At 65.3% G+C, this 56,059-nt stretch carries 56 protein-coding genes and 4 tRNA genes (1 of these 60 cut by a window edge); 25 read left to right on the top strand and 35 right to left on the bottom strand.

All coding sequences use genetic code 11. The annotated features are described in order from the left end of the window. The 6 genes from OUZ49_RS19470 to OUZ49_RS19495 all read right to left on the bottom strand — a co-directional run. A partial coding sequence (locus OUZ49_RS19470; RefSeq protein WP_266152277.1) for a GTP-binding protein occupies positions 1–571 on the bottom strand: 571 nt, incomplete at its 3' end. Between the two features lie 65 nt (positions 572–636). Then, positions 637–712 (bottom strand) — tRNA-Thr (locus OUZ49_RS19475). A gap of 29 nt (positions 713–741) precedes the next feature. Next, a tRNA-Gly gene (locus OUZ49_RS19480) sits at positions 742–815 on the bottom strand. Between the two features lie 30 nt (positions 816–845). Next, positions 846–931 (bottom strand) — tRNA-Tyr (locus tag OUZ49_RS19485). A gap of 242 nt (positions 932–1,173) precedes the next feature. Further along, a complete protein-coding gene (locus OUZ49_RS19490; protein ID WP_266152278.1) occupies positions 1,174–1,662 on the bottom strand; it encodes an acyl-CoA thioesterase in 489 nt (162 codons plus the stop codon). 83 nt (positions 1,663–1,745) lie between these two features. Beyond that, entirely contained in the window at positions 1,746–2,243 is a 498-nt protein-coding gene (locus OUZ49_RS19495) for a GNAT family N-acetyltransferase (RefSeq protein ID WP_266152279.1), read from the bottom strand. A 232-nt stretch (positions 2,244–2,475) separates the two neighbouring features. Here OUZ49_RS19495 and OUZ49_RS19500 point away from each other — a divergent pair, with 232 nt between their 5' ends. Next, the gene (locus OUZ49_RS19500) at positions 2,476–5,433 is read left to right on the top strand and encodes a TonB-dependent receptor plug domain-containing protein (protein ID WP_266152280.1); all 2,958 of its coding nucleotides are present in this window, start codon (positions 2,476–2,478) and stop codon (positions 5,431–5,433) included. Between the two features lie 85 nt (positions 5,434–5,518). Here the strand turns inward: OUZ49_RS19500 and ychF are convergent, their stop codons facing one another. The 8 genes from ychF to OUZ49_RS19540 form a co-directional block, all read right to left on the bottom strand. Next, positions 5,519–6,610 carry a redox-regulated ATPase YchF gene (gene ychF / locus OUZ49_RS19505; protein WP_266152281.1) on the bottom strand — a complete coding sequence of 364 codons (1,092 nt, stop codon included), beginning with the start codon at positions 6,608–6,610 and terminating at the stop codon, positions 5,519–5,521. Between the two features lie 71 nt (positions 6,611–6,681). Next, a complete protein-coding gene (gene pth / locus OUZ49_RS19510) occupies positions 6,682–7,302 on the bottom strand; it encodes an aminoacyl-tRNA hydrolase (RefSeq protein WP_266152282.1) in 621 nt (206 codons plus the stop codon). 57 nt (positions 7,303–7,359) lie between these two features. After that, positions 7,360–8,013, bottom strand: a complete 654-nt coding sequence (locus OUZ49_RS19515) for a 50S ribosomal protein L25/general stress protein Ctc (protein ID WP_266152283.1) — start codon at positions 8,011–8,013, stop codon at positions 7,360–7,362. Between the two features lie 111 nt (positions 8,014–8,124). Next, positions 8,125–9,063 (bottom strand): ribose-phosphate diphosphokinase, encoded by a 939-nt coding sequence (locus OUZ49_RS19520; protein WP_266152349.1) that lies wholly within the window; start codon positions 9,061–9,063, stop codon positions 8,125–8,127. 52 nt (positions 9,064–9,115) lie between these two features. Beyond that, positions 9,116–9,192 (bottom strand) — tRNA-Gln (locus tag OUZ49_RS19525). Positions 9,193–9,211: 19 nt separating this feature from the next. Next, positions 9,212–10,606, bottom strand: coding sequence for a 4-(cytidine 5'-diphospho)-2-C-methyl-D-erythritol kinase (gene ispE, locus OUZ49_RS19530; protein WP_266152284.1), 1,395 nt, complete (start codon positions 10,604–10,606; stop codon positions 9,212–9,214). Positions 10,607–10,643: 37 nt separating this feature from the next. Then, entirely contained in the window at positions 10,644–11,276 is a 633-nt protein-coding gene (gene lolB / locus OUZ49_RS19535; protein WP_266152285.1) for a lipoprotein insertase outer membrane protein LolB, read from the bottom strand. Further along, positions 11,273–12,958 carry a tetratricopeptide repeat protein gene (locus OUZ49_RS19540; RefSeq protein ID WP_266152350.1) on the bottom strand — a complete coding sequence of 562 codons (1,686 nt, stop codon included), beginning with the start codon at positions 12,956–12,958 and terminating at the stop codon, positions 11,273–11,275. Before OUZ49_RS19540 ends, lolB begins: the two co-directional genes overlap by 4 nt. Positions 12,959–13,120: 162 nt before the next feature. Between OUZ49_RS19540 and hemA the strand changes: the two genes are divergently transcribed. From hemA to ppk2, 4 genes are all read left to right on the top strand, one after another. Continuing rightward, positions 13,121–14,392 (top strand): glutamyl-tRNA reductase, encoded by a 1,272-nt coding sequence (gene hemA, locus OUZ49_RS19545; RefSeq protein WP_266152286.1) that lies wholly within the window; start codon positions 13,121–13,123, stop codon positions 14,390–14,392. Positions 14,393–14,525: 133 nt separating this feature from the next. Beyond that, positions 14,526–15,605 (top strand): peptide chain release factor 1, encoded by a 1,080-nt coding sequence (gene prfA / locus OUZ49_RS19550; protein WP_266152287.1) that lies wholly within the window; start codon positions 14,526–14,528, stop codon positions 15,603–15,605. A 114-nt stretch (positions 15,606–15,719) separates the two neighbouring features. After that, on the top strand, positions 15,720–17,822 hold the full coding sequence (locus OUZ49_RS19555) for an O-linked N-acetylglucosamine transferase, SPINDLY family protein (protein WP_266152288.1): 2,103 nt from the start codon (positions 15,720–15,722) through the stop codon (positions 17,820–17,822). Positions 17,823–17,839: 17 nt separating this feature from the next. Beyond that, positions 17,840–18,619 (top strand): polyphosphate kinase 2, encoded by a 780-nt coding sequence (gene ppk2 / locus OUZ49_RS19560; protein ID WP_266152289.1) that lies wholly within the window; start codon positions 17,840–17,842, stop codon positions 18,617–18,619. A gap of 45 nt (positions 18,620–18,664) precedes the next feature. Here ppk2 and OUZ49_RS19565 read toward each other — a convergent pair whose 3' ends face one another. The 4 genes from OUZ49_RS19565 to OUZ49_RS19580 form a co-directional block, all read right to left on the bottom strand. Next, positions 18,665–19,162 carry a VOC family protein gene (locus OUZ49_RS19565; protein ID WP_266152290.1) on the bottom strand — a complete coding sequence of 166 codons (498 nt, stop codon included), beginning with the start codon at positions 19,160–19,162 and terminating at the stop codon, positions 18,665–18,667. Positions 19,163–19,360: 198 nt separating this feature from the next. Next, complete coding sequence (locus OUZ49_RS19570; RefSeq protein WP_266152291.1) at positions 19,361–19,627, bottom strand: acylphosphatase; 267 nt, start codon at positions 19,625–19,627, stop codon at positions 19,361–19,363. Positions 19,628–19,630: 3 nt separating this feature from the next. Then, positions 19,631–20,110, bottom strand: coding sequence for a TlpA family protein disulfide reductase (locus OUZ49_RS19575; RefSeq protein WP_266152292.1), 480 nt, complete (start codon positions 20,108–20,110; stop codon positions 19,631–19,633). Further along, positions 20,107–21,384, bottom strand: a complete 1,278-nt coding sequence (locus OUZ49_RS19580; protein WP_266152293.1) for a YihY family inner membrane protein — start codon at positions 21,382–21,384, stop codon at positions 20,107–20,109. Before OUZ49_RS19580 ends, OUZ49_RS19575 begins: the two co-directional genes overlap by 4 nt. Before the next feature lie 135 nt (positions 21,385–21,519). Here OUZ49_RS19580 and wrbA point away from each other — a divergent pair, with 135 nt between their 5' ends. The 4 genes from wrbA (at position 21,520) to OUZ49_RS19600 (ending at position 25,431) form a co-directional block, all read left to right on the top strand. Then, positions 21,520–22,122: an NAD(P)H:quinone oxidoreductase gene (gene wrbA / locus OUZ49_RS19585; protein WP_266152294.1), complete on the top strand. Its 603-nt coding sequence runs from the start codon at positions 21,520–21,522 to the stop codon at positions 22,120–22,122. Then, positions 22,119–22,466, top strand: coding sequence for a DUF2069 domain-containing protein (locus OUZ49_RS19590; RefSeq protein WP_266152295.1), 348 nt, complete (start codon positions 22,119–22,121; stop codon positions 22,464–22,466). The genes wrbA and OUZ49_RS19590 overlap by 4 nt, the downstream gene beginning before the upstream one ends. A gap of 724 nt (positions 22,467–23,190) precedes the next feature. Next, a complete protein-coding gene (locus OUZ49_RS19595; protein ID WP_266152296.1) occupies positions 23,191–24,840 on the top strand; it encodes an acyl-CoA dehydrogenase family protein in 1,650 nt (549 codons plus the stop codon). Positions 24,841–24,939: 99 nt separating this feature from the next. After that, a complete protein-coding gene (locus OUZ49_RS19600) occupies positions 24,940–25,431 on the top strand; it encodes an asparaginase domain-containing protein (RefSeq protein ID WP_266152297.1) in 492 nt (163 codons plus the stop codon). Positions 25,432–25,670: 239 nt separating this feature from the next. Here OUZ49_RS19600 and sufT read toward each other — a convergent pair whose 3' ends face one another. Next, positions 25,671–26,228, bottom strand: coding sequence for a putative Fe-S cluster assembly protein SufT (sufT, locus tag OUZ49_RS19605; protein ID WP_266152298.1), 558 nt, complete (start codon positions 26,226–26,228; stop codon positions 25,671–25,673). A 273-nt stretch (positions 26,229–26,501) separates the two neighbouring features. Here sufT and OUZ49_RS19610 point away from each other — a divergent pair, with 273 nt between their 5' ends. Then, positions 26,502–26,906 carry a hypothetical protein gene (locus tag OUZ49_RS19610; RefSeq protein ID WP_266152300.1) on the top strand — a complete coding sequence of 135 codons (405 nt, stop codon included), beginning with the start codon at positions 26,502–26,504 and terminating at the stop codon, positions 26,904–26,906. A gap of 5 nt (positions 26,907–26,911) precedes the next feature. Here the strand turns inward: OUZ49_RS19610 and OUZ49_RS19615 are convergent, their stop codons facing one another. After that, positions 26,912–28,342, bottom strand: coding sequence for an NAD(P)(+) transhydrogenase (Re/Si-specific) subunit beta (locus OUZ49_RS19615; RefSeq protein WP_266152301.1), 1,431 nt, complete (start codon positions 28,340–28,342; stop codon positions 26,912–26,914). Continuing rightward, positions 28,342–28,647 carry an NAD(P) transhydrogenase subunit alpha part 2 gene (locus tag OUZ49_RS19620; protein ID WP_266152302.1) on the bottom strand — a complete coding sequence of 102 codons (306 nt, stop codon included), beginning with the start codon at positions 28,645–28,647 and terminating at the stop codon, positions 28,342–28,344. Before OUZ49_RS19620 ends, OUZ49_RS19615 begins: the two co-directional genes overlap by 1 nt. A gap of 138 nt (positions 28,648–28,785) precedes the next feature. On the opposite strand from OUZ49_RS19620, the gene OUZ49_RS19625 reads away from it, so the two are divergent. From OUZ49_RS19625 to OUZ49_RS19635, 3 genes are read left to right on the top strand one after another with little or no spacing between them, the layout of a single operon-like run. Next, positions 28,786–29,370 (top strand): RNA polymerase sigma factor, encoded by a 585-nt coding sequence (locus OUZ49_RS19625; protein ID WP_266152303.1) that lies wholly within the window; start codon positions 28,786–28,788, stop codon positions 29,368–29,370. Beyond that, positions 29,367–29,756, top strand: a complete 390-nt coding sequence (locus tag OUZ49_RS19630) for a hypothetical protein (protein WP_266152304.1) — start codon at positions 29,367–29,369, stop codon at positions 29,754–29,756. Before OUZ49_RS19625 ends, OUZ49_RS19630 begins: the two co-directional genes overlap by 4 nt. A 2-nt stretch (positions 29,757–29,758) precedes the next feature. After that, entirely contained in the window at positions 29,759–30,334 is a 576-nt protein-coding gene (locus tag OUZ49_RS19635) for a DUF3106 domain-containing protein (protein WP_266152305.1), read from the top strand. Between the two features lie 50 nt (positions 30,335–30,384). On the opposite strand, the gene OUZ49_RS19640 is transcribed toward OUZ49_RS19635, so the two are convergent. After that, complete coding sequence (locus tag OUZ49_RS19640; RefSeq protein ID WP_266152306.1) at positions 30,385–31,485, bottom strand: NAD(P) transhydrogenase subunit alpha; 1,101 nt, start codon at positions 31,483–31,485, stop codon at positions 30,385–30,387. Positions 31,486–31,642: 157 nt separating this feature from the next. On the opposite strand from OUZ49_RS19640, the gene cdd reads away from it, so the two are divergent. The 9 genes from cdd to OUZ49_RS19685 all read left to right on the top strand — a co-directional run bounded on the left by cdd (position 31,643) and on the right by OUZ49_RS19685 (position 39,317). After that, a complete protein-coding gene (cdd, locus tag OUZ49_RS19645) occupies positions 31,643–32,056 on the top strand; it encodes a cytidine deaminase (RefSeq protein WP_266152307.1) in 414 nt (137 codons plus the stop codon). A 93-nt stretch (positions 32,057–32,149) separates the two neighbouring features. Next, positions 32,150–32,719, top strand: coding sequence for a nitroreductase family protein (locus OUZ49_RS19650; RefSeq protein ID WP_266152308.1), 570 nt, complete (start codon positions 32,150–32,152; stop codon positions 32,717–32,719). After that, complete coding sequence (locus tag OUZ49_RS19655; protein ID WP_266152309.1) at positions 32,707–33,606, top strand: 5'-3' exonuclease; 900 nt, start codon at positions 32,707–32,709, stop codon at positions 33,604–33,606. Before OUZ49_RS19650 ends, OUZ49_RS19655 begins: the two co-directional genes overlap by 13 nt. A gap of 33 nt (positions 33,607–33,639) precedes the next feature. Then, entirely contained in the window at positions 33,640–34,473 is an 834-nt protein-coding gene (locus tag OUZ49_RS19660) for an AraC family transcriptional regulator (RefSeq protein WP_266152310.1), read from the top strand. A 360-nt stretch (positions 34,474–34,833) separates the two neighbouring features. Then, a complete protein-coding gene (locus tag OUZ49_RS19665; RefSeq protein WP_266152311.1) occupies positions 34,834–35,718 on the top strand; it encodes an EamA family transporter in 885 nt (294 codons plus the stop codon). 88 nt (positions 35,719–35,806) lie between these two features. Then, a complete protein-coding gene (locus OUZ49_RS19670; protein WP_266152312.1) occupies positions 35,807–36,775 on the top strand; it encodes a DMT family transporter in 969 nt (322 codons plus the stop codon). A 70-nt stretch (positions 36,776–36,845) separates the two neighbouring features. Beyond that, positions 36,846–37,421: an NUDIX hydrolase gene (locus OUZ49_RS19675; protein ID WP_266152313.1), complete on the top strand. Its 576-nt coding sequence runs from the start codon at positions 36,846–36,848 to the stop codon at positions 37,419–37,421. 97 nt (positions 37,422–37,518) lie between these two features. Beyond that, positions 37,519–37,869 carry a hypothetical protein gene (locus OUZ49_RS19680; RefSeq protein WP_266152314.1) on the top strand — a complete coding sequence of 117 codons (351 nt, stop codon included), beginning with the start codon at positions 37,519–37,521 and terminating at the stop codon, positions 37,867–37,869. Between the two features lie 251 nt (positions 37,870–38,120). Then, positions 38,121–39,317: a GGDEF domain-containing protein gene (locus OUZ49_RS19685; RefSeq protein WP_266152315.1), complete on the top strand. Its 1,197-nt coding sequence runs from the start codon at positions 38,121–38,123 to the stop codon at positions 39,315–39,317. Positions 39,318–39,571: 254 nt separating this feature from the next. Here the strand turns inward: OUZ49_RS19685 and OUZ49_RS19690 are convergent, their stop codons facing one another. From OUZ49_RS19690 to OUZ49_RS19740, 11 genes are all read right to left on the bottom strand, one after another. Then, a complete protein-coding gene (locus OUZ49_RS19690; RefSeq protein WP_266152316.1) occupies positions 39,572–39,874 on the bottom strand; it encodes an STAS domain-containing protein in 303 nt (100 codons plus the stop codon). Between the two features lie 11 nt (positions 39,875–39,885). After that, positions 39,886–41,070 carry a methyl-accepting chemotaxis protein gene (locus OUZ49_RS19695; protein WP_266152317.1) on the bottom strand — a complete coding sequence of 395 codons (1,185 nt, stop codon included), beginning with the start codon at positions 41,068–41,070 and terminating at the stop codon, positions 39,886–39,888. Positions 41,071–41,085: 15 nt separating this feature from the next. After that, positions 41,086–42,183, bottom strand: coding sequence for a protein-glutamate methylesterase/protein-glutamine glutaminase (locus tag OUZ49_RS19700; protein ID WP_266152318.1), 1,098 nt, complete (start codon positions 42,181–42,183; stop codon positions 41,086–41,088). Positions 42,184–42,298: 115 nt separating this feature from the next. Next, positions 42,299–42,955: a chemoreceptor glutamine deamidase CheD gene (gene cheD / locus OUZ49_RS19705; RefSeq protein ID WP_266152319.1), complete on the bottom strand. Its 657-nt coding sequence runs from the start codon at positions 42,953–42,955 to the stop codon at positions 42,299–42,301. Continuing rightward, a complete protein-coding gene (locus tag OUZ49_RS19710) occupies positions 42,952–43,830 on the bottom strand; it encodes a CheR family methyltransferase (RefSeq protein WP_266152320.1) in 879 nt (292 codons plus the stop codon). The genes cheD and OUZ49_RS19710 overlap by 4 nt, the downstream gene beginning before the upstream one ends. Positions 43,831–43,832: 2 nt before the next feature. Continuing rightward, positions 43,833–45,548: a methyl-accepting chemotaxis protein gene (locus OUZ49_RS19715; RefSeq protein ID WP_266152321.1), complete on the bottom strand. Its 1,716-nt coding sequence runs from the start codon at positions 45,546–45,548 to the stop codon at positions 43,833–43,835. A 25-nt stretch (positions 45,549–45,573) separates the two neighbouring features. Then, positions 45,574–46,080 (bottom strand): chemotaxis protein CheW, encoded by a 507-nt coding sequence (locus OUZ49_RS19720; protein ID WP_266152322.1) that lies wholly within the window; start codon positions 46,078–46,080, stop codon positions 45,574–45,576. Between the two features lie 1,020 nt (positions 46,081–47,100). Further along, a complete protein-coding gene (locus tag OUZ49_RS19725) occupies positions 47,101–48,765 on the bottom strand; it encodes a methyl-accepting chemotaxis protein (RefSeq protein WP_266152323.1) in 1,665 nt (554 codons plus the stop codon). 178 nt (positions 48,766–48,943) lie between these two features. After that, positions 48,944–50,929: a chemotaxis protein CheA gene (locus OUZ49_RS19730; RefSeq protein ID WP_266152324.1), complete on the bottom strand. Its 1,986-nt coding sequence runs from the start codon at positions 50,927–50,929 to the stop codon at positions 48,944–48,946. A gap of 17 nt (positions 50,930–50,946) precedes the next feature. Next, positions 50,947–51,309, bottom strand: a complete 363-nt coding sequence (locus OUZ49_RS19735) for a response regulator (RefSeq protein WP_266152325.1) — start codon at positions 51,307–51,309, stop codon at positions 50,947–50,949. 14 nt (positions 51,310–51,323) lie between these two features. Next, on the bottom strand, positions 51,324–51,644 hold the full coding sequence (locus OUZ49_RS19740; protein ID WP_266152326.1) for an STAS domain-containing protein: 321 nt from the start codon (positions 51,642–51,644) through the stop codon (positions 51,324–51,326). Between the two features lie 192 nt (positions 51,645–51,836). Between OUZ49_RS19740 and fliK the strand changes: the two genes are divergently transcribed. From fliK to OUZ49_RS19755, 3 genes are all read left to right on the top strand, one after another. Beyond that, positions 51,837–52,976 (top strand): flagellar hook-length control protein FliK, encoded by a 1,140-nt coding sequence (fliK, locus tag OUZ49_RS19745; protein ID WP_266152327.1) that lies wholly within the window; start codon positions 51,837–51,839, stop codon positions 52,974–52,976. Beyond that, positions 52,973–53,245: an EscU/YscU/HrcU family type III secretion system export apparatus switch protein gene (locus OUZ49_RS19750; RefSeq protein ID WP_266152329.1), complete on the top strand. Its 273-nt coding sequence runs from the start codon at positions 52,973–52,975 to the stop codon at positions 53,243–53,245. The genes fliK and OUZ49_RS19750 overlap by 4 nt, the downstream gene beginning before the upstream one ends. A gap of 842 nt (positions 53,246–54,087) precedes the next feature. Then, on the top strand, positions 54,088–54,711 hold the full coding sequence (locus OUZ49_RS19755) for a phosphatase PAP2 family protein (RefSeq protein WP_266152331.1): 624 nt from the start codon (positions 54,088–54,090) through the stop codon (positions 54,709–54,711). A 55-nt stretch (positions 54,712–54,766) separates the two neighbouring features. On the opposite strand, the gene OUZ49_RS19760 is transcribed toward OUZ49_RS19755, so the two are convergent. Continuing rightward, the gene (locus tag OUZ49_RS19760) at positions 54,767–55,243 is read right to left on the bottom strand and encodes a chemotaxis protein CheW (RefSeq protein ID WP_266152332.1); all 477 of its coding nucleotides are present in this window, start codon (positions 55,241–55,243) and stop codon (positions 54,767–54,769) included. A gap of 52 nt (positions 55,244–55,295) precedes the next feature. Beyond that, positions 55,296–56,059, bottom strand: partial view of a flagellar motor protein MotD gene (gene motD / locus OUZ49_RS19765; RefSeq protein ID WP_266152333.1) — the 3' portion only. Its footprint extends 346 nt past the window's final position; only the last 764 of its 1,110 coding nucleotides appear in the window; its start codon lies off the right edge, out of view — the gene reads right to left on this strand; its stop codon occupies positions 55,296–55,298.

Below are 56,059 nucleotides of genomic sequence, written 5' to 3' on the forward strand. Positions count from 1 at the left end.
TCGCCGGCACGCCGATTTCGCTCTGATCACCTTCCAGCGCCTTCAGCGCCGAACCGTGGATGATCGGGGTGTCGTCGCCCGGGAAGTCGTACTTCGACAGCAGCTCGCGCACTTCCATCTCGACCAGTTCGAGCAGCTCGGCGTCGTCCACCATGTCGGCCTTGTTCAGGAACACGACGATGTACGGCACGCCCACCTGGCGCGACAGCAGGATGTGTTCGCGGGTCTGCGGCATCGGGCCGTCAGCGGCCGAGCACACCAGGATCGCGCCGTCCATCTGCGCGGCACCCGTGATCATGTTCTTCACGTAGTCGGCATGGCCCGGGCAATCCACGTGCGCGTAGTGACGCGCCGGCGATTCGTATTCCACGTGCGCGGTCGAGATCGTGATACCACGAGCCTTCTCTTCCGGCGCCGCGTCGATCGCGTCGTATGCCTTGAACTCGCCACCGAAACGCTCGGCGCCAACCTTCGTCAGCGCGGCCGTCAGCGTCGTCTTGCCGTGGTCCACGTGACCAATCGTGCCGACGTTGACGTGCGGCTTGGTGCGTTCGAATTTACCCTTTGCCATACGCCTAAAACCCCGATGGAGTCAAATGATGAAAACCGGAATGATACCCGCGGACCGCGGTGAGATGGTGCTCATGACTGGAATCGAACCAGCGACCTCTTCCTTACCAAGGAAGTGCTCTACCGACTGAGCTACATGAGCACGAAACAAAACACCTAAGACGACTTCAATGGAGCGGGAGACGGGGATCGAACCCGCACCATCAGCTTGGAAGGCTGAGGTTCTACCATTGAACTACTCCCGCCTGGTGAAACAGCCTTACGCGGAAATCGTCTGGTGGAGGGAGGTGGATTCGAACCACCGAAGGCGTAAGCCAGCAGATTTACAGTCTGCCCCCGTTGGCCGCTTGGGTATCCCTCCAACAAAGAACGGCTATTGTGTGGATCGGCCCCTTACCTGTCAACACCTGCCGCGGGATTTTTAGCGTTTTTCCGCGATTATTTTGCGGGCATCGCAACCTTGCCCCGTGCGCGGCCCAACCAGACCGTCATTCCAGCGCAAGCCGCAATCCAGCGTCGTTCATGCCCTCCAAAGGCACCGGATCCCAGCTTGCCCAACCCTCCGGTTGTTGAGAGCCGCTGGGATGACGAGCAAGAACGCCCCTAGATGCTCTGGGCTGCATGGGTATCGACCAGCTGCTCCATCTCCTTGGACAGCTCCATCAGCTTCATCGCCTGCTGCTGCAGGCGCTGCTCGTTCTGGTCGCGCGGCAGCCAGCTGGGTACGGGCGTGGGCTTGCCTTCCGGGGCGTCCAGCGCCACGAACACCATCACGCAGCTGGTGGCGAGGTGGTGCTCATCCTTGCGCAGGTCGCGCGCCAGCACGTCCACCGCCAGGTGCATGCTCGAACGCCCGGTATGGATCAAGCGGGCCCGCACGGTGACCAGGTCGCCAATCAGGATCGGCGCCACGAACTGGATGCCACTGACCGAGGCCGTGACGCAATAAGCCCCACTCCAGGCCACCGCGCAAGCGTAGCCGGCCTGATCGATCCACTTCATCACCATGCCGCCATGCACCTTGCCACCGAAATTCACGTCGGTCGGCTGGGCCAGGAAACGGAAACTGACTTCGTGCTGCTTTCCAGGCATGGGTTGCTTACTCCAATGGACACTGATCGATCGCTCTCAATTATGCCCCCGTGACGGAATGACGCGATAGGGAACCCCGGCACCTAACCCCGATGCCGGGCATGCCGCACGCTACCGACCCGATAAATCATCGGCACACTGACGATCTTGCTGGCCGGTAACTTGGCCGCAGCATTCGGCTCGAAGCCCAGGCGCAGATAAACCGGCACGGCCGCGATGGCGGCATTCAAGGTGAAGAAGCGCGTACCCGCTCGCCGGATGCTGTCACGCATGAGGCGATGCCAAAGCTTTCTGGCGATGCCCCGCCCCTGATAGCGCGTGCCCACGAAAAGCTGAAAAACGTGGCTGTCATCGCGAATGGCCGCTACGCCGGCCAGCACGTCATCGACGAAGGCCAGATGAAAACGCTGGCCGGCATCGATCTTCTGCCGGATCGATTTGGCGCTCATGCCTGCAAGCAGCAGCGTGGCGACGTCGTCAGCCTGGCCAGGAAGAATCCAGCGCCGCGTGACGCGTCGAGCCAAGACACCGATGGCGCGAGCGTCATCCGCGCGAGCGAGACGAAGATGCAAGTTCGTCATGGCTGCGAATTCTCGGCAATCCCCATTGCTCACCCGCCGTCCGTCACTCAAGGCTCATTGAAGATACATACCCGAAAACAGGGCGTTTCCTGCGCAAGTGTGACTGCGCAACGGAGTGAAGTGAATTCGGCTGATGCGCCTTTCAGGCTTGCCTGACATCGCGGCGAAGAGTTCATGCGTACTGTCTAGCCCCTCTTAACCAGAACGTAACCAGAGAGAGAGAGAGGGGCCTATGAAATTCGGGGAAAACAAGTTGTGCGCGTCGGTGCGTCTGGCACTTTCGTTGGGCGTGCTCACAGCAAGCACCTGCGGCACCGCCGCTTTCGCCCAGGATGCGCAGACCGGTCAAGCCAAGAGCAAGACACTCGAGACCGTCACGGTCACGGGCTCGCTGATCCGCCGCGTCGATGTCGAGACGGCCAGCCCGGTCGTCACCATCGATCGCGCCCAGATCCAGGCCACCGGCAAGCAGACCCTGGGCGATCTGGTACAGCAGCTGCCGGCGATGACCGGCGGCAACGTCAACCCGCAGACCAACAACAGTGGCGGCAAGGGCGATTCGAGCATCAACCTGCGCGGCCTGGGCTCAAATCGCACCTTGATCCTGGTCAATGGCCAGCGCCTGCTGAGCAAGGATCCGAACGCCATTCCGGCGGACGCGATCGAGCGCATCGAAGTGCTGCCGACCGGCGCCTCGGCAACGTACGGTTCGGACGCGATCGGCGGCGTGGTCAACTTCATCCTGCGCAAGAACTACCAGGGCGCCACGTTCACCGCCAACGTCGGTCAGTCCGATCGCAATGATGGCGAGCAGAGCGGCTACACCTTCACTTTCGGACAGACGTCCGACAAGGGAAGCGTCATGGCCGGCCTGAACTACAACAAGCAGGACGGTGTTGAGTCGGCCAACCGCGCCTTCTCGAAGAACGCGCTGACGCTTACCGGCAGTCAGGTGATCATCGGCGGCTCGTCAAACACGCCCGTAGGTCGTATCCAGCTTCCCGGCACCGTCGCGGACCCATCCAAGGGCACCGCCGCCTCGGGTCTTGCTGGCCAGTTCGGTTGCCCGTACGTGTCGCTGAGCCCCGGTGGCAACAGCCAGGCGGTCAACCCGACGAACTACCACTGCTATACCTCTGCTGACAAATACAACTACGCCTCGGTCAACTTGATCATGACCCCGCAGGAGCGGACGGGCGGCTTCATCTTTGCCGACTATCGCCTGACCGACCACGTCACCGCTTACGTCGATGCGATCTACCAGAAGACCTCGTCCAACTTCCAGCTCGCGCCCGCCGTCTATGGCACGGGCACCGGGGCCGATATCAGTCAATACAACGCGTTTAACCCGTTCAACGTGGGTTTTGCCGTTCCCACCAAGGCCCATCCAGAGTACCGGACGCTGGGCTCGCGCCTGGTCTCCAATGGCAATCGCATGGCCATGAACGGTCGTACTGACGCCCAGATCAATACCGGCTTCAAGGGTGATTTCACCGTCTTCGACAAGAACTGGAACTGGGACGCCGGCTACAACTACGGCCACCAGAGCATCGTCACCACCACCGCTGGACTGGTTGACCAGACGCAGCTTTTCACCGGAGCCTCGACCATTGGTGCGGACGGCCTCGCCACCGCGTCACCCGGCCTCAGCTGCCCCAGCGTCGTCGCCTGCCAATTCAACCCCTTCGATGTCAATTCGACGAACTCTGTGGCGGCGATCCGTGCGGCCAGCGTCACCGCGCCCTCGAATGAGTACTCGATCGAAAAAACCTGGCATGCCGGCATCAGCGGCGAACTGTTCAACCTCCCGGCCGGTGTCGTGCAGTTGGCGCTCGGCACTGAATATCGCACGGAGTACAAGAGGTCGATCCCCGCGCCGCAACTCCTGCTCGATCCCGCCACGGGCAACTGCGTGCTGGGCAGCCAATGCCTCAGCGCCGTACAAGGTGGTTACAACACCAAGGAGGTCTATGCCGAGACGCTGATCCCGGTGCTCTCGGGCCTTCCGGGCGTGCAGTCGCTGAACCTGACGATCGGCAGCCGCTACTCACGCATCCAGAGCTTCGGCAGCACCAACAACTTCAAGTTCGCACTCGAATACAAGCCGTTCGAGGACCTGCTGCTGCGCGGTACGATGCAGGACGTGTTCCGCGCCCCGTCGCTGGGCGAGCTCTACGACTCCGGCTCCGACGCACCGATGATCCACACCGATCCGTGCACCGGTTTCACCGGCGCACCGGCAGGCTCACCGCTGGCGCTGGCTTGCCAGAACGTCCCCACCAATGGCTCGTTCGTGAACAGCTTCGTGAAATCGCAGACCCAGGCGGGCACGGTCACCCAGGGCTCCCGCGTGGCGGGCTTCCAGGTCAAGCCGGAGCATGGCAAGTCGTATGATTTCGGCATGGTCTACAGCCCGTCGTACGTGCCCGGCCTGTCGACCACCGTCGACTTCTGGCGTGTGACCCTGAACGACACCATCACCAGCGTTGGCCTGCAGAGCCTGCTCAACCTGTGCGCGGCCGGCTCCACCATCTACTGCCAGTACATTCATCGTGATGCCACAGGCCAGATTTCCCCGGCCACGGTCGAGCCCACTGGTAACCTGGGCAGCATCAGCACCAGCGGCATCGACTGGTCGGCGAACTACAAACTGCCGCAGTTCTCTTTCGGCCAGTTCAACGTGGGCGTCAATGCCACCTATCTGAGGTACTACACGCAACAGACGTCCCCAGGCGTGGCGGGAAACATCACCTACGAGAACGCCGGCCGCTTCCTGCCCTACGGCTCGGCACAATCGGCAGCATGCCCGGATAACGCCGGCATCTGCCTGTTCCCACGCTGGCGTGGACAGGGTTTCGTGAACTGGCAGGCGGGGGGCTGGAATGCCCAGTGGCGCATGCGTTACACGGGCCGCTTCTCCAACGGCGGCGCCGCGGGTTCGATCTACGACACCTATCCGGACGGCGAATCGGGCACGATCCTCAAGTACGGCTCGACGATCTACAACGATGTTTCGCTCGGCTACAACATCCAGCCGATCAACACGCGCCTGGACTTTGGCGTGAACAACCTGTTCGACAAGCAGCCGCCCATGCTCTACGCCAACAACACGCTCAACGCCAATAGCGACCCGAGCGACTTTGATTTCATGGGCCGCTACTTCTGGGCCCGCGTCACGGTCAAGTTCTAACCCATAGGCACTGACGTCAAACTAAAAGGGCCGCGTGATTGATTCACGCGGCCCTCTTTTTTTTCTGATGGCTGGCGATGCTGCGTCAGACGTTGAACAGGAAGTGCAACACGTCGCCGTCCTTGACGACGTAGTCCTTGCCTTCCTTGCGCAGGCGGCCGGCAGCAGCGGCGCCGGCTTCGCCCTTGTACTGGATGAAGTCGTCGTAGGAGACGGTTTCGGAGCGGATGAAGCCGCGCTCGAAGTCGGTATGGATCACGCCGGCAGCCTGCGGCGCGGTGAAGCCGCGCTTGATGGTCCAGGCGCGCACTTCCTTCACGCCGGCGGTGAAGTAGGTCTGCAGGTTGAGCAGCTTGTAGCCGGCGCGGATCACGCGATTGAGGCCCGGCTCGTCGAGGCCGAGGTCCTTGAGGAATTCGTCGCGGTCGGCGTCGTCGAGCTGGGCCATCTCTTCTTCGATGGCCGCACACACCGGTACCACTTCGGCGCCTTCGGTGATCGCGCGTTCGCGCACCGCATCGAGATGGTGGTTGTTCTCGAAGCCGTCTTCGCGCACGTTGGCGATATACATCAGCGGCTTGAGCGTGAGCAGGAACAGGTCGCGCACCAGCGCCTTTTCTTCCTCGTCCAGGCCCAGGCTGCGCGCCGACTTGCCTTCGTTGAGGCCGGCGGCGAGCTTCTGCAGCACCGGCTTCTTCGCCTGTGCTTCCTTGTCGTTGGCCTTGGCGGCGCGCTCGGCGCGGTTCAGGGCCTTCTCGACGGAGTCCAGGTCGGCCAGCGCCAGCTCGGTATCGATGGTTTCGATATCGGCGATCGGGTCGACCTTGCCGGCCACGTGCACGATGTCACCGTGTTCGAAGCAGCGCACGACGTGGGCGATTGCGTCCACTTCACGGATATGCGCGAGGAACTTGTTGCCGAGGCCCTCGCCCTTCGACGCACCCGCCACCAGGCCGGCGATGTCGACGAATTCGACCGCGGTCGGCACCACCTTCTGCGGATTGACGATGTCCGACAGCGCCTGCAGGCGCGGATCGGGCACGGGCACCACGCCCACGTTCGGCTCGATCGTGCAGAACGGGAAGTTGGCCGCAGCGATACCCGCCTTGGTCAGCGCGTTGAACAGGGTGGACTTGCCGACGTTAGGAAGGCCGACGATGCCGCATTTGATGCCCATGGGGACTCCGGGAAACTGAAAGCTGGGGAAAGGTGGTTAGTCGCGTGGCGGACGGATTCAGGCAGCGGTGTTCAGACCGGCGTCTTGTTGCCGTTGCCACGATCGCCATTCACCCCTCCCGGGGTATGTAGGTGTTGCATGGCCTTGTCGAACTGGCCGTCGACCGCAAGCGGCAGCACATCGAGCGCGCGCGCGATGCCATTGACGATGGCGTCCTCGTCCTTCACGGACGGGCGTCCAAGCACCCAAGGCGTTACCTTGTCTTTGTGGCCGGGATGGCCAATGCCAACCCGCAGGCGATGGAATTTCGCGTGACCGAGATGCGCCACGATGTCGCGCAGGCCGTTCTGGCCGCCATGGCCGCCATCGAACTTCAGGCGCACGGTGCCGGGATCGAGGTCGAGCTCGTCATGAGCGACCAGGCACTCTTCCGGCTCGATCTTGTAGTAGCGCAACGCCGAAACCACGGCGATGCCGCTCTTGTTCATGAACGTGGAGGGCTTGAGCAGCCATACCGGCGTGCCGCCGATGCGGACCTTGCAGGTCTCGCCATGCAGCTTGCCGTCGAAACCGAAGCGCTCGCCCTGCCCTGACGCCAGGGCGTCAACAAACCAGAACCCGGCGTTGTGCCGGGTTCGGAGATATTCGGCACCGGGGTTACCCAGTCCGACGATAAGGCGCAGTCCCGCCATGGAAGGCAGCAAGCTCGCGTGCGGTCCGCTCCCAGGACGGGTGCGGACCGCTGCGACTTACTTCTTCGGCGCCGGGGTGGCCGGGGCAGCCGGAGCGGCCTCGCCCTCGGCCGGAGCGGCCTCGACTTCTTCCTTCACCGTGTTGGCGGTGACGACGGCGATGTCGTGGTCGGCGCCCAGGTGCAGTGCAACGATCTCCACGCCCTTCGGCAGCTTGAGCTCCGACAGGTGGATGATGTCGCCCGGCTTGACGTCGGCCAGGTCGAGTTCGATGAACTCCGGCAGGTCCTTCGGCAGGCAGGAGATTTCCACTTCGGTCAGGTTGTGCGAGATCACCACGCCCGAGGTCTTGGCGGCGGCCGACTTTTCCTGGTTCAGGAAGTGCAGCGGCACGCTGATGCGGATGGCGGCGTTCTCGTCGACGCGCAGGAAGTCCATGTGCAGCATCTGCAGCTTGAACGGATGCTTCTGCCAGTCACGCACCAGCACCTTCTGCACCTTGCCGTCGACGTTCAGGTCGAGCACGGAGGAGAAGAACCACTCGTGCTTGGCGGCGAGCAGGATGGTGTTGTGCTCGATCTGGATGCTCTCCGGAGCCGAACCGGCACCGTAGACAACAGCAGGCACGAAGCCGGAGTGACGCAGGCGGCGGCTCGCACCTTTCCCCTCGTCCTTGCGGCTTACTGCCTTGATTTCATGAGTCGTGGCCATTTCAGTATTGCCTTCAGTTTGAAGAAGCCGCCTCGCGGCAGCCCAGGTGACTCCCCCGCGACCAGAGGAGTCATAAAACGGTGACGGGCGAGGACGCCCGCCACCAGAAACTCAATCGACGTACAGCGAACTCACCGACTCGCCAAAGGCGATGCGGCGGATCGTTTCCGCCAGCAGCTCGGCGACCGAGAGCTGGCGGATCTTGGCGCAGGCCTGCACTTCCGGGCGCAGCGGCAAGGTATTGGTGACCACCAGCTGGTCGAGCTGGGAGCCTTCGATATTGCTGATGGCCGCACCCGACAGCACCGGATGCACGCAGTACGCCACCACCTTGCGGGCGCCGCGCTCCTTCAGGGCTGCAGCTGCCGCACAGAGCGTACCGGCGGTGTCGACGATGTCGTCCACCAGCACGCAGGTCTTGCCGTCGACGTCGCCGATGATGTTCATCACCGTCGCCACGTTCGCCTTCGGGCGGCGCTTGTCGATGATGGCCAGGTCGGCATCATCGAGGCGCTTGGCCATCGCGCGGGCACGCACCACGCCACCCACGTCCGGACTGACCACGATCAGGTCGTCCATGCTGTGGTTGCGCCAGATGTCGGCCAGCAGCACCGGCGAGGCATACACGTTGTCCACCGGGATGTCGAAGAAGCCCTGGATCTGGTCGGCGTGCAGGTCCACCGTCAGCACGCGATCGACACCGGCGGTGCCGATCATGCGCGCCGCCAGCTTCGCCGTGATCGGCACGCGCGCCGAGCGCGGGCGACGATCCTGGCGGGCGTAGCCGAAGTACGGCATCACCGCGGTGACGCTGGCCGCCGAGGCGCGCTTGAGCGCGTCCACCAGCACCAGCAGCTCGAACAGGTTCTCGGCACTCGGCGCGCCCGTGGGCTGCAGCACGAACACTTCCTGGCGGCGGACGTTCTCTTCGATCTCCACCTGGGTCTCGCCGTCGCTGAAGCGACCGACCAGCGCCTTGCCCAGGGGCACGCCAAGACGCTGGGCGACATCCTCAGCGAGCGCACGGTGCGCATTGCCGGTGAAGAGCATCGGGCCGGACGTATCGACTGTCATTTATTTGAACCTGAGCCATTGTGTGGAATGGCTGGGGCGGCAGGATTCGAACCTGCGCATGCGGGAATCAAAATCCCGTGCCTTAACCAGCTTGGCGACGCCCCAGTATCACTGGATGTTTCTGTTACTTGCCTGCCCTGCCGACACCACGATGGCGCGCCAGGGTCACATGCAGCGTGGACGTATTCACCCCCATGGCCACATGGGCCGTAAAGCGGGGAGGACAACGTTGCGCTACGGCTTCGGCACGCTCCGGGGACTCCGTCTCCAGGAACACGCACGCACCGCTGCCGGAAAGCCTTGCCCGACCAAATCCACCGAGCCAGTCCAGCGCCGCCGCCACGCGCGGATGACGCGCGCGGACTACGGGGGTGAACGTGTTCTCGACAGTTTCGCCCGAAGCAAAGGATGAAATTGTCGCTGGCGGCGCATTTCGTGTCAATTCAGGCGCTTGAAAAAGTGCTGCGGTGGGCACGTGTTCATGCGGCTCAAGCACCACATACCAGGCCCTCGGCAGGGTCAGCGGCGTCAGTTTTTCGCCGACGCCCTCGGCCCAGGCTGAACGACCGCGCACGAAGACGGGCACGTCCGCACCCAGCTGGCGGCCAAGGTCGGCCAGTTCGTCCTCGCCCAGCCCGGCACCCCACAGCCAGTTCAAGGCCACCAGGACGGTTGCTGCATCGGAGCTGCCGCCGCCCAGGCCGCCGCCCATGGGGATGCGCTTGACCAGCTCGATGTCCGCGCCCGCGCCGGCAGGCGCATGCGGCTGCAGTAAGCGGGCGGCGCGCACCACCAGGTCGGTGTCGGCGGGGACCTCGGGCACATCGGTGAGCCGGTGAACCTCGCCGTCGTGGCGCACGCGCAGGGAGATTTCGTCGCCCCAGTCGAGTAGCTGAAAAACCGTCTGCAACTCGTGATAGCCGTCGGCTCGCCGGCCGGTGATACGCAGGAACAGGTTCAGCTTGGCCGGAGCCGGCCACACCGACCACTCACCCGGCGACAGCGGTGCCAAGGGCCGGCTCATGAACACGCGCAAGTCATCGGGAAAGCCGTTTTCGCGATCGCGTTCACGGGCAAAAGCGAAGCGCAGATCGTCCTTGTCGACCGCGGTGAAACCATGTTTGGCGTAGAACGGCGCATTCCACGCCACATCCACCAGAGTGCCGAGATCGACCCTGTGATAGCCAGCCGCTCGCGCCCAGCCGCAGGCGTGCTCCAACAAGGCGGCGCCAATGCCGCGCCGGCCGTGCGACGGCAACACATCCATCTCGGCAATGCCAATCGCATCGCCACCCTCTTCCGCATCCAGCCACACGAAGCCGACCGGCTCGCCTGAGCCGATCACCGCGACCCAGACCAGGCCGCGGGCAATTGCCTCGCGCAACACCTCGGGCGGCACCGATACGCGCCGGTACGACGGCCAGGCCCGATGGCCACGGAACAACTCCACCGCGGCGCGCTCGATGGCGCAAAGGGCATCAACCTGGTCGGGGCGGGCGCGCTCGATATGGAAGGTCATAGGCAGGGCTTTTGGGGTTTATCCCCTGGGGCGAGTGCTATTGAATGCTCCAGGATTCCACCGACAGCCTGACCTTGTACGGTGGGTTTTCGGCAAACACCTTGGTCGGCACGGCGGGTTTGCGCGTGATGTCCCAGCCGGGATAGCTGACGTTCCAGCCATCCTGGGTCAGCTGCGACAGCAAGCCGTCGTCGCCGAATTTCAGCTCGGCCGGACCACTGTCGGCGCGCAGGCCAAGCACCCAGGCACGCAGGTCACGCAGCGGCACATGCCAGCCCAACACGTTCTGCACCAGGGACTCGGCGTCCGGACTGCGCCGGGGGCCGCCTTCCACCCCTTCCAGCAGCGCACCATCGGGCGTCACGCTGAGGCGGAAGCTCTTGCTGCCCACCGGGCCGTGCACCTCGAACTGGTAGTCGTCACCGTTCTGGGTCCAGGTCAGGGTGCCGCTGCCCCCCTGGCTTTTGCCATCGACCACGCCGGACACGCCGAGCTTGCCCCGCAGGACCCAGTGATCGGTGTTGGCCAGCAGGTGCTCGCGGGCCCGCTGCTGATCGAGCAGGACCGAGTAGTCGACCTTGGGCTGCACGGGACGGACCTGCTCCCGATGGGCGCAGGCAGCGAGCAGCAGCGGCAACGCCACCGCAAGTAGACGGACAGGAAGCTTCATGGATTGAGGCGCTTGAGAGTGTTGTGGAGGTTGGCGCTTTGCGGGTCGATCTTACGCACTTCGTCGAACACGCGTCGCGCGTCCTCCTGGCGCCCCTGCTTCCATAGCACCTCGCCAAGGTGCACGCCGACATCGGCGTCCTTGTTGGCCATCCAGGCGCTGCGCAGGGTGGTTTCGGCCTGGTCCAGATGGCCCAGCCGGTATTGCAGCCAGCCCCAGGAGTCCTGGATGGCGGGATCGTTTGGCCGCGCCGCGCGAGCCGTTTCAATCAACCGTTGCGCCTCGGACAGGTCGCGATTGGCATCGGCCAGGGTGTAGCCGAGCGCGTTGATGGCGTCGGTATCGTCTGGCTTGATCTCCAGCAGGCGCCGGAAATCCGTGACCGCCTGGTCGACCTGACCCTCCTCGGCATAGGCCAGGCCCCGTCCGTACAGCAACGACGGATCATCCGGCATCACCTGCAGGGCCCGACTGAAGGCATGCTCGGCCTGCGCGTACTCCTGCTCGTCCATGTACAACTCGGCATCCGCCTCGTAGGCGCGGCGCAGCAGTGCCGGCTGATCGAGATAGTCGGTCTGCATCTGTGCCAGCTGCTCATGGGCCTCGGCGCTGCGACCGGTGGCCTGCAGCAGCACGGCGCTGCGCAGGTCCGCGTCGAAGGCGTGCTCGTCGTCGTCGGGCACCTGGCCGTACCACTTCAGCGCCTCCTCCTTGTGGTCCAGCATTTCGGCGAGCTGGCCCAGCAGATAGGCACTGCTTTGCTGCGTCTCTTTCGGCGATCGCTGCAACTGGCTGTACAGGCGGGTCAGCGTCTTGGTGTCGTTGCTGCGGGCGGCCAGTGCCGCGCGCAAGGCGTAGGTGTCTGCGTCCTGCGGGCCGCTGTCCAGCAGCCGGGCGGCGCCCGCGTCGTCGCCGCTCTGCCCCAGCAGGGTCGCGTAGGCCAGGCGCAGCCGGGTGCTCTTCGGATCCTTGGCCAGCGCCTTGTCGAACAGCACCTTGGCGCCCGCCTTGTCGCCGCTGCGGAACTTCATCTGGGCAGCCCAGGCGTAGGTTTCCGCGGTACCGAAGCGCTTCATGGCCGCATCGGCGATCTGCTGCGCATAGGCGTGGCGCTCCAGCTTGTCGCCGAGTTCGCTCATCGCCAGCCAGGCCTGTGGATCGGGCGGCAGTCGTTGCGGCGTGGCCACCGCCTCCAGCAATTGCGCGGCCTGGGCGGCATCGCGGCTGCCCAGCAGGACCCGGCCGAACTGGCGCCAGGCATCCGGGTCGCCCGTGTTGACCAGCAGCTCAAGCTGCCGCTGGGCCTCGTCCGTATTGCCTTGAGACAGCGCCAGCTCGGCCCGCGCCTGGGCCAGCGGCGCAGGCTTGGCACCCAGGGTCTTCCAGCGCGCGATGGCGGTTTCCGCGGCAGGCACGTCACGCACGGCGATGGCCAGGGCCGCCGCCTGCTCCGCCACGCGCGGATCGCTGGAAAGCATCATGGCCCGGCCGTAGGCGGCCGAAGCCCCCTTGAGATCGGTATGGGTCAGCGCCATCTCGCCAGCCATCAGCTGGGCCACGAGATCGTGGTCCGCGTCAGACGTCCCCACCACCAGGTGATTCAGCGGCTGGGCGGCGGACGCCGGGGCGCCGGCATGCTTGCCAGGCGCCACGGCGCAGGCAGCCAGCGTCAGCACCACCATCCCGCTCGCCGCAAAATGCCGCAGTTGCTTGAACTTGGACCACCTGCTCAGCACACTATTCTCCGCTCATCCGTCTGTTACGGCCGCTGTTACTCTAGAACGGCCGGTGCTAACCCCTAGTTTACGCCGCCGGATGCTTCCCGCCTCGAATCGCCCTCAACCATGACGCTGATCGCCCTCGGGCTCAATCACCTCACCGCGCCGGTCACCCTGCGCGAACAAGTGGCATTCGACGCGGAGGCCACGGCCGCCGCGCTGCAGGCGCTCGCCCGCGAACCCGGCGTGGAAGAGGCGATGATCCTCTCCACCTGCAACCGTACCGAACTCTACGTGAGCGTCACGGCAGGAGCTGAAGGCGTTCCCCAGGCATGGCTCAGCCGGCACCATCAGCTGACTGCGAACAAGTTGGATGAGTTCCTGTATCGACACGATGAAGATGCCGCGGTCCGCCACATGTTCCGGGTCGCCACCGGCCTGGACTCGATGGTGCTGGGCGAGCCGCAGATCCTGGGCCAGGTGAAGGACGCGTATCAGCAGGCGCGCGATGCCCAGGCCCTGCGCGCGCCGATGGAGCGCCTGCTGCAGCACACGTTCGCGGTCGCCAAGCGCGTACGCACGGACACGCGCATTGGCGCGCATACCGTCTCGGTCGCCTTCACCGCGGTGCGCCTGGCCGAACAGGTGTTCGCCGACCTGCGCAACGCCTGCGTGCTGCTGATTGGCGCGGGCGACACCATCGAGCTGGCCGCGCGCCATCTGGTGGACAAACGCGTGCGCAAACTGATCGTGGCCAACCGCACGCTGGAGAACGCCCAGGAACTGGCCAGCCGCCATGGCGGCTATGCCATCTCGCTGCAGGACCTCCCGCAACATCTTGCTGATGCCGACATCGTCATCAGCTCCACCGCCGCGCGCCAACCGGTGGTGACGCATGCGATGGTAGAGAAGGCGATCGCCACGCGCCGGCGCAAGCCGATGTTCATGGTGGACATCGCCGTGCCGCGCGACATCGAACCGTCGGTGGGGGAGCTGGGCGATGTCTTCCTGTACGGCATCGACGATCTGCGCCAGGTCATCGACGACAATATCCGCTCGCGCGAAGCCGCTGCCCGCGAGGCCGACGCCATCATCGACCTCCAGGTCGAGCGCTATATGGCCTGGCGCCGGGCACTTACGGTGCGTAACCCGGCGGTGGACATGCGCCAGCATGCCGAAATCTACCGCGACGAAGTGCTGGAAAAGGCGCGTGCCATGCTGGCGCGCGGCAAGTCTCCCGACGAGGCGCTCGCGTTCCTCGCCAACACACTGACCAACAAGCTGCTGCACCATCCCAGCGCCCGCCTGCGCGATGCCGCGTTGAGTGGCGACATGGAACTGCTGCACGCGGCGGGCCGCCTCTACGGCCTCACCGAACCCGGGGAGCGGGACGAGTAGCGAGGGCGCATCCCTCCCTTTCGCTCGTTTCGCCTCTCGCACCTGCGCTAATCTCTGCCGCTATCCCGCCCCACGGCATCAGCGTTCGTGCTGGCGCCTCGCTACTCGCCCCTCTCCCCTCGTCCCGTCGCCCATGACCCCTTCGATCCGCCGCAAGCTCGAATCCCTCGCCGAACGCCACGAGGAGATCGGCCTGTTGCTGGCGCAGCCCGATGTGCTCGCCGACAACAACCGCTTTCGCGAGCTGTCGCGCGAATACGCGCAATTGGAGCCGGTGGCGGCCTCGCTGCGCGAGCACGACCAGGCCGAGCGCGAACTCGGCGAAACGCGGGCCATGCTCGACGATCCCGAAATGCGCGATATGGCGCAGGACGATATCGGGCGCCTGGAAGCGCGCCTGCTCTCGCTGGATGACGAGCTGCAGATCCTGCTGCTGCCGAAGGATCCGCGCGACGAGGCGAACCTGTACCTCGAAGTACGCGCCGGCACCGGCGGCGACGAGGCCGCCATTTTCGCGGGCGACCTGTTCCGCATGTATACGCGTTACGCCGAGCGTCGCCGCTGGCATGTCGAGGTGCTCAGCGAAAACCACGGTGAACACGGCGGCTACAAGGAAGTGGTGGCGCGCATCGAGGGCAAGGGCGCGTATTCCCGCCTGAAGTTCGAATCGGGCACGCATCGCGTGCAGCGCGTGCCGGAAACCGAGTCGCAGGGACGCATCCACACCTCGGCCGCCACGGTGGCGATCCTGCCCGAGATGGATGAGATCGAGGACATCGACATCAATCCGGCCGACCTCAAGACCGACACCTTCCGCGCCTCCGGCGCCGGCGGCCAGCACGTCAACAAGACCGACTCCGCCATCCGCATCACCCACCTGCCCACCGGCATCGTGGTGGAGTGCCAGGACGAACGCAGCCAGCACAAGAACCGCGCCCGCGCGCTGAGCCTGCTCAAGGCGCGCCTGCTGGATGACGAACGCAGCCGGCAGGCCGCCGTGCAGGCCGAATCGCGACGCCTGCAGGTGGGCTCGGGCGACCGCAGCCAGCGCATCCGCACCTACAACTTCCCGCAGGGCCGCATTACCGATCACCGCATCAACCTCACGCTGTACCGGCTTCCCGAGGTGCTGCAGGGCGATCTGGACGAGCTGGTGGACACGCTCACGCGCGAGCACCAGGCCGACGAGTTGAAAGCACTCACGGCCGGCTGAAAGCGCGCTCCACGGCGCTGCATGGCCCGCGCCGGATCACGAAACAGGCTCCCATCTGCACGAATTGAGCGCTCCCGGATTGGCAGCCGCGGCTCGCTGCGTTAGCGTGGGCGGATGAATGATCTCTTTACCCCCTCTTCCCAGGCGCTGACACAGCAAATCGTCAACCAACTGGAGCTCGGCGCCTTCGCCGATGCCGAGCAAGCGGCCGCCCAGGCGCGCGAGCAGTACCCCGACGACGCCGAGCTGGCCCGCCTGCAAGGCATTGCCCTGCTGCAGCTGCAACGCCCCGCCGAGGCGCTCAGCGTGCTCGAACAAGCCGCGCGGATCGCGCCCCAGAGCATTGAAGTGCAATGCAACCTGGCCAACGTGCAACTGGCCAACGGCGATGCCGACGAGGCCATCGAGCGGCTGCGCGCCGCGTTGCGGCTATCCCCTGGCAACCCGGCCGTCCTGCTGGGCCTGGGCAACGCCCTGATGGCGGCGGCGCGTTTTCAACACGCTCGCGAATCCTATGCCATGGCGACCCATGGCGCCCCGTTCCACCCGGGCATCCGCCTCAATCTGGCCGGCGCCGAACTGGAGCTGGGCAATATCGAGCCCGCCTTGCGCCATATCGGCGAGGCCCTGGAAATCATCCCGCAATTCGACGCGGCATTCGCCTTGCGCGGACGCGTATTGCAAGTGCAAGGCAAGTCGGCGGAAGCCGCCGATGCCTGGCTGCAGGCCGAAACGCTTGCGCCGCAGAACGCGCAGTATCCGTTCGCAGCGGGCCAGGCGCTGGAAGACGCCGGCCAGCTCAGCTCGGCTGCCGACGCATTCGCAAGGTCGCTGCAGCTTGAGCCGAACAATGGCCCCGCACTGGGCCAGTTGCTGTTCGTGCGCCGCCGCCTGTGCGACTGGCGCGGCCTGGATGAACTGAGCGAACGCCTGCAACAAGTGATTTCGGAAGACAACGCGGTGGTCAGCCCGTTCGTCCTGCTGGCCGAGAACGTGGATGCCGCCACGCTGCAACGCGCCGCCGTCACCTATGCAGCGACCATCGCGAAGCAGGTGGCGCCGTTGCGCAAGCAGCTCGATTTCAAGTTCGCCAAGCCATCGCCTGAGCAACCAATACGCGTCGGTTTCGTCGCCGACGGCTTCAACGAACACGCCACCGGCCTGTTGATCGTCGCCGCGTTGGAAGCGCTGACCGGCGACGACCTGGAACTGCACCTGTTTGCCACCACGGCGGACGATGGCGGATCGATCCGCCGTCGCCTGGCCACCGCCACCACCCTGCACGACGTGTCAATGCTCAATCACGCGCAGGTGGCCCAGCGTATTCACGACGCCGGCATCGAGATCCTGTTCGACCTCAACGGCTATGCCGGCAAGAACAACGCCGAGGTGTTCGCGCTGCGCCCGGCGCCGGTGCAGGTGAACTGGCTGGCTTTCCCCGGCACCTCCGGCGCGCCCTGGATGGATTATCTGCTGGCCGATGCCGTCGTGCTGCCGGACGCATTGCGCGCCTACCTCAGCGAGAAACTGGTGCGGCTGCCGCGCTGCTACCAGCCCAACGACAACACGCGCGTCGTCGCCGCGCCGCCGTCGCGTACCGCTTGCGGACTGCCCGAGCAGGGCACGGTGTTCGCCTGCTTCAACAACAGCTACAAGCTCAATCAGGCGGCCTTCGCGCGCCTGATGGTGATCCTGCAGCAGGTGCCCGATAGCGTGCTGTGGCTGCTGAGCGGCCCGGAGGGCGCGGACGAGCGTTTGCGCAGCGCGGCCGTGGCGGCTGGCATCGCCCCCGAGCGACTGGTGTTCCTGGCGCGCCTGCCGCACGCCGATTACCTGGCGCGCTACGTCCACGCCGACCTGTTCCTCGACACGCTGCCGTATAACGCACATACCACCGCATCCGATGCGCTATGGGCCGGTTGTCCGGTGCTTACTTGCACAGGGCGCACGTTCGCTGGTCGCGTCGCCACCAGCCTGCTGCAGGATCTTGGCCTGCCGGAACTGGCCTGCGAGGACGAAGAATCGTTCATCGCGATGGCCACGCAGCTGGGCAATGATCGCGAAGCGCTCAGCACGCTGCGCCATCACCTGGCCCAGCAGCGCACGCAGAGCCCGTTGTTCGACATGCAGGGCTTTGCCGCCGATTTCCATCACGCGCTGCAGGCAATGAGTGCGCGTTACCGCATCGGCCGTCCGCCGGTCGATCTGGACCTCTAGCAACGAGGAGCAGGACCGTGCCCAAGAAGGACAAGTTCTACCGACACGCGCTGGAAGAACTTCAACTGGAACTGGCCGGTTTGAATCAGTGGCTGCGAAGCAGCAGCCGCCGACTGCTGGTGATCCTCGAAGGCCGCGACGCCGCCGGCAAGGGCGGCACCATCAAGGCCATCACCCAGTCAATGGATACCGGCGGCTATCGCATAGCCGCCCTGCACAAGCCCAACGAGATCGAATCCAGCCAATGGTATTTCCAGCGCTACGTGCAGCACCTGCCCAGCGCGGGCGAAGTCGTGCTGTTCGATCGCAGCTGGTACAACCGCGCCGTGGTCGAACCCGCCATGGGATTCTGCACCAAGCCCCAGTACAAGGCCTTCATGGCCGCGGTGCCGGCATTCGAGAAGCTGCTCACCGACGACGGCATCATCCTGCTGAAATATTGGCTGGCAGTGGACCAGGAGGAGCAGGAAGAGCGCTTCGCCGAGCGCGCCACCAATCCGCTCAAGCATTGGAAGCTCTCGCCGAACGATCTCGCCTCGCGCGAGAAATACGCCGAGATGGGCCGCCTGCGCGACGCCATGATCGAGCGCACGCACCGCCCCCACGCCCCCTGGTTCGTCGTCGACTTCAACGATCAGAAACGCGGACGGATCAATCTCATCCGGCATCTGCTGGAGCAGATCCCTCGCCACGACGAAGCGATCCCCATAGTCAAGCTGCCGAAACTCAAGGGCAAGCCAAAGACCGAGCACGTCACCCGCAAGGCCTTGTGGGTGCCGGACACCTGCGGTGACTGATCTGCGCGACGACGAGTGCGGGATTTCGAGGCTTGCGCTGCCGCTCTAGTTCATCGCCTTTCGCAACAGGCTCAAGTCGATCTTCTTCATCTTCATCATCGCGTCCGTCATCTTGCTGACCTTGGCAGGGTCGGAATGGCTGAACATCTCGATCATCTCCACCGGAATCACTTGCCAGGAAAGTCCATAGCGGTCCTTCAGCCAACCGCATTGCTGCGCCTTCTCGTCCCCGCCCTGGGCGAGCTTGCTCCAGTAGTAGTCGACCTCGTCCTGAGAATGGCAGTTGACCACCAGCGAGACCGCTTCGTTGAAACGGAAGATCGGGCCACCATCGAGCGCAACGAACTGCTGGTCATCCAGTTCAAACACCGCGGTCATCAGCGAACCCTCGGGACGCCCCGATGCCGCCGCGCTCTCGGCGTTGTATCGCGTGGTGGTGACGATGCGCGAGTGCTCGAACACCGACACGTAGAAGTTCGCGGCTTCCTCGGCCTGGTGGTCAAACCAGAGAAACGGCGTGATGCGCTGGAAACGGGCTGACATGGAGATCCCTCCTCGATGAGTGCCGCGGCAGATGCACTGCCGCAACGTCCACAACGGACGCTTCTTGCATACGACGCGAGGGCTCACTCGGAATCGACAAGCGCGCCGCCTCGGCCAGGCGGCAGTCTCCCCTCTGCCACGTGAAATCAGCCTCACGACGCGAGACGACTACGTCTCAGTGTTGCGCAAGCCAGCGAATCAGCCGGTATGGAAGCCCTGGATCTCGGGTGCGGCGGATGCTTCGCGTGCCACGGCTTCCACGCGTGCCGCCGCCGGCCCCTGCCAGAGCCAGCGTTCGAACGTTTCGATCGCCGTGGTCGAGCCGCAAGCGAGTACTTCCACGCGGCCGTCCGGCAAGTTTCTGGCATAACCGGAAAGACCCAGGGCCAGCGCCTGCTCGCGCGCACTGGCGCGATAGAACACCCCCTGCACGCGACCGCTCACCAGAAAGCGCACGGCAGCCATGGGCTATTTTCCGAGGCCGATGGCCTGGCCGAGCGACGTCTCGGTCACCGGCCCGAGAAAGCGCTTGGCCACTTTGCCGTCGGGACCGATCAGCCAGGTCGTGGGCAGTCCGCGCGGCTCGTCGAAGTCCTTGATGGGCTTGTCCAGCGTGACCTGGGCGATGGGATAGCTCACCGGATGCTTGGCCAGAAACGCCTGAATATCCGCCTTGTCGCTGTCTTCGTAGGCGAGCCCGATGGCGGCGACCTTGTCGTGATGCGCGCTGACGAAGCGGGAAATATCCGGCATTTCCTTGATGCAGGGCACGCACCAGGTCGCCCAGTAATTCACGATCACCCACTTGCCACGCTGTGCTCCCAGATCAAATGACTTGCCGTCGAGCGTGGTCACCTTGATCGAAGGCTGCTCGGGCATGGCTGCGTGCGCCGCGCCCGCCAATGCGAGCGCGGCGCCAAATGTGGCAACTGACTTCAACCATTTCATGCGCGAAAATCCTCGGAATCATTCGAGGCCGGCAAAGCCGGCGGATAGGCTTGATCGAGCCGCGTGCCCAGGGTGGCATTGAGTGAGCGCGCCGCCGTATCCAGCAACGCGATCAACTCCGACGGCAAGCGTATGCGCCGCTCCTGCGCCTCCTGGGCCGGCCGCAACGGCAGTCGGTACGGGCTGTGAGCATAGATGCGCAGCAAATCGGTGGTGTCCAGGCTCCGACTCAGCAGCCATCCGCCGCCTTCCTCGCGATGGATCACGTCAGCGCGGTGCAGGTCGTCGAAATAAGCCGCGATCATGCCACTGTTCAGATAGGGTTCGCTCAGGCGCAAGCTGCTTGGGTCAAGCCGCTGCCCTTGCCGATGCGCATCCACGAAGTGCCCCAGCACCACCAACAGGCCAAGGAAGGCGGCATCGTCGGACAGGCATGTCGTCGGCGGCTGGTAGTCGAACGCCGAAATCGAGGCGGCGATCGACGCGCAGAGAATCACGATCACCCACGACAGGTAGATCCACAACAGGAAGATCGGAATCGCGGCCATGGCCGCGCCGTAGATCTGCTGGTAGGTCTGCGCGTGATGGATGAATCGCGCGAAGCCCCAGCGTGCAAACTCGAACAGCACTGCGCCGAGAAAGGCACCGATGAGAGCATCCTGCCAGCGCACCCGGCGATTGGGCACCACGAAATACAGCAGCGCCAGCGTCACGAAGGTGACGATGAAGGGCAGCGTGGACAACAGGCGCTGGCGCAGCCCCAGTTCGTCCGCCGCACTATGCAATAGCGGCAGCGCGGTGACATACGAGGCCAGGATCAGGCCGCCCACGACCAGCACGGGGCCCAGGGTGAGCGCCGCCCAGTACAACAGCAGGCGGGAGCCCCATCCGCGTGCGCGCCGCACGCGCCAGATGCGATTGAGCCGGTCCTCGATGCTTACCATCATCGACAAGGCGCTGAAGAACATCACCAGGATGCTGATGCCGGTCAGCTTGCTGGCATTGTCGGCAAAGCTGTTGAGGTATTCCTGCACCCGCTCGCCCGCCGCCGGCACGAAGTTGCTGAACACGAACTCGATCAGCGTGCTGCGTTCTTCGGCAAACACCGGAAACGCAGCGAAGATCGCCAGCGAGGCGACGATCAGCGGCACCAGCGAGACCAGGGTCGTATAGGACAGCGCACCCGCCGTCTCGAAACACTTGTCGTCCACGAAGCGATGCCACACGAAATGGCTGAAGCTGCGCAGGCGGTCGCGTTCGAAGCGCAAGGCCATGTCTGTTCCTTCCTCGGCGTTCGGCATCGGAGGCAGCCCATGATGTCGCCGTCCCATGGGCACGGTGTGAACCGGCGGACAACAAGGGCCTGATCGGCCGGTACACTAACCGATCATGCCACCACCGCCCAAACCATGAACCTCGACATCCTGGTCCTCTACTACAGCCGCTCAGGCCACACTGCCCAGCTCGCGCGCCTGATTGCACGCGGCGTGGAGGAGGTGCCCGGCATGCGCGCCCGCCTGCGCCAGGTACCGCCGGTGGCACCGGTGACCGAACTGGCGCAGCCGCCGGAGCCGGACGAAGGCGCGCCCTACGTGACCCGTCAGGACCTGGTCGATTGCGTTGGCCTGGCCCTGGGCAGCCCCACGCGCTTCGGCAACATGGCGGCGCCGCTCAAGTATTTCCTCGATTCGACCGGCGCCGAATGGGCCAGCGGCGCGCTGGCCGGCAAACCGGCGGCGCTGTTCACCGCCACCAGCACCATGCACGGCGGCCAGGAAGCCACCTTGTTGACGATGGCGCTGCCCCTGCTCCATCACGGCATGCTGATCGTCGGCCTGCCTTACACCGAGCCCGCGCTCACCTCCACCCAGAGTGGCGGCACGCCGTATGGCGCCAGCCACGTCACCGGACCGAGGGGCGAGAACGCGATCTCCGACCACGAGCGTGAACTGGCCCGAGCCCTGGGACGCCGTCTTGCCGATGTGGCGCGTCGCCTGGGCGCCAACGCGTGAGTGCCGCCATCGCCACGACTCATCGCATCGGCCTCGTCAGCTGGGCCGCGCTGCTGCTGTTGCAACTGGTCTGGCACGGCTGGCTGTTCCCCGCGCAGACCATGCCGGTGCCCGTGGTGCTTGGCATCACCGTGATTCCGCTGCTGCTGCCGCTGTTCGCCATCCGCGACGTGCGTCGCGCACTGCTGTGGGTCGGCATCCTCAGCCTGTTCTATTTCAGCCACGGCATCGCCGAAGCCTGGAGCTCTCCCAACGAACGCTGGCTGGCGCTGACCGAAATCGTCCTGACGCTGGTGCTGATCGGCGCCTTGGGTGCAGGCGTGAAACGCAAGCCGAAGGCATAAGGGCGCGCCTACGGCGTCGGCATTGAGTCGTTTCACGTTCGGTGGCCGCGCTATACGGTTAGCGGTTACAGCACACTGCGCTAATAGCGGTGAGGACTTAAAGCAGGCCAAGCCGATGGCGAAACGCATGCGGTATCCAGAGGCGCAGATGGTCACCCCACCACCGATGCATTAAGCCCTCTCCGCCACGGCGCGTTGCGGTGTAGCCGCTGTGTAGCGGCCGTGGGCCGCAAGCTATCCGGCTGGCCACGCCCGTCAGGCTCGCATCCAAAGTAATGCTATGAGCTCTTCAGGCCATTTTCTTTGGGTTACTTTTCTTTTGGGCCAGCAAAAGAAAAGTGACTCGGCTGCCGGCAGGCAGTCGAAACGCCCGCTGCGTAAGCGGCAAGCTGGCGATATCGCTCAGTTGTCGCGCTACCGCGAGCACCCGCCCCTCATCCCAGCCTTCTCCCCGGAGGGGAGAAGGAGCGAGAAGCTCGGCGCTCGAACGGGCAATCGAAACTCCCACTGCGTCCCACCGGGACCTGCTCGGTCGCAAGCGGCAACCTGGCTACAACGGTCGGTTGAAGCGTGATCGCGAGCACCCGCCCCTCATCCCAACCTTCTCTCCCACAGGGACTACCTTCGGGTCGCCCGGAGGGGAGAAGGAGCACAGCGGCGCGCTGGCAGACGATGGAAACGCCCGCGCCTATACTCGATGACACCGATTCGTCGAGAGCCGACCATGGGATTCCTGCAAGATCCACCGCAACTTGCGCATCCGTATCGTGACGACCCTCGGCTGCGCAGCATGCTCGATCGCGCCCTGCCTTCGGCGCGCCGCGCCGCATTGAATGCGGACCTGCAGGCGCTTGGCGACTACGCGCAAATGGCCTGGCTGCGCAGCTGCCGCAGCACCCGGCGCAAACCCGTGCTCACCCAATGGGACGCGTGGGGCCACCGCGTCGATCGCATCGAGTTGACCGAGGCATGGCAGGAAGGGCCACGCATCACCACGACGCACGCCGTGCTCGCTGCGGGACATGAGGCCAGCGAGCACGCACGCCTGGAAGAATTTGCCCGGGTCTACCTGTATCACCTGGCCAGCGAGTTCTATACCTGCCCGCTGGCGATGACCGATGGCGCGGCGACGGCGTTGAAGGCGTCGGGCAACAAGGCCTTGATGGAACGCGCGCTGCCACACCTGCTCAGCCGCGACGCCGACAGTTTCTGGCTCAGTGGGCAGTGGATGACCGAGAACACCGGTGGCTCGGACGTGGGCCATACCGAGACCATCGCGCGCCAGGACCCCAGCGGCCAATGGCTACTCTACGGCCGCAAGTGGTTCAGCTCGGCCGTGGTGGGCGAAGCCGCGCTCGCATTGGCGCGTCCGGAAGGCGCCGGCACGGGCGCCGGCGCACTGGCGCTGTTCTATGTGGAGACCATGGACGGCGATCGTCGCAAGCCGCAGCTGATCATCGACCGGCTCAAGGACAAGCTTGGCACGCACGAACTGCCTACCGCGGAAATCCACCTGGACGGGTTGCCCGCCTGGCCGCTGGGCGAACTCGCCCATGGCGTGCGCCAGGTCGCGCCGATGCTCAACGTCACCCGCACCTGGAATGCCATCTGCGCGGTGGCGAGCATGGCGCGCGCCCTGAGCCTGGCGCGCGACTACGCCACGCGGCGCCAGGCATTTGGGCGGCCGTTGATCGAACAGCCGCTGCACGCGCAGACGCTGGCGGACATGCAGGCCGAGTTCGAAGGCGCGTTCGCGCTGGCCTTCGAAGTGGCGCATTTGCTCGGTCGTGTCGAGCATGGCGCGGCCCTCCCGCATGAAGCCGCCCTGCTCCGCCTGCTGACGCCATTGGCCAAGCTGTGGACCGGCAAGATGGCGGTCAAGCTGTGCTCCGAGGCGCTGGAGTGCTTCGGCGGCGCGGGTTATATCGAAGATACCGGCCTGCCCCAGCTGCTGCGCGACGCGCAGGTGTATGCGATCTGGGAGGGCACCACCAATGTGCTGTCGCTGGACAGCCTGCGTGCGCTGGCGAACGACGACAGCATCGAGGCATTGCGCATCGCCATTGAAGGCTGGCTGGCGGACAGCATCGACGCGCGAGCTCGCGGCGAGATCCACGCGGCCATGCACGCAGCCAGGAACATGCTTGAAGCACATGCCCGGGAGCGCCAAGCCCTGGAAGCCGGCGCTCGCGGCCTCGCTTTCACCCTGGCGCGATGCGCCGCAGCGGCCTTGCTGGCGCGCCACGACGCCTGGTCGGCGCCTCATGGCGGCGCGCGCGCTGGTGCCGCCTTGCGCCGTTTCGTCGGACACGGGCTGGTACGTCTCGGCGGCACCGACGTCACCGACACCGCCTTGCTGCTTGGGCCGCATTGACCCGTCACCGGCGAGTGCTGACGCGGTTCAGGCCGGCTCCGGCGAAAGCGGGCGCTACCAGCTAAAATGCGTCCCCATCCCCCCTCGCGACTTTCGACCATGCAGCATCTGACCATCGTCACCACCGGCGGCACCATCGACAAGATCTACTTCGACGACAAGTCGGACTACAAGATCGGTGCACCGCAGATCGGTGAAATCCTCGGCCAGCTAGGCGTAGCGTTCCAGTTCGACGTGATCCCGATCCTGCGCAAGGACAGCCTGCACATGGCGGCCGAAGATCGCGCCCTGGTGCGTTCCACCATCGAGGCGCAACCGCATCGCCACGTGCTGGTGACCCACGGCACCGACACCATGGTCGAAACCGCCCGCGAGCTGGCCCACATCAAGGGCAAGGTGATCGTGCTCACTGGCGCGCTCAATCCGGCGCGCTTCCAGGGTTCGGACGCGGTGTTCAACATCGGTTGCGCCGTCGCCGCCGTGCAGACCCTGCCCGATGGCGTCTACATCACCATGAACGGTCGCGTGTGGGACCCGGCGAAGGTGCGCAAGAACCGCGACGCCAATCGCTTCGAAGAATCGAACGGCTGACGCGATCCACCCGCACCAGCCATGACAGGCCCTGGTCTTGATGCCAGGGCCTGTTGCGTTTCAGGCGCCCGGCAAAACCGCGCCCGTCCCACGATCAGCGGTTCGGATACGGCAGCCGGCCAAGCACATGGCGTATCGCGTTGAGGCGCGACTTGTCGCCGCGAGGCGGTTCCGCCGCACTTGCATCGACTTCGGGGGAGAACGATCGCCGCGCGTCCGCACGGCGCATCAGACAGGCGTCAAAGCATGCCGGTTTCGAGCTTGGCCGCGTCGGACATCATCGAATGGTTCCACGGCGGATCGAACACCAGGTCCACGTCGGCCTCGGCCACGGTGGGGATGAGTTCCAGCTTGGTGCGCACGTCGTCGACCAGGATGTCGCCCATGCCGCAACCCGGCGCCGTGAGCGTCATTTTCACGTAGACCTTGCGCTGCTCAGCCGCCAGGTGGTCGACCGTCACGTCGTAGACCAGACCCAGTTCGACCACGTTGATCGGAATCTCCGGATCGAACACGGTGCGCAGTTGCTGCCACACCAGCTTTTCCACGTCGGCATCGGTGGCGTCCACCGCCAGCTCGATCGGCGCGGGCGGCTCCTTGCCCAGCGCATCGGCGTCGTTGCCAGCGATGCGGAACAGGTTGCCTTCCACGTAGACGGTGAAGCTGCCACCCAGGGCCTGGGTGATGTAGCCGATCTGGCCGGCCGGCAGGCTGACCGTTTCTCCTTGGGGCACCATGACTGCCTGGCAGTCACGTTCCAGGGTGAAGGGCTCGCTGCTTAGACTGAAACCGCTCATGCCGATCCTGCCAAATCTCACTGAGGGGCGCGGCAAGGCGCCGCGCCAAGCTGACTATTATGCCGGTTGACGACCGGGCACGCCTGCACAGATCAGGCCGGGCGACCCGGATCTCAAGGGGAAAACGCGCCACTGGCGGTCCCGGGCCAGGGTCGTGGCCGGGCCTGCCGCGTTATGATGAGAGTTTTACGCCAGAGAAGAACCCGTGTCTGCAAGCTTGCCGTCGTTTTCCCAGCCATGAGTGCACGGGTCGCGTTTTCTGCATTATTCGCCTTGATTAGCGCCGTCATGCTGGGCCTGGCCGCCGGCGCCGTGTGGATGGTCCCCACCCTCTACCTGCAGCGCCCGCTACCGTGGCTGGCCCTGCTGGTCGGCTGGTTCCTGGGCAAGGCGGTACGCAGCTGGGTACGCCCGGCCGGCCCGCATGCGGCGGTCCTGGCGGTGGTGGCCACCGGCACCGCGGCGCTTTACGTCAACCTGCTGACGGCGGCTGCCCGCATCGCCGGCCTGATGGGCATGGGCCTGATCGATGCCATGCGCACCGCCGGCTTGCGCCTTTTGCTGGAGCTTGCGGCGCTGGGACAGGTAGCCACGGACAACCTGTGGTTCATCGTCGGCATGGCGGTGGCCGCCGTGGTTGCCTTGCGCGCGGCGCGCCACCCATCGCCGAAAAGCTGAACGCGCTAGGCGTCCAGCGACTTCAGCTCTGCCACCAATTGCCCTGCCGCCGCCTGGCCATCGCCATAGAGCATGCGCGCGTTGTCGGCATAGAACAGTGCGTTTTCGATGCCGGCAAAACCGGTGCCCTTGCCGCGCTTGACCACGATGACCTGCTTGGCGTTCGCCACGTCGAGGATTGGCATGCCGTAGATCGGCGAGGCCGGATCGGTCTTCGCCAGCGGGTTGACCACGTCGTTGGCGCCGATCACCAGGGCCACGTCGGTGTTGGGGAACTCGGGGTTGATGTCGTCCATGTCGGCGATCAGGTCGTACGGCACGCCGGCTTCGGCCAGCAGCACGTTCATATGGCCGGGCATGCGGCCGGCCACCGGGTGGATCGCGAATTTCACCTTCACACCCTTCTCGATCAACAGCTTGGCGAACTCCCACACCTTGTGCTGGGCCTGCGCCACGGCCATGCCGTAACCCGGCACGATTACCACGCGCTCGGCATAGGCCATCATCACCGCCGCGTCGCTGGCCTCGATCGGCTTCTGGCTGCCGCCGATGGCTTGCGCCGTCGCGCCGGCCGCGCCGAAGCTGCCGAACAGCACGTTGCCGATCGAGCGGTTCATCGCCTTGGCCATCAGCTGGGTCAGCAAGGTACCTGCCGCGCCAACCACGGTGCCGGCGATGATCATCGCCTCGTTCTGCAGCACGAAACCTTCAAATGCCACGGCCAGGCCGGTAAACGCGTTGTACAGCGAGATGACCACCGGCATGTCGGCACCGCCGATCGGCAAGGTCATCATCAGGCCAAACAGCAGGGCCAGCACGAAGAACGCCACGATCAGGGGCGCTGTCAGCTGACCGCCGACGAGCATGGCGCCAAGCACCACGGCCCCCGCCAGCACCAGCAGGTTCACCACGCGCTGGCCCGGAAAGACGAAGCGCTTGTCCAGCCAACCCTGCAGTTTCGCAAAGGCAATCAGCGAGCCGGAGAAGCTGACCGAGCCGATCAGTGCACCCAGCACCGCCAGCGTCAGCTGGGCCGACCCCGGCGTGTCTGCCCCGTTGGCGGTGAACTGGCCGCCATCGAGCAGGGTTACCGCGCTGCCGGCGTAGCTGAACAGCTCGGACGCGCCAATGGCCGCCGCGGCGCCGCCGCCCATGCCGTTGTAGAGCGCCACCATCTGGGGGATCGCCGTCATCGCCACCCGGCGGCCCGACCACCACGCGGCAGTCACGCCGATCAGCACGGCGGTCACGATCAGCCCCCGGTTGTGCATTGCCGGCAGGGCGAAGGTGGCAATGACAGCCACCAGCATACCCACGCCGGCCCACACGATGCCGCCCCGTGCGGTGCGCGGGGAACTCATGCGTTTGAGACCGAGAATGAACAGGAGGGCGGCGAGGAAATAGCAGGCCTTGATCACGAGCGGCAGCCACACCATCACTTGGGCTCCTTGCCAGCCAGGGGTTTGCTGGACTTGAACATTTCCAGCATGCGTTCGGTCACCACGTAACCACCGGCGGCGTTGCCGGCACCTAGTAGTACGCCGATGAAACCGATCGCAATTTCCAGCGGTGTGTTCGCATGGCCTAGCGCAATCATGGCGCCAACCAGCACAATGCCGTGGATGAAGTTTGAACCCGACATCAACGGCGTGTGCAGAATCACCGGCACCCGCGCGATGATTTCGTACCCCGTAAACGCCGCCAGCATGAAGATGTAAAGCGCCAGGAACCCGTCGATCATGACCCCTCCCTGCCAGGACATCGGTAAGCCTGCATCATACGGGCGTGGGTCAACCCGCGCGAGCCTCGGGCGTTGATGCACAAGGATGTACCGATGGAGTCTCAGGATGCCCGATCCGGCGAAGCGGACGATGACGCCATGAATAGCGTCGTTTCCACGCTCGAAGCCGACCTGCTGGCCGAAGACACCCGGGCAGTACCGGTCTCGATGAATGCGTTCCTGGCGCAGGTCGAACGGCGCGCGTTCCGCATGGCCGAGATCCACCTGGGCCACCGGGAAGATGCCCTGGATGCGGTGCAGGACGCCATGCTGCGGCTGGTCAAGCATTACAGCGACAAGCCCGCGCAGGAATGGACCCCCTTGTTCTGGGGCATCCTGCGGCGACGCATCGTCGATCTGCAGCGCCGCCGCAAGGTGCGCTCGATTATGGTGGGCTGGCTGGGTGGCAAGGACGACGACGGCGACGAATTGCCGCTCTGGGAGCCCGCCGACAGCGGCCCCGGACCGTTGGAAAGGTTGCATGATGCCCAGTCCTATGCGGACATGGCGGCAGCGGTGAAGTTGCTGCCTCAACGCCAGCGCGAAGCGTTCATGCTGCGCATGCTGGAAGGCCTGGACGTGGCGGAAACCGCCCAGGCCATGGGCTGCTCGGAAGGGAGCGTAAAAACACACCTGTCGCGCGCGCTGCAACGTTTGCGCGACCTACTGGAGGACTGGCGATGAATGCGCCCGACAACCACCTGGAACGCCGCGCCCGCGAGCTGTACCGCGAGGCCGCGCGACATCTCGACCCGGCCACCGCGGATCGGTTGCGTGCGGCCCGGCGCATGGCCATCGAGGGCAACGGCCGGACGTCGCTGTCCCACCGCCTGCTGCAACTGCTGCTGCCGGCCGGTGCCTTCGCGGCGGTCGCCTTTGCGGCACTGATGCTGACTTCCCCGGTCCAGCGCCCGTCGGGTGCCGCGCCGGCCAGCCCACTTGCTGCGTCGACGGCGGAGTTCGACGGCGACCTGCCGCCGGATGCTGCCGCGGCCGACCCCACGCTGTACCAGAACATGGACTTCTACGGGTGGCTGGCCAAGAACGGCGAGAGCCAGGCGAACCGGTGATCATGCGTCGAGGCCGTCTTTTCTTCGTGCTGATGCTGGCCACTTGCCTGGGTAGTGTCGTCCCCTACGCATTCGCGCAAAACACGCCGCCACCTCCGCCGCCACCGGGGGAATTCTTTCCGCCCGGCCCACCGCCGGGTGGGCCACCGGGTCCGCCGCCGGCGCCACGGTCGTGGCAGAGCCTGTCGCCCGCCGAGCGTGATGTGCTCGCGCCGCTTGCCGACAAATGGGATTCGCTGCCACCGCAGCGGCAAGCCCGCATGCTCGAGCGTGCCCAGCAGTGGAAGACCCTGCCGCCGGAGCAACGCCAGGCGATCCGCCAGCGCATCGATCAGTGGCAGAAGATGACGCCCGAGCAGCGAGAACAGGCCAGCGAGAACAGCAAGCGCTTCCAGCAGCTGCCCCCCGAGGAACGCCAGCAGTTGCATGCCGCCTTCCAGCATTTCCAGCAATTGCCACCGGACCAGCGCGAACAGTTGCTGCGCCAATGGCATGAGGAGATGCGCAACGCCCCGCCGCCGCCCCGGCGTGGTCCGGGTGGTGGTGGTGGCCGGCCGCCGCACCCGCCGAAGTTCTGAAGCAAAAGCCCCGCCATGGCGGGGCTTTTCTTTTCCGCAGGACCGACCGACTAGCCCTGGAAATGCGGCTCGCCGTTGCGCGTCACGCAACTCTTGGCGATCAGCTCGTCGTTGAAGTCCGGCGCCAGCGTATCGCCCTGCACCAGCAGCTCGACAAAGTTGAGGGCGTTGCGCGCGTACATTTCCGACGCGTGCAGCGGCGCACCGGCGGGCAGGTTCAACGGGCCGAGGATGACCACGCCACGATGATCCACCCGCTCGCCCGGCTGGGTCAGTTCGCAGTTGCCGCCACCTTCCGCCGCGAGGTCAACGATCAGGGCACCTGGCTTCATGCCGTCGATCATGGCGGTCGTCAGGATCTTCGGCGATGAGCGGCCAGGCACGGCAGCGGTCGTGACGATGACATCGACCGCCTTGAGATGCTCGGCCAGCGCCTGTTGCTGGGCGGCCCGTTCCTCCGCCGACAGCTCGCGGGCGTAACCGCCGCTGCCGGCAGCACTGACGCCGAGATCCAGGAATTTGGCGCCCAGCGACTCCACCTGCTCACGCGTTTCGGGACGCACGTCGTAGCCCTCGGTCTGCGCACCCAGGCGGCGCGCGGTGGCGATGGCCTGCAGGCCGGCCACGCCGGCGCCGATCACCAGCACCTTCGAGGGTCGGATGGTGCCGGCCGCGGTGGTGAGCATGGGAAAGAACTTCGGCGAGGCTTCGGCGGCGATCAGCATGGCGCGATAGCCCGCCACCGCCGCCTGCGAGCTGAGCACGTCCATGGCCTGGGCGCGCGTGGTGCGCGGCAACAACTCCAGCGAAAACGCGGTGAGCTTGCGCTTGCCCATCGCCACGATGCGTGCTGCGGCACCGTAGGGACGCAACTGCCCCACCACGATGCTGCCTTCGCGCAAACCGGACCACACGGCATCATCCGGCGGCAGCACACAGACGAACACATCGGCCTGCGCCAGCACGCTGGACGCATCGGCGAAATCGGCGTCGGCATACGTATCGTCCGGGAAACCCGCCGCCGCGCCGGCGCCGCGCTCCAGCAGCACGCGCAGCCCCTTGCCGCGCAGTTTCTTCGCCACTTCAGGTGTGATCGCCACCCGGCGCTCACCGGCGGCGGTTTCGCGCAATGCAGCCACGGTGATCGTCATCGTGCATCCCCTGCGGAAAGGTCCGGCCATCCTAGCCGATGCCTCGGCGTGCGAGCCACCGATGAGGTGTTCGCCCCCAGGCTTGCGGCGCGTTGCCCTGCCCGGGGTAGACTGGCCCGCCGCGGTCGAGGCGAGGGGTCCCGCACTGGAGATCCCGATGAGCGTGATCGTTGTTCCCGATGTCTTGCTGACGCTGGCGCGCGAGGCGCGCGAACAAGCCTATGCACCGTACTCCCGCTTCCTCGTGGGTGCCGCCGTGATGACCAAGGACGGCCGGCGCTTCAGCGGTTGCAACGTCGAAAACGCCTCCTATGGCCTGTGCAACTGCGCGGAGCGCACCGCCTTGTTCAGCGCCGTGGCCGCGGGCTGCCGCCCGGGCGATTTCGAGGCGTTGGCGGTGATTGGCGACACCCCCGGGCCGATCAGTCCATGCGGTGCCTGTCGCCAGGTGATGGCGGAACTATGCGACGAAGACATGCCGGTATGGCTGGGCAATCTGCATGGCGCCGTGCAGGAAACCACCGTGGAAGCCCTGCTGCCAGGCTCCTTCAGGCTGGCCACGGCTGGCTGAAGCCACGGCGCTGGGTGGCAGGACGTCCCGCTGGCATTCGCCTATGTCCGCGGGGCGGATTAGCATGAACGCTTTGCCCCAACGGACGTCCCCGTGTCCCATCCCCTTTCCCTGTTGCAGCAGCGTCACTCCGTCCCCTCCCGCCAGCTCGGTGAGCCGGCGCCGGATCAGGCCCAGCTGCAGGCGCTGCTGGAAGCGGCGATCCGCGTGCCGGACCACGGCAAGCTGGTCCCGTACCGACTCATCCTGCTGCAAGGCGCGGCCAAGCTCACCCTGGGCGAGCGCCTGGCGGCGTTGTCGCTGCGCCTCCATCCGGACCTGCCCGAATCCAAGCGCGAGAAGGAACGTACGCGCTATATGTTCGCGCCGGTGGTAATGGCGGTGATCTCGCGCCTCGACCCCTCCAGCAAGGTGCCGGTGATCGAACAGCAGCTCTCCGCGGGCTGCGTGGCCTACAACCTGCTGCTCGGCGCCGAAGCACTCGGTTACGGCGCGCAATGGCTGACCGGTTGGGCGGCGTATGATCGCGAAGCAGCCAGCATCCTCGGTCTGGCGGAGAACGAACACGTGATCGGTTTCGTCCACATCGGCACGCCGCAGATCGACGTGCCTGACCGCGACCGCCCCACCCTCGCCGACGTACTCAGTACGTGGACGCCGTGAGCCGCCCCGCCGCCCATCTGATCGATGGCAGTCTCTATGTATTCCGTGCCTGGCATTCGATGCCGGACGAGTTCCACGATGCGGATGGTCACCCGGTCAATGCCGTGCACGGCTTCACGCGCTTCCTCTGCGAACTGCTGGAACGCGTGCGCCCCGAGCACATCGCGGTGGCCTTCGATGCCTCGCTGACCACTTCGTTCCGCAACGCGATCTACCCCGCCTACAAGGCGAATCGCGAACTGCCGCCGCCCGATCTCGAATACCAGTTCGTGCTGTGCCGCGAAGTGGCCCAGGCCCTCGGCATACCGGTGTTGATCGACCACACGTATGAAGCCGATGACCTGATCGGCAGTGCCTTGTGGAGCCTGCGCGGCCTTGGCTTTCGCAGCGTTATCGTGTCGGCCGACAAGGACTTCGGCCAGTTGTTGGGCGATGACGACGAGCAGTGGGATTACGCGCGCGGCACCCGTTGGGGACCGGCTGGCGTGCACGAGCGGCTCGGCGTGCATCCCCAGCAGGTCGCCGATTATCTGGCCCTGTGTGGCGACGCGGTGGACAACATTCCCGGTGTGCCCGGCATCGGTGCGAAGACCGCCGCGGCCCTGCTCGCCCATTTCGGCAACCTGGATGCCTTGCTCGAGCGGGTGGACGAAGTGTCGTTCCTGCGCCTGCGCGGCGCGGCCAGTTGTGCGCAGAAGTTGCGCGAGCATGGCGAGGCGGCGCGCCTTTATCGCCGTCTCACCCGGATCGCGCTGGACGCGCCGGTGCCGACCGATGCCGAGGCCTTGCGCCGCCAGCGCGTGGCTGCTGACGGCATGGACGCGCTGTGCGAGCGCCTGCGCTTTGGTCCGCTTACACGCACGCGTTTGAAGGCCCTGCTCGGCTGATTGGCGACTCGGAGCAGGCGCCGGAGCAGTAAGATGCCGCTTATGCAAGGCGTCCCCGACCGCTTCATCGCAACCAGTGATGCAGCCGAATTCCGGCTGCCATCCCATCGCCCTGGCGTGGAGCTGTACCGCGCGCACATCGTGCGCCATGCGTTCGAGCCGCATACACACGATGGTTTCGGCCTGGGCGCGATCGAGTCAGGCGTGGAACGCTTTCGCTACCGTGGTGCGGATCACCTGGCGCCAGCGGACTCGGTGGTGATGATGAATCCGGATGAAGTGCATACCGGACGCGCCGAAACCGAAGGTGGCTGGCACTACCGCATGGCCTATATCGAGCCATCGGTCGTGGCGGAAATCACCGGCGAACCCGGCTGGTGGTTTGGCGACGTGGTACGCGAAGACTTGCCCAGCGCTCGCCGCGTCACCGTCTTGCTGGATGCGCTCTGGCAAGCACGCGAGCCGCTGGCGATCGACAGCCTGCTGTTCGAATTGCTGGCCCAGTTCCGCCGCCATGCGCGGGTTCCGCGTGCCGTGCTGGATGGGCGCGCGGCGCGCTTTGCGCCCGTGCTGGATTACCTGCATGCCCATCTATCGCGTCGACTCACACTCGACGAGCTGGCTGCCGTTGCCGGACTCAGCCCGTTTCATTTCCTGCGCCAGTTCCAGGCACAGCATCACGCCACCCCGCAGCAGATGCTGATGGCCTTGCGCCTGGCGGAAGCCAAGCGCCAGCTCTCACAGGGCGAAGCGCCCGCGCAGGTGGCCGCCGCAGTGGGACTGGCCGACCAGGCGCATCTGACACGCGCCTTTGCGCGGCGCTATGGCATTACACCGGCGCGGTATCAGCGGGCGTTGCAGCGCTAAGAGCCTGATCAAGGGCGCCGTGTCGAGCGTGGAATCAACCGTCATCCAGAGGCCGTCATCCCAGCGGAGGCTGGGATCCAGTGCCTTTCGCCATTCGAAGGGCAGCGGTCAATCAAGAGCAAGTCGCTGGATCCCCGCTTTCGCTGGGATGACGATACGGGAGAGTTGAAGTTTTCCGGCCTATTCGGCTCTCGTCAAAAGAAGAGCTGCAGGCGGGAAGCGCACTTTATGCCTCGGGTCATAGCGACGACTGCTGCCAGACACTGTCAGCAATGGCGATGACGCACGGGCCTGTATGGTGGGTTTCGCTTGAGCCTGCAGGCATCATGGGCGCTCCGTTCCACCGCCGCGGCTGTACTCATGTCATCACGTTCCAGCGTTGCCCCGCTTGCGCTCGCCGTCGGCGCGCTCCTGATCAGCATGTTTTCGTATCAGTTTGGTGCGTCGCTGGCGAAGCATCTGTTTCCGCAGGTTGGCGCACAAGGCGCCACTGCGTTTCGGCTGGGGCTCAGCGCGCTGATCCTGCTGCTGTGGCGGCGGCCATGGCGCCGCTCGGGCGGTCAACGCGATTGGCGCGTGCTGTGGGGTTATGGCCTCTCGATGGGCGCGATGAACCTGGTGTTCTATATGTCGCTGCGCACGATCCCGCTGGGCATCGCGGTCGCGCTGGAATTCACCGGGCCGCTGGCGCTGGCGATGTTCGGCTCACGGCGGCTGCTCGACTTTGTGTGGATCGCGCTGGTGATGGCCGGGCTCGCCTTGTTGCTGCCGTTGCGCGGGCAGATGCAGGCGCTCGACCCGGTGGGCGTGATGTACGCACTGGCTGCCGGCGTGGGCTGGGCGCTGTATATCGTGCTCGGCAAGAAGGCGGGCGCAGCCCACGGCGCGGACGCGGTGACGCTGGGCACCTCGATCGGCGCCCTGCTGGCGATCCCGTTCGGCATCGCGCATGCCGGCAGCGCCTTGCTGTCTCCGGCGCTGTGGCCGTATGCACTCGGAGTGGCGGTGCTCAGCTCGGCCCTGCCGTATTCACTGGAGATGGTCGCATTGACGCGCTTGCCGGCGCGCACGTTCAGCACCTTGCTGAGCCTGGAACCGGCTATTGCGGCGATGGCCGGCGTGGTCTTGCTGGACGAACGACTCAGCCTGCTGCAGTGGCTGGCCATCCTGGCCATCATCGTGGCGGCCGCCGGTACCGCGTTGAGCGTGAGCCGGCCGGTGCTGACCGAGCCGCTGGCGAATTGAGCGCCGCTGGCGCCATCTCGATCCCAGCGCCTGGCTGACAGCAAGCTCGTACAAGACAGCGCGAGGCGAAGCCGCCACGCTTGCAGCCATGTGGACTGGAACACTCTATGCCCTCGCCGCCGGCCTCATGTGGGGCCTGGTCTTCATCAGCCCGCTGCTGTTGCCGGACTATCCGGCGGCGCTGCAGTCGGTGGGACGCTATCTCGCGTTCGGCCTGATTGCGCTGCCGCTGGCGTGGATGGATCGCGCGGCGCTGCGCCAGCTCGGCCGCGCCGACTGGCTTGAGGCGCTGAAGCTCGCCGCAGTCGGCAACCTGCTCTATTACCTGTGCCTGGCCAGCGCCATCCAGCTGGCCGGCGCGCCCTTGCCGACCATGATCATCGGCACGTTGCCGGTGGTCATCGCGATCTCGGCGAACCTGCGCGACGCACGACGCGACGGACAACTGCCGTGGCTGATGCTGGCTCCTTCGTTGGCGCTGATCGGCGCCGGCATCCTGTGCGTCAATCAGGCCGAACTGGAAACCCTGGGCAGGATCACCCAGGGCGAGCTCGCCCACTACGCACGCGGCGCCTTGTTCGCCGTCGGCGCCGTCGCCTGCTGGACCTGGTATCCACTGCGCAATGCCGGCTGGTTGCGACGCCACCCGGAACGCAGCCCGCGCACCTGGGCGACTGCGCAAGGCATCGCCACCTTGCCGCTCGCCCTGGCTGGCTACCTGTTGCTATGGCTGTTCATGGGCACGCGCGGGAGCGCGTTTGCCATGCCGTTTGGCCCCCATCCATGGTTGTTCGTCGGCCTGATGGCGGCGATCGGCCTGTTTGCATCCTGGCTGGGTACGCTGTGCTGGAATGCCGCCAGCCAGCGCCTGCCGACCGCACTGAGCGGCCAGCTGATCGTGTTCGAAACCCTGGCGGCCATGACGTACGCGTTCCTGCTGCGCGGCCGCCTGCCCGCTCCGCTGACGCTCGGCGGCGTCGCCTTGCTGGTGATGGGCGTGGCCTGGGCCGTGCGCATCCGGCCGCGCCCACTCGCCGTGGCGGTGGGAGAGGAGTGACCGGCCGAGGTTGTAGCTGCCACATGGGCACGGCAACATGCCGTGACCCTCTCGCCTGACGACCACGCCGATGAATCACCCTGACCAGCGCATTCCCCACGACGCCAACGCGCCGGTGGAAACCCTCTACGTCGGCAAGTGGCTGAGCCTGCGCAAGCGCGGCCGCTGGGAATACGCCGAGCGCAACAATCCCGGTGGCGCGGTGATCATCCTGGCGGTGACACCGGAAGACCACGTGCTGTTCGTGGAGCAGTACCGCGTATCGATCCTGAAGAAGACTATCGAGATGCCCGCAGGCCTGGTCGGTGACCTGCACGAGCACGGTGACGAGGACGTGCTGCTCGCTGCCGGGCGTGAGCTGGAAGAGGAGACCGGTTATCGCTGCGAGCGGCTGGAGTTCGTCCACGAAGGGCCGTCGTCATCGGGCATGAGCACGGAGATGATCGCCTTCGTGCGCGCCCGGGGCCTGCAGAAGGTCGGTCCCGGCGGCGGCGACGAGAGCGAGAACATCGTGGTGCACGAGGTGCCGCGCACGCAGGCCGGCGCATGGCTGTTCGCACGCGCCGCCGAGGGTTACTCGATCGATCCCAAGCTGTTCGCCGGCCTGTGGTTCATCGAACACGCCGGCCTGGCGGTGCCAGGCTGAACGCAAGCCACGAAGGGCGCTAAAGATTCCGGCGGAACCGCCGATGTTTGTCATGTCGTTCCTTACTCCGACCTGACCCCATCGACGGATGCCACCTATGAAGACCCTGATCGTTTCCGCCCTGTTCCTGTTTGCCCCCCTCGCCGCGCATGCCGCCTGCGCCCCGACCGACTTCGCCGTGCAGGACTTCAAGATGAAGGTCATGGGCTCGCGCCTGAGCCTCGCTGGCCAGCTGGTCAACCATTGCGCCGAAGCCGCCGCCGCGCAGATCACCATCGAAGCCAAGGACGGTAGCGGCAAGGTGCTGCAGTCCAAGAAGGGCTGGCCAGCCGGCACCACCAATATCGCGCCAGGCCAGTCGATCGATTTCGACCTGGGCCGCCTGTTCCATATGGATCCGGACATGCAGTCCTACACCGTCGGCATTGCCGACGTGCGTACCTGGTAAGGCTCAGGCTTTAGCCTTGCCGTTGCTTGAGGCCCCGCAAGGGGCCTTTTTTGTTCGCCATGCCTTGGGGAGCCCGCCTGGACCAGCGCGACGCCGGCCTGATCCCCAACACTCATTTTTGTGACACAGTTCAAGTTTTAGGAGGGTGAGCCGATACCCTGTCGACCACCGACGATGACGTCGATCCGAGGGCCTCGGCCAAGGCCCATCGGGTCCCTGCGAAAAGGGGCCCGACGGAAGAAGGGAGCGCCATGCATCTGGACATTCCGACCCTGACCTTCGTCAGTCTCCTGATGGGTATCGGCGCTTCGATCGGCTTTACCTCCCTGATGACGGTGTTGCGCAACCAGACCGTGCTGCGCATCTGGGTGGCCAGCCTGTGGATCGCCACCCTGGGCGTGTTGCTGATCGGGCTGCGCAACCGGATTCCCGACCTGCTCTCGATCGTGGTCGGCAACGGCGCGATCGTTTTTTCCAACGCCCTCATGCTCAAGGGCATCGCCAAGCACCTGGGTCAGCCCATGCGCTGGCGCTGGCCAGGTTGCTTCGTCCTGGTCTATATCGGATTCAGCGCCTGGATGACCTATGTCACGCCGGACCTGGGCATGCGCCTGTTCATCGCCAGCCTGCAGGCGGTGATCTTCGACCTGGCCTATGCCTACCTGCTGCTGCGCTATGGCGAGCCGGCGATCCGCACGAGCTGCCGCATTGCCGCGGCCATCATGCTGATCAACGCCGTCTTCTTTCTCATGCGCGCCTTCATGTCAGTGGCGTACAGCGCCGGTCAGGACATCATGCTGGCGGGCACGCCGGTGGCAGCGACCTATGTGGTCGGCATCCTGACCGGGCTGGCCTCGTATTTCGCACTGTTGCAGCTGATTACCGAGCGGCTCATGGTGGACCTGAGTCGCGCCGCGCACACGGACGGCCTCACCGGCCTGCTCAATCGCAGCGCCATCGTGGCTGAGGGTCGCGCCAGCTTGGCGCGCTGCCAGCAGCGTGGGCAACCGTTTACGCTGCTGATCTTCGACCTGGATCACTTCAAGCAGATCAACGATCGCTGGGGGCATGACGTCGGCGACGCGGTACTTCGCCATGTCACCACCATCCTGCGCAGCGGCATCGATTGGCCCCACATGCTGGCCAGCCGTTACGGCGGCGAGGAGTTCGTGCTCGCCCTGCCCGGAGCCACCCTCGAGCAGGGCATGGAGGTGGCGGAAAAGCTGCGCTACACGCTCGCCCATTCACACGCCAGGATCGACCATCAGTCCATTCCGGTGACCGCCAGCATTGGCGTTGCCGTGGCCCGACCGGGTACCCGCTTCGAGCAGTTGGTGCGCCAGGCGGACGAGGCGATGTATCGCACCAAGTTCGACGGCCGTAACGGCGTGAGTCTGGCGATGGCCGACAGCGCACACCTTGCGGAAGCCGGTGATACGCGCTGCTGAGATGCCTTGGGGATCATCCCTGCGTCACCGACATCCTTGCCGCCTCTGCACGCCACCTTCCCGGCCACGCGACCTCTGGTTCCAGCGGAAGCACTCAAGGGATCAGAGCATCGAGCCATCCCTTGAACGGGAAGCCCATCGCGCGTGCCAGCCTGCCGTCGCACCTCAAACGAAAGACTCGCACGGCCCCTGGGCCTGCGGCATGGCCACGTGCCGATCCCGGCACGGGCCACGCAGCAAGCTTGATCAGGCGCTTAGTGCAACACGAACAACTTGTCGAAGCCGGCCACGCGCAAGGTACCGCGCAGGCCGCTATCAGCGTTGACGATGCGGATCTCGGCGCGATCGGCGCCGGCGTGCTCCCGCAGCAGCAGCAACATGCCCAGCGCCGAGCTGTCCATGCTGGCGACTTCGCCCAGGTCGATGACATAGCTGCGCGCGGCCCGATGGCCGAGGCAGGCGTCATGAAAATCGCGGTGCACGCTGAAGTCGAAGCGCTCACCCAGTTGCAGGGTGACGCAGTCGTGTTCGGAATCGTGGTGAACGGTCAGGCTCATGGCATGCGTCCTTAAAAGAGTTCGATTTCGCCGGCGTCCATCGAGTTCTGCAGTGCCGGGCCGCGCGAGCGCAGTCGGGCTTTCTCGCGCTGGATGGCCAGGCGGCTGCGTACCCGCTCGGCGCGCTGGGCGAGCAGCTCGGCATCGATCGGGCTGCAGGCCAGTTCTTCGATATCGCGCGTGCACTCTGTGGTGATGTCCTGCAGCTCCACCAGGCGCATGCGCGTCTGGTTGATCAGCTGGCTCAGGATGTCCTCGAACTGCAGCGAGCGGATCGTGGTGGACACATCGGAGCCCAGGCCGCGGTTGATCTCGACCACCTGGTCGGCCACCGCGCTGGTGCGCGCATCGCTCTCGGTGACGTGAGCCATCATGGCGTCGATGCCACCCTTGGCCGACAGGGCCACGTTGAGGTCCTGCGAGGCCATGGTGCCGACCAGTCCACGCAGCTGTTCCATGGCGGTGCGCGCACGCTCGACATGGGTGCCGATCTGCTCGTTGAACTGGTTGGAATGGCTGGCCAGGTTGCGGATCTCGCCTGCCACCACCGCGAAGCCGCGGCCGGACTCGCCCGCGCGGGCCGCCTCGATGGCGGCATTCAGCGCCAGCAGGTTGGTTTCCTCGGCAATCGTGTTGACGTTCTTCAACAGGCCGAACACTGCGTCCATTTCCTTGGCCATGCCGTCGATGCGGTAGACGATGCGCAGGCTTTCGCGCGACATCTGCACCACCATGCCGACGAAATGCTCCAGCAGGTCGCCGGTGCGCGCAGCAAAATCCTGCACCGATACGCCCTCGTTCTGCCCATCGATGATCTGCCGCAGCAAGGACTGCTGCATGCCGGTCTTGCGCGACAGGCCATCGAAGCCGCCGCCCAGCTCGGACACGGCATCGCGCAGCAGGTCCAGCGCCTGGTGCAACTCGCGGGTGGCGTGGCCAAGTTCATCGACCAGGGAGCTGCGCACTTCTTCCAGTGCCTCGCGGACCGGCGCGTGATGGGTCAGTGATGCCTCGATCACCGGCTCTTCGGCTGCCGGGACACGACGCAGCTCAACGATCCAGGCGGCCGTGAGCAGCACGATCAGCACCGGCGCCAGCCAGGCCGACGGCCATAGCAGGGTCAACAGCAAGGCGACCGCGCTCGCCGTCATGCCGACGACGGGGCGCACACGCAGGAAGGATGGGATGGCGTACATGGGGATATCCACGGATCAGGGCGCTGTTGCAACGGCGCGTTGAATGGGTTGATGCGCCAACGCAAGCAGCCGCGCGGCTATATGGTCGAGCGGCAATTTTTCGGTGGCCGCGCCGAGCTTCCAGGCCGCGCCCGGCATGCCCCACACCACGGAGGTTTCTTCGTCCTGCACCAGGGTGTGGGCGCCGCCCTGCTGCAGCTCCAGCAGGCCACGCGCGCCGTCATCGCCCATGCCGGTCAGCAAGGCGGCGACGGTTGCGCGGCCCACGCTGGCGGCCATGGAGCGGAACAACACGTCCACGCTCGGCTTGTGGCGGTTCACCGGCGGGCCGTTGTGCAGGCGGCACACATGCTTGGCGCCGTCCCACATCACCAGCAGGTGTTGGCTGCCAGGTGCGATATACGCATGGCCCTGCTGGATCGGCTGGCCGTCGCGCGCTTCGCAGACACGCATGGCCGAGCAGGCATCCATGCGTGACGCGAACGGCCCGCTGAACGCCGCGGGGATGTGCTGGGTGATGACGATGGGCGGCGCATCAGGCGGCATGGCCTCCAGCACCACGCGAATCGCCTCGGTGCCGCCGGTGGAAGCACCAATCGCAATGATCGGACTGCCGCCACGCGTACCCGCCGACTGCGCCCGCGGCAGCACGGCGTCTGCCGAAAGTCGCGGCGGCACATCCAGCTTGCGCACGGCGGTGCGCTGACGCGGTCGCGCCAGCGCCGCCAGCTTCACCTTGGCGCAGATTTCCTGGGCGCCTTCGGCAAACGTGCTGGCCAGGTCGTTGCTGGGCTTGGTGAAGAAGTCCACCGCGCCCAGCTCCAGCGCGCGCAAGGTCACCTCGGCGCCTTCCTGGGTCAGCGACGACACCATCACCACCGGCATCGGGCGCAGGCGCATCAGGTTTTCGAGGAAGGTGATGCCGTCCATGCGCGGCATCTCGACATCCAGGGTCAGCACGTCGGGATTCAGCTGCTTGATCTTTTCGCGGGCGATCAGGGGATCGGCCGCGGTACCGACCACCTCGATACCCGGATCGCAGGAAAGCATCGTCGACAACAGTTTCCGCACCAGGGCGGAGTCATCGACTACCAGGACACGTACTCTTTCCATTGCTTTTAAGTCTCGCCTTCGTCGATCGGGTGGACTGGACGCGACCCACGCCTGCTGGCTCATGCGGGAGCCGGACACTGCCTATGCGAATCTGCTGCTGCCTCACGAGGCGTCGCTAAAACAGTTCCACATCACCCTTTATCGGATCATTTGCCAATCGCTTGAGATACTGCTTCTCGCCATCCACCAGCACGGCGTCGGCACGTCCACGCAGCTGGCGCACGCGCGCCTTGCCGGTGGTGGGGAAGAACTGCACATGGCGGGGATGCACGTCGCCGAGGTCCTCGGCGCGCACGGCGAGCCGTTCGGCTTCCAGATAGCGCTTCACGAAGGCGATATTGCGTGAACCGATATCGGTCATGGTGGCGAGCACACGGCCGCCGCCAAACACCTTTACCTCCAGGTCGGCGCGATGACCGCCGGCCTTGAGGATCGCGTTGATCAACTGCTCCATCGCATCGTTGCCGTAGCGAGCCGCGCGTCCGACGGTGTCGGCCCAGCTGCCACGCTCGCCCATCGGCTCGGGCAACATGAAATGGTTCATGCCACCGATATGGCGCTGGCGGTCATAGATGCACGCCGAGACACAGGAGCCGAGCACGGTGGAAATCATCTCCTCCTGCATGCTCACGTAGAAATCGCCGGGCAATACCTTGACGGTGATGCAGGCTTGTCCTGGATCCCAGTAGCGACGCAGGTGCTCAAAGCCCGGCAAGACACGCGCCGGATCGTAACCGGCGCCGATGGGGAGGTTCACTGCGGGGACGCTCATGCACTGCTTTTCCGGTAGACCGTGCGTCCGATCAGGTCAAAATTGTCGTTGAGTCCGTACATGGACTCGGAATGGCCAAGGAACAGGTAGCCACCCTCGGGCAGCAGGCCGGCATAGCGCTGGAACAGGCGCTGCTTGGTGGGCTTGTCGAAATAGATCACCACGTTGCGGCAGAAGATCGCGTCGAACGGTCCCTGCATCGGCCAGTCATGCAGCAGGTTCAGCGGCAGGATGCTGACCAGCTCGCGCAGCCGCGGATGCACGCAGGCGTAGTTGTCGTACTGGCCTTCGCCACGCAAAAACCAGCGGCGGCGGCGCTCGGTGCTCACACCTTCAAGCCGCTCGATCGGGTACACACCCTTGCGCGCGGTTTCCAGCGCCTGGGGCGACAGGTCGGTGGCGAGGATCTTCGCGTCCACCTGGCTGCCGTGCTTCTCCAGCGCCTCGGCCAGCACGATCGCCAGCGTGTATGGCTCTTCACCGGTAGCGCAACCGGCTGACCAGATGCGCAGGCGGCCGCCGTTCTTTTTCTCGGCCAACCAGCGCGGCAGCAGTTCGTCGGTGAGCAGGTCGAAGTGATGCGACTCGCGGAAGAACGCGGTGACATTGGTGCTGATCGCGCTGGCCAGTTCGCCGAGTTCACCGTGGGGATCGCGACGCAGCAGCTCGCAGTAGCTTTCGAAGTTGCCGAGCTTCAACGCGCGCAGGCGACGCAGCAACCTGCCCTGCACCAGCTGGCGCTTGTGCTCGCCCAGCGAGATGCCGCAGTGCTCGTACACGAAGGCGCGCAGGAAGCCGAACTCGCGATCACCCAGGATCGGGCCATTCATGCCCGCCACGGCGGCGTTGCCATCGATCGCGGCGGGCATGCTCATGCTCAGAACTCCTTCCAGGCGCCGGCATCAGCCACTTCGGCAGGACGCGACGGGCGCGCCGATGCAGCCGGCGAGTTGCGCACGGCGGCGAATACCGCCTCGGCTTCGGCCATCACGGTCTGACCGCGCGCCTTTTCGGTGGCCGGCGTAGCCGCTTCATCGCTCAGGTGGAAGAAGCCGACCTGACGTGCCAGTTCACCGGCCTGCTCCTGCATGGCGCGAGCGGCGGCGGCCGCCTCTTCCACCAGGGCAGCGTTCTGCTGGGTCATCTCGTCCATCTGCAGCACGGCGTGATTAACCTGATCGATGCCGGCGGACTGCTCCTGGCTGGCCGCGGCGATCTCGGCCACGATATCGGTCACCTTCTTCACGCTGTCGACGATATCCGCCAGGGCCTTGGCCGACTGGTCCACCAGCGACGAACCCACGCGCACTTTCTCCGCGCTGTCGTTGATGAGGCCCTTGATCTCCTTCGCCGCACCCGCGCTGCGCTGCGCCAGGTTGCGCACCTCCGTGGCGACCACGGCAAAGCCGCGGCCCTGCTCGCCGGCACGAGCCGCTTCCACTGCGGCGTTGAGCGCCAGCAGGTTGGTCTGGAAGGCGATTTCGTCGATCAGGCTTACGATGTCGGAAATCTTGCGGCTGGAATCGTTGATCTCGCGCATCGCCGCACTGGCCTGCGCCGCCACTTCACCGCCGTGCTCGGCCTGCCGGCGCGTGGCGCTGGCGAGCTGGTTAGCGTGGCTGGCGTTTTCGGCGTTCTGCTTGACGGTGGAGGTCATCTCCTCCATCGACGAGGCGGTCTCTTCCAGGCTCGAGGCCTGTTCCTGCGTACGCTGGCTGAGGTCGTCATTGCCGCGGGCAATCTGCTGGGCGGCCGAACTCACCGAGCCCGAGCCGTGACGCACTTCGCCAACGATGCCGGTGAGGCGCTCGTCCATTGTGCGCAGTGCATCCAGCAATTCGCCCAGCTCGTCCTTGCTGGTGGTGGCAATGCCGTGACCCAGGCGGCCGGTGGCAATGGCATGCGCCACCGACACGGCCTGGCTGAGCGTGGTGAGGATCGAACGCATCAGCAGCACGGCCATGACCAGGGCGATCAGCAGGCCCGCGGACAAAGCCACGATGCTGACCGCGCGGATCAGGTGATAACGCGACACCTGGCCGTCGTAGATCTGCTTGGCGTCGGCGCGCTGCGCATCGACCAGCTTGGCCAGCGCGTCCTGGCGCTCCATCAGCAGCGGACGCACCTGCATTTCCAGCAGTTCGTGGGCACCGTTATCGCCATCCTTGAGCGCGTCGACCATCGAGCTCTTCGCATCGGCATAGTCGGCATCGGTCGAACGCCAGGCGTCGTAGTGCTTCTTGACCGCGTCGCTCATCGGAATGGCGGCGAGCTGCTTCTTGAGCCCATCCATCTCAGCCTGCAACTTGGCGTAATCCGCCAGCTTGGCCTTGACCTGGTCCGCCTTGCCAACGAGCGATGCGGACTCGCCCAACAGAATGAACGACATCAGCTGGTGTGCGGTCAGCTGCGAGACGATCTGGGTCGGCACGATCTCTTCGTCGTAGATCTGGCCCATGCCATTGTTCTGCAGCTGCATGGAGCCCAGGCCAATCACCGCGCCGCCGATAAGCATCAGGCCAAGCAGGCCGAACACCAGGCGCAGGCGACCGCGGACGGTGAGCTGGGGGACTTTCAGGGTGAACTTGTTCATGAGTATCCGGTTCCGGCGAAAACGGTCAGGCCACGGCTTTGACATCAGAGGCAGCGGGCAGCGCGGCCTCCAGCATTTGCGCATCCTGCGGCTGCAACAGCTTGTCCACGTCCAGCAGGAGCACCATGCGCTCGCCGGTGGCGGTCAGCCCCTTGAGGTATTCGGTATCCACGGTGGTGCCCATGTCGGGCACCGGGCGAATCGCGTCATCAGCCACGTCCAGCACGTCGGACACGGCGTCCACGACCACGCCAAAATTGCGTCCGGCCACCGTCACGATCACGGTGACCGTGGTGGCGCTGTACTCCTCGCGGGCGAGGCCAAAGCGCAGGCGCATGTCGATCACCGGCACGATGGCGCCACGGAGATTGAGCACGCCAAGCACATAGTGCGGCGCCTGGGGAATGCGCGTCACCGGCGTCCAGCCACGGATTTCGCGCACGGCGAGGATGTCCACGCCGTATTCCTCGTGGGCGAGATTGACGGTGAGGTACTGCGACTGGAGCGCCTCGCTCCGGTGGTTATCGGACATGTTTGCCTCGTCGTCGGAGCCGCCTGCTGGGCTCCCGTTCGAAAGCTGAATCGGCGGAGGATGGGGAAACTTGAGTGGGTTTTGCGCTGGTTAGCGGGGGCGAGGGTGCACGTCGCCCTTACTCCTTCTCCCCTCCGGGCGACCCGAAGGTAGTCCCTGTGGGAGAGAAGGCTGGGATGAGGGGTGGGTGCTCGCGATCACGCGACAATTGTGCGTGGCCGCAAGGTTGGTGCTTACGACCGAAGGAAGTCCCAGTGGGACGCTGCGGGCGTTTCGATCGCCCGTCTGAGCGCCGAGCTGCTCGCTCCTTCTCCCCGCCGGGCGACCCGAAGGTAGTCCCTGTGGGAGAGAAGGTCGGGATGAGGGGCGGGTGCTCGCGGTTACGCTACAACCGAGCGTTTTGGCCAGGTTGCCGCTTACGCAGCGGGCGTTTCGATCGCCTGCCGGCGCTCGAGTCACTTTTCTTTGCTGGCCCAAAGAAAAGTAACCCAAAGAAATGGCCTGTAGAGCTGGTAGCACTCCGTCGGATAGAAGCGTCGGAAGGATTTCGCGATCGGATCGTTTGCTGCCCAAGGCCGCTACACAGCGGCTACACCGCAACGCGCCAATGCGGTGAGGACTTAAAGCAGGCCAGGCCTACGGTCGAAACGCTCGCAGCATCCAGAGGCACAGATGGTCAACTCGCCACCCACGCCTTAAGCCCTCTTCGCCTCGGCGCGTTGCGGTGTAGCCGCTGTGTGTCGGCCATGGGCCGCAAGCTATCTGGCTGGCCACGCCCGTCAGGCTCGCATCCAACGCAATGCTGCGAGCTCTTCAGGCCATTTTCTTTGGGTTACTTTTCTTTTGGGCCAGCAAAAGAAAAGTGACTCGGCTGCCGGCAGGCAGTCGAAACGCCCGCTGCGTAAGCGGCAAGCTGGCGATATCGCTTGGTCATCGTGTGATCGCGAGCACCCGCCCCTCATCCCGGCCTTCTCCCCGGAGGGGAGAAGGAGTGAGAGCGGGCGGCGTGGCCTTATTCCCTCAGAACTCACTCCACCCATTCACCGCAACCAACGGCCGCGCCGAACTCACTGCAGCAATACGCACGGCCTGCGGCGCCGGCGCTCGCGCGGAAGCGGCAGGGGTTTCCTGCAAACGGAAATAACGAATCTGCCGATCCAGTTCGGTGGCTTGTTCCTGCATGGCACGCGCGGCAGCGGCAGCCTCTTCGACCAGGGCGGCGTTCTGCTGGGTCACCGCGTCCATCTGGGTCACTGCGCGATTCACCTGGTCGATGCCGGACGACTGCTCCTGGCTGGCCGCGGCGATCTCGGCCACGATGTCGGTTACCCGCTTCACGCTGTCCAGGATGCCGGTCAGCACCTGGCCCGACTCCTCGACCAGGATGGAGCCGGCCTGCACCTTCTCGACGGTGTCGCCGATCAGGCCCTTGATCTGCTTCGCAGCGCTGGCACTGCGCTGGGCCAGATGGCGCACTTCGCTTGCCACCACGGCGAAGCCGCGCCCCTGCTCGCCGGCACGCGCAGCTTCCACGGCAGCGTTGAGTGCGAGCAGGTTGGTCTGGAAGGCGATCTCGTCGATCAACTGCACGATTTCGGTGATCTGGCGACTGGCCTCTTCGATGTCACGCATGGCGCCGCTGGTGCGCGAAGCTACCTCACTGCCACGCTCGGCCTGGGTGCGGGCACTGCGCGCCAATTGGTCGGCATGACCGGCGTTGTCCGCGCTTTGGCGCACCACCGAGGCCATTTCTTCCATCGACGCGGCAGTTTCCTCCAGGCTGGATGCCTGCTCTTGCGTGCGATGCGACAGGTCGTCGTTGCCGCGGGTGATCTGGCCGGCCGCGCTGGAGACAACCTGCGCGCCCTGTTGCACTTCACCCACGATCTCGATCAGCTTGCCGCGCATGCGTTGCAAGGTGTCCAGCAAGCTGCCAGGCCTAAACGTCGCGAAGGCATCCGCACCACCGAGATCGCCGTCCGCTATGCGCGTCGCCAGGGCCTGCGCAAAGGCCGGCTCGCCGCCAATGCTGTGGCGGATGCTGCGCATCGATTGCCAGACGATCAGGATCACCAGCAGGCCGACCAGGAACGCACGCAGCAGGCTGCCTTCCAGCATCTGGCGGAACTGCGCGTCGATGTCGACGAAGTAGGCGCCCGCGCCGAGGTGGATATCCCACGGCTTGTACCAGGCGGTGTAGCTGATCTTGCGCTCGTTATCCGTGCTGCCCGGCATCGGAAACACGTACTCGGTGACGCCATGGCCATCGCGCTGGTCCACCGCGAGCATGTCGCGATACCAGTGCTTGCCATTCACGTCGGCATCGTCGTGGACATTCTTGCCGACCAGGGCCGGCTTCGCCCCGTGCAGGCGCATCACCAGATCGGAATCGAAGCCGAACAGATAGCCCGCACCGTTGTTCCAGTGCAGGGTCGTGACCGCGGCGAAGGCGCGCTTCCTGGCCTCGGCATCGCTGAATTCGCCGGCCTCGGCGCGGTCGTGATAACTCTTCAGCACCGACATCGCGGTGTTCACCTCGTCGCCAAGGGCATTCACCCGCGCTTCCATCTGCAGGCGCCGGCTATCCAACGCCGAAACCACGGTGAGCGCGGCCAAGCCAGCGGCCACGAAGGCGATAACCAGCCACACCTTGGCCGTAAGGCTAAGGCGATCGAGCAACTTCATTGGGGAAACCATGGGGAAACGACCTTCAGAATGAAAAAAGCGGGATGCGATTGCCCGTATTCATTCCCTGCACTGCCCGACACCAGCCCGCAAGCCGGCGGCCACGACTTCCTGTCGCGACTCAGAATTTCGAACCATCCCTGGCGGCGCTTTTCCTGCACCGCCATCGCCTGCTGAATCAGGCTGCCTTGCGTCGGCCCTGCAGACGTACCAGGCCTGCGATATCGACAATCAAGGCAACCGAGCCGTCCGCGAGAATGGTGGCGCCCGATACACCCTGCACCCGGCGATAATTCGCCTCAAGCGACTTCACCACGGCCTGCTGCTGGCCGATCAGGCCATCGACGAACAGGCCGACGCGGCTGCCATCGCCTTCCACCACCACCATCAAGCCCTGGTCGATGGCACGAATGGCGTTGTCGCAACCAAAGGCATCGTGCAGGCGGATTACCGGCAGGTACTCGCCGCGGAAGCGGAACAGCTCGCCACCGGCCACGCTGCGTACCGCTTCCGGCTTCAGCTGCACCGATTCGACGATCGACACCAACGGCACGATGTAGCGCTCGCCGCCAACGGCGGCGGTGAGGCCGTCGATGATCGCCAGCGTCAGCGGCAAGGTGATGGTAAAGGCGCTGCCCTTGCCCTGGGTGCTGCGGATGGTGACGGTGCCACCGAGGTCGGCCACGTTGCGGCGAACCACGTCCATGCCCACGCCTCGGCCGGACAGGTCGGTGGTGACGGCGGCGGTGGAAAAACCGGGCTGGAAAATCAGGTCGGCGACGGCTTCGTCGCTCAGACCTTCGCCACTGGCGATCAGGCCGCGCTGCACGGCCTTGGCCACGATGGCATCGCGGTTCAGGCCGGCGCCATCGTCGGACACTTCGACCACGATGTTGCCGCCGCGATGGGAAGCCTCGAGCTTGAGCGTACCCAGGTCGGACTTGCCCGCCGCGCGACGCTTGTCCGGCGTTTCCAGGCCGTGGTCGATGGCGTTGCGCACCAGGTGCACCATCGGGTCGCCGATTTTCTCAAGCACGGTCTTGTCGAGCTCGGTCTGTTCGCCGACCAGTTCCAGCTTCACCTGCTTGCCCAGCTTCTGGCTGATGTCGCGCACCATGCGTGGGAAGCGATTGAAGACCGATGCGATGGGCAACATGCGGATGCCCATGACCGTTTCCTGCAGCTCGCGCGTATGCCGCGCCAGTTGGGCCAATCCCTGCTCCAGCATGGCGACGCGCGTAGCGTCGTACTCACCGCGGAAGGTGTCGAGCATGGACTGCGTGATCACCAGCTCGCCGACCAGGTTGATGAGGCCATCAATCTTGTCGATCGACACACGCACCGAGCTGGACTCGGCACCCGCCTCACGTTGCGCACGCGCTGCTCCCGCATCGGCCACGTTGGCCGCCGCGGCGACGGGAGCCGTTGCTATGGGCGCCTCAGCAGGCTTGGCCACGACATGCTGCGCCTCGATGGCGAGATCGCATTCGTCTTCCACCCAGTCGAATACCGCAGCGATGTCGGCGCGCTTGACCGGGCCACGCAAGGTAATGGTCCAGCCCAGGTGGCACTCAGAGGGTTCGAGCCCCGCGAGCGTCGCGGGTAGGCGATCAAATTCAGGTGTCGCGCGCAGCTCACCCAGGCCGGCGAGCTCGCGGATCAGGCGCAGCGGATCGTTGCCACTGGCCAGCATGCCGGGATGGGGGCGGAAGCGCACCGTCCAGGCGTCGGCCTGATCTTCCGCCCGCCGCGCCTGCACGCCGCCCGCAGGAATACCGCGGCCCATGGCCGCGGCCAGTTCATTGCGCAGGCCCTCGGCCACCGCATCATTGAGCGGCTCGCCGGCCTGTGCACGGGCGAACATGCCGCGCAGGCAGTCGACCGTGCGCAGCAACAGTTCGATGATCGAGCCGTCGATGGCGCGCTTGCCGCTGCGCACTTCATCCAGCAACGACTCCGCCTCGTGGGTGAACGAAGACATCTCCGGAAAACCGAAGGTCGCCGCGCCACCCTTGATCGAATGCGCCGCACGGAAGATGGTGTGCACCAGCTCGCCGTCGCCACCATCGTCCAGCGCAAGCAGCGACGACTCCATCGTATCGAGCCCTTCCAGGCTCTCCTCAATGAACACCTGTTGGAACTGCGCCAGACCGGCCTTGCTCATAGGGAGACTCTCCGTGCTCAGCCGAGCACGCGTTTGACGGTGGCCAGTAGCTGTTCCGGATCGAACGGCTTCACCAGCCAGCCGGTGGCGCCGGCGGCCTTGCCTTCCATCTTTTTGTCGGTATGCGACTCGGTGGTCAGCATCAGGATCGGCACGCCCTTGTATTCCGGCATCGTGCGCAGCTCGCGCACCATGCTCAGGCCGTCCATCACCGGCATGTTCACGTCGGCCAGTACCAGGTCATAGCGACTGCCACGCGCCTGGTCCAGCGCGAGCTGGCCGTTCTCGGCCTCGCTCACGTCATGACCTGCACCACGCAGGGTGAAGGCCACCATGCCGCGCATCGAAGCCGAATCGTCCACTGCAAGAATCTTTGCCATCTTCCACCTCAGTTTCAGGCCGGCATGGGTGCCGGCAATTCCAGTACCTGTGCCAGGCCGAGCAGGCTGGCGGCATCGCGCATGACCGTGCTTACGCCGTGCCACGCTGGCGACTGCCCGCGCGCCGTCGATTCACGGCGAAAGGCCACCAGCAGCTGCAGTGCCGCGGTGTCCACGCGCTCCACGGCGGCGCCATCGATGTTCACCGCCGGTGCCTCCAGCGCTTCGAGCAGCTCCGCCTTGACGGCGGCGAGCTCGGCCAGGCGAAAATCCGGCGGCAGCGCAATCACGCGCGCCTCGCTCTCACCCTTGCCTTGTGCTGTCGCCTTGCCCATTGACCTGCTCTCGCCGCGCCCCGTGGCGTCCTCGGAGTGCTTATCGGCCGTGGCGGGCATCGCTTTAGCGAAACGCAGCCGACGATTCGGTGATCGCTGCGACAAAAACTTGCCTCAAGTTTCCTGCGCAGCCGCCGATGTACAAGGCACGGATGGGCGCGCGCACGTCGCCCCGCCGCAAGGAGCTACGTCTTGGTCATACAACCCACCAGCTTGGCCGCCCTGGCCTGGGCCGGCGCTGCCTCCGGTAGTGCCGCAGAGAGCTGGCGCATCGGTACCGTGCTCGCCGCACGGCCGCTGGGGATCAATCCGGATGGCTTGATGGTGTTGCAGATAGGCGCGATGGCGGTGGAGGCGGAAGCACCGCGCAGCCAGTTGCCCTCGCAATTCCAGGTACGCGTGCTCACCCTCGGCGCCCAGCCGCTGCTCGAGATCATTGCGCCGCATACACCCGAACCGGCCATCCAGGTCGCCCTGCGCGAGCGCCTGCCGCAGCAGAATGGCTATGCGCCCCTGCTCGCCACGCTCGATGCCCTGGCCCAGCGGCCGGCACTTCGCCAACTGCCCGCCTATATCCGTCCCGCGCTCGCCTTGCTGGAACACGGGGTGCGCACGCCGGCAGAGATCACCCGCGGCGAAGGACTCAGCGAAGCCATCAAGCGCAGCGGCCTGTTCCTCGAGTCGGAACTGGCACAGGCGCATCTGGACATGGCCGGCTTGAGCCAGGAGGACTGGAAGGGAGCGCTGCTGCGCCTGGCCAGCCTGCTCGACGACTACCTGCCCGCGCGCCGCCCGCAAACCAGCGGCAGCGAAACACCACCGCCCTTGCAACAACGCGGACTGCAGGCGCAGCCTCGCGTCACCTTGCCGCCGGAACTGCTCGACGACGACGTCGACGCCCTGCTTGGCCGCCTGCACGGCGAAGTGCATGCGGCACTCGCCCGGGTGGAAGTGGCGCAGCTCGAAGCCACCACGGTGCCCGCATGGATGATCGAGATTCCACTGCAGGGCGAAGCCGGCCGCGACATCCTGCAGATCCAGCTGCAGTACGCAACCGACGCGGAAGGTGGCTCGTCGTGGGTGCTCGGCTTCGCCCTGGACCTGCCAGGGCTCGGCCCCGTGCAAGGCGAGCTGCAGCTACGCGACCTGCGCCTGGCCGTGCGCTTGTGGGCCGAGCGCAGTGACACCGTACGGCGCCTGGAACATCAGTTCGGCCCACTGCGCCAGCGACTTTCCGCCTGTGGCCTGATCCTCGATCAGCTGAGCTGCCAACAGGGCCTGCCTCACTCGACCGGTCCGCACAGCGCGATTCTGCTGAAGGCCATGGCATGAGCACCTCCTTGCCCCCCGCGAAACGACGCGTGAGCCTGCGCCTCTCTGGCGGACCCGCCGATGCACCGTCGCCCGCCGTGCTGCCACCGGAATCGCTGGAAACCTTGCTTGCACGCGCACGTGCGTTGGGCATTCCCTTGCACCACGACCCACAGATGGCCGCCCTGCTCGCCTCCCTGCGTTTGCGTCAGGACGTGCCGGCGATTCTGTATGCCGCGGCGGCATCGGTGCTGGCCTGCGTATATGACGCGACGGAGCATTCGGAATAGGCCACCCCTGGTCATCCCCGCTCGCTTCGATCCGTCAACGCCACACAGCGTGCAATCAGCGAGATGCAACTGAATCCCATGAATCACGGCACCCGGCCCAGCTCCGCGATCGTTCCCGGGCATCGCCGTCGTCGCACGTACCATCTTGATTCGGTCACGTACGATCTTGATTCGGTTTGTTCTAGCGAGACGACCGTCGAGCACGATCTATGCGGAGACGCGGCCCCTCGGCAGGCCAACGAAGTGCATGACGGCGCCCCTGTTCGCGTAGGTTGCCCACGAAATAGCCGGCGAAGAACGCGCCGGGAATCAACGAAAAGGCAAGCAGCATCAGCATCGGCACATTCCCGCGACAGGTAACGCCCACGGTATTCACTGATGGGAGCCGTTGTAATGAGACTGGTCTGAAATGTTTCCCAGGCCGCACGTGACGAATGATCTGCTGGCCAAGCTATTGAGCTAGCCGTGCCTGCACGGGTGCCCCGCGGCCATCCAGGGCGGTCATCCACTCAGGACGACACAGCGAATGGTAGAAAGCTGACATCTCATCGTTCGTCCTTACGGAAGAATGCAAGGCTCCAATATCCCCTGTTGGATAGGTGGTCAGGTCGCCGATGCCGACTGCCGATTAGGGCCCCCAAAAGGGGCCTTTCTTTTGCGGAGGACGCAGCCCTGGCAAGGATGGACAGCTTTCGCAGCACGAGAACACGAGCTGAAGGATCCAGCCCTCGTTGCCATGGTTGCGCGCTTATGGCGTGGCCCGACCGTCGAATCGAACGCGTGCCGAACCTGGGTTGCCCTGCATTCCGCGAATCAAGTCCGGCGCGACATGGATGACTCCCTTGCCCCATCTACGACTAGCACTGTTTCTCCTGGCCCTGGTGGCGTCCGCCCCGTCACGGGCTTCGGGTGGTCCATTCGGCATCGATCACAAGATTCATGACGACCACGGCGCCGTCTGGAATCGACGCAATCAGAATGTCCTGGTCTACGGCAGCCTTGTTACCGTAGGCGTTGGCGCGGTATGGCTGGGCGGTGAAGACAAGCTGGGCAACACCTTCTGGCGTTCGGTGGATTCGACGACGGCGGCTGTGCTAAGTACACAGGTGTTGAAGAGGGCGTTCCGGCGCGAGCGTCCTGCGCAAACCGACGACCCCAATCGCTTTTTCAAAGGGCGCAGCGCCGACAGCTTTCCCAGTACCGAAGTGGCCACCTTGGCCGCCGCGGTCACGCCATTCATGGTCGACTACGGCAGCGATCACCCTACGGTGTATCTGCTGGCCTTATTGCCTGCCTACGATGCGGTGGCGCGCGTGAAGACCCAGCGTCACTGGCAAAGCGACGTACTGATCGGTGCGCTGATCGGCAGCGGTTTCGGCCTGTGGTCCGTCCATCGCCCGTCATCGTGGACGCTAAGCGTGTTGCCGGACAGCTTCCAGATTGGCTACCGGCACCATTTTGACTGAAGGCGCGGTCCAGGCCGTGCACTACCCCGAGACAAGCGCGCGCCCAAAGCCGCGCTTACGCCGCCTCACTCTCCAGCGGCAACCGGCAAAACCTGCGCACATCCAGCAGCGCGACAAAGCCGCCCTGCCACGGCAACACGCCATGCACCGGATCGTCCTCGCGCTCCGCTCGACCTGGCGGTGGTGGTGCGATCTGCGCAGTGTCGAGAGTGACCATATCGCCCACGGCGTCCACGCGCACGCCCACCAGATGACTGCCATAGGCCAGCATCACCACCCGCGCGTCGGCCTCGTGCTGCGGCTCTGCCTTGGGTAAACCAAGTCGACGACGGCCGTCGAGCACGGGCACGATGCGCCCGCGCAGGTGACGGATGCCGAGCAGGTCCGCTGCCGCGCCCGGTACGGGCGTCAACTCGCCATCGCGGATCACTTCGCTGACCTGCGCCAGGGGTGTTGCATAGAGTTGCTCGCCAAGGCGGAACGAAAGTCCGCGTTGGTTGGCATGGCTGGCGGTCGTATCAACGGCGGTCACGACTTCGACTCCTGGTATGCGCTGGCTGGGTGAACAACGACAAGGGCACGGATCAAGGACTGCGGTCTGGCATCGCGGCGCGCGGCGCCGTAACGGCGTTGCTGCCGTTCGCTGGTGTGGCTGCCGCTGCGGAGTCCTCCTCGGCATGACGCGCAGGACCTGCCAGCATCACCTTGTTCACCGGGAGATCACCCGCAGGCAGCGCCTGAACCTGTGGTACCGGCGGTCGCACCGGCGTGGCGGTGGCCGCGATGGGAGTCGCGGCAGGTGCCGCCGAGCTGGAGGACGCCGGCACTTCATCGCCGCCAGCCAACTGCCCCATGTGTTCGACATCGTTGTAAAGCCGCTTGGGTGCATCCTGATCGCTCAGCACGACGACCAGGACGCGGCGATTGTGATTGCGCCCATCTTCGGTTGAGTTCGCCGCGCTTGGGCGATATTCACTCCAGCCGACGATGCCGAGCCGCGTCGGATCGACGCCATGCTCGGAGAACAGCCGCGCCACGCTCGCCGCACGCGCAGCCGACAGTTCCCAGTTGGAGGGAAACACGGAGGTGTTGATCGGCCGGTCGTCCGTATAGCCTTCGATGCGCACAGGATTGGTGAAGGGCTGCAGGATGCCGGCGATCTCGTTGAGCACACCATCCGCGGGTGTCGACAACTTGGCGACGCCGCTGGGGAACAGGATGTCGGTGCGAATTTCGATTTCCAGCCAGGTGGTGGTGCGCCGCACGACCACCATCTGTTTGTCGATCAGCGGCTGCAGCGCGCGCTGCACCTGATCACGGATGCGTTCGAGGTTCTGCTCAGAGACGC

Origin of the sequence: Dyella halodurans (assembly GCF_026283925.1) — a bacterium.
GTDB classification, from domain to species: domain Bacteria; phylum Pseudomonadota; class Gammaproteobacteria; order Xanthomonadales; family Rhodanobacteraceae; genus Dyella; species Dyella halodurans.

Bases quoted from the DNA above. Each gene is read 5' to 3' on its own strand.
- OUZ49_RS19490 (WP_266152278.1), bottom strand. From the start codon at position 1,662: ATGCCTGGAAAGCAGCACGAAGTCAGTTTCCGTTTCCTGGCCCAGCCG.
- OUZ49_RS19495 (WP_266152279.1), bottom strand. From the start codon at position 2,243: ATGACGAACTTGCATCTTCGTCTCGCTCGCGCGGATGACGCTCGCGCC.
- OUZ49_RS19500 (WP_266152280.1), top strand. From the start codon at position 2,476: ATGAAATTCGGGGAAAACAAGTTGTGCGCGTCGGTGCGTCTGGCACTT.
- ychF (WP_266152281.1), bottom strand. From the start codon at position 6,610: ATGGGCATCAAATGCGGCATCGTCGGCCTTCCTAACGTCGGCAAGTCC.
- pth (WP_266152282.1), bottom strand. From the start codon at position 7,302: ATGGCGGGACTGCGCCTTATCGTCGGACTGGGTAACCCCGGTGCCGAA.
- OUZ49_RS19515 (WP_266152283.1), bottom strand. From the start codon at position 8,013: ATGGCCACGACTCATGAAATCAAGGCAGTAAGCCGCAAGGACGAGGGG.
- OUZ49_RS19520 (WP_266152349.1), bottom strand. From the start codon at position 9,063: ATGCTCTTCACCGGCAATGCGCACCGTGCGCTCGCTGAGGATGTCGCC.
- ispE (WP_266152284.1), bottom strand. From the start codon at position 10,606: ATGACCTTCCATATCGAGCGCGCCCGCCCCGACCAGGTTGATGCCCTT.
- lolB (WP_266152285.1), bottom strand. From the start codon at position 11,276: ATGAAGCTTCCTGTCCGTCTACTTGCGGTGGCGTTGCCGCTGCTGCTC.
- OUZ49_RS19540 (WP_266152350.1), bottom strand. From the start codon at position 12,958: ATGGTGGTGCTGACGCTGGCTGCCTGCGCCGTGGCGCCTGGCAAGCAT.
- hemA (WP_266152286.1), top strand. From the start codon at position 13,121: ATGACGCTGATCGCCCTCGGGCTCAATCACCTCACCGCGCCGGTCACC.
- prfA (WP_266152287.1), top strand. From the start codon at position 14,526: ATGACCCCTTCGATCCGCCGCAAGCTCGAATCCCTCGCCGAACGCCAC.
- OUZ49_RS19555 (WP_266152288.1), top strand. From the start codon at position 15,720: ATGAATGATCTCTTTACCCCCTCTTCCCAGGCGCTGACACAGCAAATC.
- OUZ49_RS19565 (WP_266152290.1), bottom strand. From the start codon at position 19,162: ATGTCAGCCCGTTTCCAGCGCATCACGCCGTTTCTCTGGTTTGACCAC.
- OUZ49_RS19570 (WP_266152291.1), bottom strand. From the start codon at position 19,627: ATGGCTGCCGTGCGCTTTCTGGTGAGCGGTCGCGTGCAGGGGGTGTTC.
- OUZ49_RS19575 (WP_266152292.1), bottom strand. From the start codon at position 20,110: ATGAAATGGTTGAAGTCAGTTGCCACATTTGGCGCCGCGCTCGCATTG.
- OUZ49_RS19580 (WP_266152293.1), bottom strand. From the start codon at position 21,384: ATGGCCTTGCGCTTCGAACGCGACCGCCTGCGCAGCTTCAGCCATTTC.
- wrbA (WP_266152294.1), top strand. From the start codon at position 21,520: ATGAACCTCGACATCCTGGTCCTCTACTACAGCCGCTCAGGCCACACT.
- OUZ49_RS19595 (WP_266152296.1), top strand. From the start codon at position 23,191: ATGGGATTCCTGCAAGATCCACCGCAACTTGCGCATCCGTATCGTGAC.
- OUZ49_RS19600 (WP_266152297.1), top strand. From the start codon at position 24,940: ATGCAGCATCTGACCATCGTCACCACCGGCGGCACCATCGACAAGATC.
- sufT (WP_266152298.1), bottom strand. From the start codon at position 26,228: ATGAGCGGTTTCAGTCTAAGCAGCGAGCCCTTCACCCTGGAACGTGAC.
- OUZ49_RS19615 (WP_266152301.1), bottom strand. From the start codon at position 28,342: ATGGTGTGGCTGCCGCTCGTGATCAAGGCCTGCTATTTCCTCGCCGCC.
- OUZ49_RS19620 (WP_266152302.1), bottom strand. From the start codon at position 28,647: ATGATCGACGGGTTCCTGGCGCTTTACATCTTCATGCTGGCGGCGTTT.
- OUZ49_RS19625 (WP_266152303.1), top strand. From the start codon at position 28,786: ATGAATAGCGTCGTTTCCACGCTCGAAGCCGACCTGCTGGCCGAAGAC.
- OUZ49_RS19630 (WP_266152304.1), top strand. From the start codon at position 29,367: ATGAATGCGCCCGACAACCACCTGGAACGCCGCGCCCGCGAGCTGTAC.
- OUZ49_RS19635 (WP_266152305.1), top strand. From the start codon at position 29,759: ATGCGTCGAGGCCGTCTTTTCTTCGTGCTGATGCTGGCCACTTGCCTG.
- OUZ49_RS19640 (WP_266152306.1), bottom strand. From the start codon at position 31,485: ATGACGATCACCGTGGCTGCATTGCGCGAAACCGCCGCCGGTGAGCGC.
- cdd (WP_266152307.1), top strand. From the start codon at position 31,643: ATGAGCGTGATCGTTGTTCCCGATGTCTTGCTGACGCTGGCGCGCGAG.
- OUZ49_RS19660 (WP_266152310.1), top strand. From the start codon at position 33,640: ATGCCGCTTATGCAAGGCGTCCCCGACCGCTTCATCGCAACCAGTGAT.
- OUZ49_RS19665 (WP_266152311.1), top strand. From the start codon at position 34,834: ATGTCATCACGTTCCAGCGTTGCCCCGCTTGCGCTCGCCGTCGGCGCG.
- OUZ49_RS19670 (WP_266152312.1), top strand. From the start codon at position 35,807: ATGTGGACTGGAACACTCTATGCCCTCGCCGCCGGCCTCATGTGGGGC.
- OUZ49_RS19675 (WP_266152313.1), top strand. From the start codon at position 36,846: ATGAATCACCCTGACCAGCGCATTCCCCACGACGCCAACGCGCCGGTG.
- OUZ49_RS19680 (WP_266152314.1), top strand. From the start codon at position 37,519: ATGAAGACCCTGATCGTTTCCGCCCTGTTCCTGTTTGCCCCCCTCGCC.
- OUZ49_RS19685 (WP_266152315.1), top strand. From the start codon at position 38,121: ATGCATCTGGACATTCCGACCCTGACCTTCGTCAGTCTCCTGATGGGT.
- OUZ49_RS19690 (WP_266152316.1), bottom strand. From the start codon at position 39,874: ATGAGCCTGACCGTTCACCACGATTCCGAACACGACTGCGTCACCCTG.
- OUZ49_RS19695 (WP_266152317.1), bottom strand. From the start codon at position 41,070: ATGTACGCCATCCCATCCTTCCTGCGTGTGCGCCCCGTCGTCGGCATG.
- OUZ49_RS19700 (WP_266152318.1), bottom strand. From the start codon at position 42,183: ATGGAAAGAGTACGTGTCCTGGTAGTCGATGACTCCGCCCTGGTGCGG.
- cheD (WP_266152319.1), bottom strand. From the start codon at position 42,955: ATGAGCGTCCCCGCAGTGAACCTCCCCATCGGCGCCGGTTACGATCCG.
- OUZ49_RS19710 (WP_266152320.1), bottom strand. From the start codon at position 43,830: ATGAGCATGCCCGCCGCGATCGATGGCAACGCCGCCGTGGCGGGCATG.
- OUZ49_RS19715 (WP_266152321.1), bottom strand. From the start codon at position 45,548: ATGAACAAGTTCACCCTGAAAGTCCCCCAGCTCACCGTCCGCGGTCGC.
- OUZ49_RS19720 (WP_266152322.1), bottom strand. From the start codon at position 46,080: ATGTCCGATAACCACCGGAGCGAGGCGCTCCAGTCGCAGTACCTCACC.
- OUZ49_RS19725 (WP_266152323.1), bottom strand. From the start codon at position 48,765: ATGAAGTTGCTCGATCGCCTTAGCCTTACGGCCAAGGTGTGGCTGGTT.
- OUZ49_RS19730 (WP_266152324.1), bottom strand. From the start codon at position 50,929: ATGAGCAAGGCCGGTCTGGCGCAGTTCCAACAGGTGTTCATTGAGGAG.
- OUZ49_RS19735 (WP_266152325.1), bottom strand. From the start codon at position 51,309: ATGGCAAAGATTCTTGCAGTGGACGATTCGGCTTCGATGCGCGGCATG.
- OUZ49_RS19740 (WP_266152326.1), bottom strand. From the start codon at position 51,644: ATGGGCAAGGCGACAGCACAAGGCAAGGGTGAGAGCGAGGCGCGCGTG.
- OUZ49_RS19750 (WP_266152329.1), top strand. From the start codon at position 52,973: ATGAGCACCTCCTTGCCCCCCGCGAAACGACGCGTGAGCCTGCGCCTC.